The sequence below is a fragment of the Paucibacter sp. PLA-PC-4 genome (genome assembly GCF_026241155.1).
Taxonomy (GTDB): domain Bacteria; phylum Pseudomonadota; class Gammaproteobacteria; order Burkholderiales; family Burkholderiaceae_C; genus Roseateles_E.
In genome coordinates this window covers 1-52,861 of record NZ_JAPFGP010000001.1, presented here as the reverse complement: position 1 = coordinate 52,861, position 52,861 = coordinate 1, and the positions used below count along the sequence as shown (strand labels likewise).

The window sequence follows — 52,861 nt, the reverse complement described above, 5'->3', positions numbered from 1 at the left end:
TCCTTGGCTGTGGCCTCAGCCAGCTCGGCCAGTCGGGCCGCCTCGTCGGCATCGAGCGCGAACTTGTCACGCAGCGCCGCCAGCACCGCCTCGCGCTCGCCGGCATGAAAGCTCGGATCGGCGCGCATCACCTCGACCAGCATCACTGCAGTGGCCAGCTGTAGCGCATGCTCCGTGGCGGCCGGATCTGCGTTGGCTGTCGGCGGTAGCAGACTGTCGAACAGGTCTTTGAGGGTTTTCAGCATGGGCGGAATGATGACATGGGCTATGCAACCGACGCCGAGCGCGGCTTTCGTCACAGAGTGCGGGCTGCTATGGCCCGGGGCTTGTTTGATCCTGGCATGCCCCATCCACCCTCCTCCCATAGCCGCAGCAATGAGATGTCCCTGATCAACCCGGCAGCGCGCCAGCGCATGTTGTCGCAGCGCATGGTCCTGCAGACCGTGCTTGCCGCCGGCGGCAGCACACCGCAACTGAAGGCAGCGCGCGCCTCGTTGACCCTGTTCACTGAGAGCCAGCAAAAGCTGGTGCTGCAGGCACCGCAGCAGATGGCGGCGGCCGACGCCGAGCGAGTGGGTCTGACCTATCAGGGCCCGCAGGGCGTAGCCCCGGTGATCGACGTCTTCGCCCGCCAGGTCGGCACCACACTGAACCTGGCCGAGCGCGCCAGCCCGCGCGTGCAGGACGCCCTGGCGCAATTGGTGGACGGCACCGACGCCGCGCTGGAAGCGCTAAATACCGCCACCACCACTTTCGACCAGATCGGCAAGGCTAGGTCCGACGCGATGATGAAGGAGCTTTCCGGCATCGTCGCTTCGATCCAGACCGTCGCCCGCGAAGCCAAGATCGTCAGCTTCAACGCCCAGGTCATGGCCGCCCGTGCCGGCCAGCACGGCCGCGAGTTCGCGGTCGTCGCCAATGTGCTGTCGGGCATCACGCATGAGATCGACGGGCTGTCGCACAAGGCGGTGGCGCTGGCGGAGCGCGGGCCAAGCTAGCAGCGCAGATCCTTGAAGGCCTTGCGGGCGCGGAACAGGTTCACTTCGGCCAGGGCCTTGCCGGATTCGGTGGTGGCGCTCGCCTCGGCGGACTTGAGCTGCGGCAACTGCCGATCAAGCTGGCGGCAGGCGCGCTGGGCCTCGGGGCTCAGCGGCTGGCGATGGACCAGCTGATCAAAGCGCTTCTCGTCCATGCGCCCATCCAGCGGTTTGATCGCCTGTACCAGCTGACGCCGATGCTCATCGCGCCGCACCTCGGCGCCCTTGCGGCTCACGCCGCTGGACTTGTCCAGGCCCTGGGTCGGCGTGACATCGACCTCCTTGGCGCCAACGCAAGGCTCGTCGGCATACATGACCTTGCCTTGGTGCTCGCAGCGGTAGACGATGCGGGACTTATCGAGCGCTTGGGCCTGAGCGGTGCAGGCCGCGAATGCCATGGCGGGGAGACAGTACCGAAGCGTCTTGATGGGGTGCATGGGCGGTGGCCTCCTTCACTCCGCGTGGTGACGGTCGTGCTTTTAATGCATTCTGCGCGACAAGTATCGGTTGTAAGTCCATCGGCGGTGATTTGCCGCCGCTGGACTGATTCACAAGTGCCGCAATACCAGCAGCCTCAGCACCGACTCGACTGGACTGGCGGCCGACAGGAAGTGAACATCATCAAGACCAACTACATCCTCATTGACTACGAGAACGTGCAGCCGTCGATGGTGGAACTGTTGACGTCGCCCTGCTTCAAGGTCATCGTGTTCGTCGGCGACAACCAGCCCAAGGTGAATTTGATCTGGTGACGGCCGTCCAGTGCAAAGGCGATGATGTCCGCTAACTCGGGATTGGTGGCACCGGCAACAACTCGCTGGACTTTCACGTTACTCACTACATCGGCGAACTGGCAGAGGCGGAGCCGGGTGTGTTCTTTCATGTGGTTACCAGCAACCGCGGCAAGGATCCGCTGATCTCGCATCAGATGAACGACAAGGGTTTAAGAGTCCCGCGCATCCTGTCCATTCAGGACATCCCTGCGCTTGCTGGCAAGACAGGCATTGCTGAACCTGACGACGAGAAGGTGTCGGTCGCCTTGGCTTACTTGGTGCGCCAAGGCAGGCACAGACCGGCCAAGACCAAGACGTTGGTTGGCGAGGTCAGAGCGCTTCTCGACCCTCGACTCGATGAAACAAGCACAGAGCGACTGCTCGATGAGTCGGAATAAAACGGCATCTTTGTCCGCACTGATAGCAAAATGCTCTACAGCCTGCCGCACTGACGATGAGCGCCACCATGATTTCCTTCGACGCCGGCCCCTGGCGCTTTCACCTGCGCGCAGCTGCCATCATCCGTGATGGCGAGCGCGTGCTGCTTCATCGCGTCGGCGACGATCCGTTCTGGGCCTTACCTGGCGGCCGGGTCGAGATCGGCGAGACAGCGGAGGCGGCGGTGCGCCGCGAGATGCATGAAGAACTCGGCAGCGAGGTTCGGGTGGAGCGGCTGGAGTCGGTGGTCGAGAACCTGTTCAGCTATCGCGGGCGGCAACAGCATGGGCTGGAACTGCATTTCGCGGTCGCCCTGCCGGACGGGTCGGCATTGCTGGGGATGCCCTCGTTCGAGCGCTGGGAACACAGCGGCGGCCTCAACGGCGACACCGCCACGGCAGTGACCCTGAGCTTCCGCTGGTTTCACCGCAATGAACTGGCCGGCCTGGATCTGCGCCCCGCCGTCCTCGCCGGCCAGCTCAGCGAGCCCAGCGGCGACGCCGCCATTCGACACTTCGTGCACGACGATCACTCGCTCAGCGCACCGACTTCCCGCTGAGCCTCGTGCTACGGTGCCGCATGAACCTCACCATCTTCAGCACCCGCCCCTACGACCGGGAGTTCCTCGAACGTGCGCGGCTGGCCGCCGATCCGGGGGGTACGCACTACCACTTCACCTATCTCGATGCCGGCCTGGACCTGAACACCGCGGCGACCGCCGCCGGGGCGCAGGCAGTGTGCGCCTTCGTCAATGACAGGCTGGACGCGCCGGTGCTGGAGCGGCTGCATCAGCTGGGTGTGCGACTGGTCGTGCTGCGCTGCGCCGGCTTCAACCAGGTGGACCTGGCGGCGGCGGCAAGGCTCGGGCTGCAGGTGGGGCGGGTGCCGGAGTACTCACCGCATGCGGTAGCCGAGCACACGGTAGCCTTACTGCTGACGCTGAACCGAAAGATCCACCGCGCGCACGCCCGGGTGCGCGAAGGCAATTTCGCACTCGACGGGCTGCTGGGCTTCGATCTGCACGGGCGCACCGTGGGCGTGGTGGGCACCGGCAAGATCGGCGAGTGCTTTGCACGCATCCTGGGGCCGGGCTTTGGCTGCCGGCTGTTGGGCCTGGATCCGCAGCCGAATCCGGCTTGCGAGGCCATGGGCATGCGTTATGTGGCCTCGCTGGCCGAGCTGCTGGCGGCCAGCGATGTGGTGAGCCTGCACTGCCCACTGACGCCACAGACCAAGCACCTGATCGACGCGGCCGCGATGGCCGGCATGAAGCGCGGCGCTGTGCTGCTGAACACAAGCCGAGGGGCGGTGGTCGATGCTGGCGCGGCGATCGCGGCGCTGAAGACCGGGCAGCTGGGCGGGCTGGGCCTGGATGTCTACGAGGAAGAGGGTTCACTGTTCTTCCGCGACCTCTCGGCCGAGGCCTTGCAGGACGATGTGTTCGCGCGGCTGCTGACCTTCCCGAATGTGCTGATCACCGGCCACCAGGGCTTCTTCACCGCCGACGCGCTGAGCGCGATCGCCGACACCACGATGGCCAATCTGCAGAGCTTCGAGCGCACGGGGCGGCCGCTGCATCCGGTGCCCTGAGCTGTGGTGCAATCGACGCTTGTGTTTGCAAGCGCCTGCCCCGCCCCGCGATGAATCCCGAACCCGTTGATGATTTCCTGAACGAGCTGCGCCGTGTCGACCCACAGCGATACGAGCTGGTGGAGCGGGTGCGCAAGCTGATCCACACCGCCGGCCCGCGGCTGCGCGAGGAGGTGCGCTACGGCGGCTTGATGTTCTCGGCTGGCGCGCCTGTCTGCGCGCTGTTCTCCTACGAGCGCCATCTGGCGCTGGAGTTCAGCCAGGGGACCGCATTGGCCGACCGGCACCAGGTGCTGGAGGGCGAGGGCAAGCACCGGCGTCACATCAAGCTGGAGAAGATCGGCGATCTGTTCAAGAAGAATGTGCGCGAGTACCTGGAGCTGGCCTTCGAGGCAGCCGAGGCCGGCCAGGCGGCGAAGGCCGCTGCCAAATCGCGACGCTGAGCCGCAGCCCGCTCAGAACAGATCGACGCTGCCCGGACTGACCTCTTTCAGTGAGCCCTGCTGGATCAAGCTCTCGTAGTGGCATATGCGGTTGCGACCGCCCCGCTTGGCTTCGTAGAGCGCGCTGTCTGCGCGGTTAATGACTTCCTGCGGCAGCACCACCGGATCAGCGCCGCTGAAGCCGCCGCTGATCGTGACCTGGCCGACGCGGGGGAACTTGAAGCTCTCGATCTTCTTGCGAGCGCGCTCGAAAGCCAGTGTCGCCGACTCCAGATCATTAGCCGCGATGATGGCGATGAACTCCTCGCCGCCGTAGCGGTAGATCAGATCGGAGCGCCGAAAAGCCGCCTTCAGCAACCGGGCCACGACGATCAACACCTCGTCACCAATCACGTGGCCGTAGCCGTCGTTGATCTTCTTGAAGTAGTCCACATCCATTACGCCAAGCCAGTACCGCTGCGGCACCGGATCGCGCCGGGCCGGGCCGGGCTCCGCCGGCGCCGGCTCGTGCATGCGCGCATGGAGCAGGCTCCAAAGGCGGTCGAGATTGAGCTCCAGCGAGTAGCGGTTCAGCAGGCCGGTCAGGCGGTCGCGCTGGCTGGTATCGAGCAGGGCATAGAAGTTATTGAACACCTCCAGCACCCCCAGCACGATGGCGTCTTCCATCGGCGTGATCTCGCGCTCGCGCCGCAGCAGGAAATAGCCGCAGATCTCGCCGCCACCGTGGATGGGGTAGCAGACGATGAAGCCGTTCTCACTGTCAACACGGCTGCAAGACTTATCCAGCATACGGACATTCTCAAAAAGGGCCTGCACCTCCTCTGGCAGGCACTGCTCGTTGGTGAGCTCTTCGACCTGCTCGGCGACGCGCTGCACGCCGTCTTGCTGCGCCTCAATGCGGCGCGAGTGATGCAGCGTCCGCAGGATCTCGCCATGCTCGTCGACCCGGTACAGCGAGGTCTCGCTGACCCCCAACAAAGGCCCCAAGGTGCGCAGCAGGCTTTGCTCCACCAGGTAGGTGTCGCGGATCGCCGTCATCTTCCCCAATTGCTTGAGCACACTGGAAAGGCCTGTGGATGTTCGTGTATTGCTCGTCATAGACATCCCTAGGCAGTTCTCTTATTGCAAGCCCAGTATGACCCAAGGCGGTGCGTCGGCAAGCCGCACTGTTGCCTTTGCTCATGGGAGCTTGCCAAAAAAGAATGACTGAGGCATGGAGCGCCACGGCGCCCCGACAATTACGGCCGGAGGAACACCAGCAATGACAAACCCGGCAAGACGCCCGGACCCGGCCGAGATCAGTCTGCGGCCGGTGACGAAAGACAATTACGAGGCCGTCTGCGACCTGCCGCTGCCGCCCGAGCAGCAGCGCATGCTGGCCGACAACTGCTGGTCCCTGGTCGAGGCGGCCTACAACCCCGGCTACGTCGTGCGCGCCATCTACCTCGGCGAGCAGGTCGCCGGCTTCATGATGTGGGTGCCCGAGACGGCCGAGCGCATCTCGATCTGGCGCTTCATGGTTAGCGCCCCGCTGCAGGGCCAGGGGCTGGGTAGCCGGGCGCTGCAACTGGCGATCGACGAGATCCGCAAGCGGCCAGGGCTGCGCGAGATCGAGATCTGTTACCACCCGGGCAACGAAGGCTCATGCCGGCTCTATGCCCGTCACGGCTTCGTCGAGCAGGGGCTGGATGCGGAGGGTCAGGACATGCTGGCGGTGCTGACGGTCTGACGCCGTCATCGCCCGGACAGACGATGCCGCCCTGCGGCGGACCGCCATCAGCGCAGCGCCGCCGCCACGCGCTCCCAGCGCGGCTGCCAGCGGTCGGTGATGTCGGCCGACAGCAAGATGTGATGAGCCCGGCCCACCAGCAGGCGGCGCGGCACAGCGCCGATGAAGCGCGAGTCCACGCTGTTGTCGCGGTTGTCGCCCAGCATGAAGTAGTGCTCCGCCGGCACCCGCAGCGGCCCGAACTGCCCGGCAGCGTCCAGGCCCGACAGATGCTGGACGCGACGGCTGCTGCCCGCCACCGTCTCGGTGCTGCGAGTCGCCGCCATTACCCGGTAGGGCCCCAGGGTTTCGAGCGCCGCCTCCGCAGCGCTGTAATGCGCCGCCTCGCCGTTGATCAGCAGGCGGCCGTCGCGCAGCTCGACCGTGTCGCCCGGCAGCGCCACCAGGCGCTTGATCAGCAGCACGCCGGTCGTCGGCGCGGCAAAGGTGACGATGTCGCCTCGCTGCGGCTCGCCGAGCCGGGCCAGGCTGATCTCGCTGAGCGGCAGCTTGGCGTCATAGGCAAGCCGGTTCACCAGCACCACATCGCCCTCCAGGATGCTGGGCCGCATCGAGGCGCTGGGCACCGGGTTCCAGTCTGCGATGGCCGTGCGCAGCAGACCGAAGCACAGCAGGAGGACGAGGAAGCCCCGGTTGGCCTTGAGCCAGTTGGTGTCCGGCTTGACATCTGCATTCATGGACAGCGCTCGAAGAAGAACATGGCGCCCAGTGTGGCCGGCCCGGCCGACCACCGAGAACCGGCGGCGGCGAGCAGAGGGTTGGGTTGTATGAATGGTCGGCCGGCCCTTGCGCGGTGTTGCCAGCACCTGGGTCCAGGCCCAGTTCACCGTGCTGCCGGAATTGCTATGGCTCTGCTGCACACAGGCCAGCCCGAGCTCGCTGAAGGCCGGATTCATCAGATTGCGGCAGTGGCCCTCGCTCTTCATCCAACCGTCGACCATCCGGATTCCTTCAAACCCACAGTCGCCCACGGAGCCCTTGCCATTGGCTAACCATTCCCCTTGCCGGGCTGGTAGAGGACTTTCACCTCCAAGTAGGTGCGTTCATGCCGGGCACACCCAGAAAAAAGGCGTCGCCTGAGGGCGACGCCTTTTTCTCTTCGGTTGGCCGTGCAACGAGTGCTTAACGCACGCGCCCTTCCTTCCAAGCGTTCAGCAGCTTGTCATAGGCGATGGTCTCGCCCTTGGGCTTCTCGTTGGCCAGCTTGGCCCACGGGGCGCCCTTGTCGCTCAGCCACTTGGCGTTGGTTTCCTTCTTGTTGAGCTTGGGCGCGCACTTGGCCATGCCGGCGCGCTCCAGACGGGCCATCACCTGGTCCATCTCCTCAGCCAGCGTGTCCATCGCACCCTGCGGGGTCTTCTCGCCGGTGACGGCCTGGGCCACGTTCTTCCACCAGAGCTGGGCCAGCTTCGGGTAATCGGGGACGTTGGTGCCGGTGGGCGTCCAGGCCACGCGAGCGGGGCTGCGGTAGAACTCGACCAGGCCACCAAGCTTGGGCGCCATATCGGTCATCGCCTTAGAGCGGATGTCCGATTCGCGAATCGGGGTCAGGCCGACGATGGTCTTCTTCAGACTGGTGGTCTTGGCAGTAACGAACTGGGCATAGAGCCAGGCGGCAGCCGTCTTGTTGGCGTCGTGATTGGCGAAGAAGGTCCAGCTGCCCACGTCCTGGTAGCCGTTCTGCATGCCTTCCTTCCAGTACGGTCCGTTCGGGCCGGGCGCCATGCGCCACTTCGGCGTGCCGTCGGCATTGACCACCGGCAGGCCCGGCTTGGTCATGTCGGCGGTGAAAGCGGTGTACCAGAAGATCTGCTGCGCGATCTGGCCCTGGGCGGGCACCGGGCCGGCTTCGCCGAAGGTCATGCCGGTGGCTTCCTTGGGCGCGTACTTCTTCATCCAGTCCACGTACTTGGTCAGCGCGTAGACGGCGGCGGGCGAGTTGGTGGCGCCGCCGCGGCTGACCGAGGCGCCCACCGGCGTGCACTTGTCGGCCGCCACACGGATGCCCCATTCATCAACCGGCATGCCGTTCGGGATGCCCTTGTCGGCGGTGCCGGCCATCGACAGCCAGGCATCAGTGAAGCGCCAACCCAGCGAAGGGTCCTTCTTGCCGTAGTCCATATGGCCGTAGATGGGCTTGCCATCGATGTTCTTGACGTCTTCGCTGAAGAAGGCGGCGATGTCCTCGTACGCGCTCCAGTTCAGCGGCACGCCGAGGTCGTAGCCATATTTGGCCTTGAACTTGTCTTGCAGGTCCTTGCGGGCGAACAAGTCGGCACGGAACCAGTACAGGTTGGCGAACTGCTGGTCGGGCAGTTGGTAGAGCTTGCCGTCGGGCGCGGTCGTGAAGCTGGTGCCGATGAAGTCCTTCAAGTCCAGACCGGGGTTGGTGTATTCCTTGCCCGCACCGGCCATGTAGTCGGTGAGGTTCATGATCTTGCCGTAGCGATAGTGCGTACCGATCAGGTCGGAGTCGGAGATCCAGCCGTCGTAGATGCTCTTGCCGGACTGCATCGAAGTCTGCAGCTTCTCGACCACATCGCCTTCCTGGATCAGGTCATGTTTGACCGTGATGCCGGTGATCTCGCTGAAGGCCTTGGCCAGGGTCTTGGCCTCGTACTCGTGGGTCGTGATGGTCTCGGACACCACCGAGATCTCCTTGACGCCCTTGGCCTGCAGCTTCTTGGCCGCTTCGATGAACCACTTCATCTCGGCCATCTGCTGGTCCTTGCTCAGTGTGCTGGGCTGGAACTCGGCGTCGATCCACTTCTTGGCCTCGGGCTCGCCGGCCCAGGCGCCGGACGCCCCAACGGCCAGCGCGGCGGCGACGGCCAGCGCTGAAAACTTCTTGTGCTGCATCATCATTACTCTTGTCTCCTCTGATGAATCCCCCGAACAGCGTGATGCGGCCCCGGGGGAGGAGGGGGCCGAATCCATCAAACTTGTCTAGCCTTTTCGCATGATCAGGGCCAGCACCGCCATCGAGATCACGAAGCTGATCCAGATGCTGGGCTCGCTCTCCAGCGCCCACCACTCGGCCATGCGGCCGGCCAGGCCGACAAAGGCCAGGTTGATATAGGCGGCCGTTAGCAGTCCGATGAAGAGCCGGTCACCGCGTGTGGTCTTCAGCGGCAGAAAGCCCTTGCGCATCACGGTGGGTGACTTGAGCTCCCACACCGTCATGCCGGCCAGCATCAGCACGATGCAGACAAAGAACACGGCGACCGGCGTGGTCCAGTACATCCATTCAAACATCAGCGGCTCCTCAAACTCGGCCCATCGCGAAACCCTTCGCGATGTAGTGGCGGACAAACCAGATCACGATGGCGCCCGGCACGATGGTCAACACGCCGGCTGCGGCCAAGGTGGCCCAGTCCATGCCGGAGGCGCTGACGGTGCGGGTCATGGTCGCGACGATGGGCTTGGCATTAACACTGGTCAAGGTACGGGCCAGCAACAGCTCCACCCAAGAGAACATGAAGCAGAAGAAGGCGGCGACGCCGACGCCGGCCTTGATCAGCGGCAGAAAGATGGTCACGAAGAAGCGCGGGAAGCTGTAGCCGTCGATATAGGCCGTCTCGTCTATTTCTCGAGGGATACCGCTCATAAAGCCCTCCAGAATCCACACCGCCAGCGGCACATTGAACAGCAGATGCGCCAGCGCCACCGCGATGTGCGTGTCCATCATGCCCATCGTCGTGTAGAGCTGGAAGAAGGGCAATAGAAACACCGCGGGCGGCGTCATCCGGTTGGTAAGCAGCCAGAAGAACACATGCTTGTCGCCCAGAAAGCTGTAGCGGCTGAAGGCATAGGCGGCCGGCAGCGCCACTGTGATCGAGATCACCGTGTTGATGCCCACATAGATCAGGCTGTTGATATAGCCCGAGTACCAGGAGGGATCGGTGAAGATCGTGACGTAGTTGGCCCAGGTGAAGTTGTCCGGGAAGAAGCTGAAGCTCGAGAGGATTTCCTCATTCGTCTTGAAGCTCATATTGACCATCCAGTAGATGGGCAGCAGCGCGAACAGCAAGTAGGCGATCAGGAAGAGGGATCTCTTCTTAAAGCGGCGCTCATCCATGGGCGGCCTCCGTTTTTTCAGCTTGGCCGAGGGCTTGCATCCAGTTGTAGAGAATGAAGCACAGCAGCAGGATGATCAGGAAATAGATCAGCGAGAAGGCGGCGGCCGGGCCGAGGTCGAACTGGCCAACCGCCTTGGTCGTCAGGTACTGGCTCAGGAAGGTGGTCGCGTTGCCGGGCCCGCCGCCGGTCAGCACAAAGGGCTCGGTGTAGATCATGAAACTGTCCATGAAGCGCAGCAGCACCGCAATCATCAGCACGCCGCGCATCTTGGGCAGCTGGATGTAGCGAAACACCGCGAACTTGCTCGCGCCGTCGATGCGCGCGGCTTGGTAGTAGGCATCGGGGATGGAGCGAAGGCCGGCGAAGGCCAGCAGCGCCACCAGCGGCGTCCAGTGCCAGACATCCATCACCAGCACGGTCAGCCAGGCGTCGGTGGCATTGCCGGTGTAGTTGTAGTCGACGCCCAGCCATTGCAGCGCGGCGCCCATCAGGCCGATATCGGCCCGGCCATAGATCTGCCAGATCGTGCCGACAACGTTCCACGGGATCAGCAGCGACAACGCCACCATCACCAGCACGGCAGAGGACTTCCAGCCCTGGGCCGGCATCGACAAAGCCAAAGCAATGCCCAGCGGGATCTCGACCGCCAGCACCGCCAGCGAGAAGCCAAGCTGACGCCACAGCGCGGCATGCAGCTCCTCGTCACGCATCATCGCGGCGAACCATTCTGTGCCGACAAAGACACGTCGCTCGGGCGAGATGATGTCCTGTACCGAGTAGTTGACGACGGTCATCAGCGGCAGGATGGCCGAAAAGGCCACGCACAGGAACACCGGCAGGACCAGGAACCAGGCTTTTTGATTGATGGGCTTCATGCGTGAGCCTCGGTCTTGTTGTTGCTTGCGTTAATCAGCTGCTCATCGCGGCCGTAGAAGCACGTGTGCGTTCCCAGCACCTGTAGCCAGACCGCGTCACCGGCGGCGGGCGGGCGGTCCTGCGCGTTCAGGCGAAGCTTGACGTCGACCTCTCCCGCACCATTGCCAATGCGGGCGCTGATCAGCCAGTAAGTGCCGATATCCTGCACCTTGGCCACCGTCGCGCGCAACGCGCCGGCCGCGCCTTCGCCGACCAGCTCCACATACTCGGGCCGCACGCCCAGCGTGAACGCGCCGGAGCGCTCCAGCTGCTGGTAAAGCACGCCGAACTCCAGGGCCAGTTCTTGCCCGGCGATCTGCAGCACGCCGGCCTTGAAGCAGCCCGGCAGGAAGTTCATGCCCGGCGAGCCGATGAAATTGCCGACAAACATGTGCTGGGGCTTCTCGAACAGCGCATCGGCGCTGCCGACCTGGACCGCGCGGCCACGCGTCATCACGACGATCTGGTCGGCAAAGGTCAGCGCCTCCACCTGGTCGTGGGTCACATAGATCAGGGTCAATTTCAGCTCGTGGTGGATCTGCTTGAGCTTGCGACGCAGCTGCCATTTCAGATGCGGGTCGATCACGGTCAGCGGTTCGTCGAACAGCACGGCCGACACGTCCTCGCGCACCAGGCCGCGGCCCAGCGAGATCTTCTGCTTGGCGTCGGCCGTCAGGCCGGCGGCGCGCTGGTTCAGCTGGCCACTCATCTCCAGCATTTCGGCGATCTTGCCGACCCTCGCCTTGATTTTGGCGGGCGCAACACCGCGATTCTTCAAAGGGAAAGCCAGGTTCTCCGCCACCGTCATCGTGTCGTAGATCACCGGAAACTGGAACACCTGGGCGATATTGCGCGCCTGTGGTGTCAGCCGGGTGACATCACGGCCGTCGAAGGTCACGGTGCCGTGCGAGGGCTGCACCAAGCCGGAAATAATGTTGAGCATGGTCGTCTTGCCGCAACCCGAGGGCCCCAGCAAGGCATAGGCACCGCCATCATCGAAACTCATCTTCAGCGGCAGCAGCGCGTAGTCGCTATCCTGCTGAGGATTGGGTCTGTAGGCGTGGGCCAGGTCGAGGTCGATGCGTGCCATCAGTGGCCAGCCTTTCTGTCGGGTGCCAGCATCAGCGCACCATCTACACCGAAGACATAGGCCTGCGAGGCCTGCAGGTACAGCGTGATCGGCGCGCCCAGGTCGAAGTAATGCACACCGGTCAACTGGGCCACCAAGGACCCGAGCTCGCTGTGCACATGGACAAAGGTGTCGGAACCCGAGATCTCGGCCAGCTCGACGCTGCCCTTGATCGCGATATCGCCCGGCCGGGTCTGCACGCGCAATGCGCTGGCGCGCACGCCCACCGTCACTGGCCCGCTGGCCGCCAGCTCCAGTGGCAGGCCGGGCATCAAGTCAATGCGGCCGCCCTGGCCGGTGGCCGGCAGCAGATTCATCGGCGGATCGCTGAAGGCACGGGCCACGCGCAGCGAGGCCGGGCGGTGGAAGACATCGGCCGTGGGCCCGTACTGCAGCAGTTCGCCGGCATCCATCACGGCTGTGTATCCGCCCAGCAGCAAGGCCTCGGCCGGTTCGGTCGTGGCGTAGACCACGGTGGAGCCGCCGACGGCAAAGAGCTGGCTCAGCTCCTCGCGTAGTTCCTCGCGCAACTTATAGTCCAGATTGACCAAGGGTTCGTCGAGCAGCATCAGCGGTGCGTTCTTAGCCAAAGCGCGGGCCAGCGCCACGCGCTGCTGTTGGCCGCCGCTGAGCTGGGCCGGCAGCTTGTCCAGATGCATCTCGATGTGCAGGCGCTCGGCAAGTTGGTCGACTTGCTTGGCAATCGCAGCGCGGTCCATCCCACCACGCAGCTTCAGAGGCGAGGCAATGTTGTCGCGCACCGTCATCGACGGGTAGTTGATGAACTGCTGATAGACCATCGAGACATTGCGCTCGCGCACCGCCACGCCGGTCACGTCGACGCCGTCGGCCATCACCCGGCCGACGGTGGGTCGGTCCAGGCCCGCCATCAATCGCATCAAGGTGGTCTTGCCCGCCTGGGTCGCGCCCAGCAGCACGGTGACCGCGCCGGTTTGCAGCTTCAGGTCCAGCGGGTAGAGGTGCGTCGCCGCACCGACCCGGTGGCTGATGCCCTGCATATCGAGTTGCATCGTTCAGTCTTTCCCAACGGTATTGGTCTCGAACCAGGCGGCCACGGCGGCGCGCTGGGCTTCGGTGTAATGCAGGCCCAGCTTAGAACGGCGCCACAGCACGTCGTCAGCGCTGCGGGCCCACTCCTCGCGCTGCAGATAACGCAGCTCGATGTCAAACAGCCCCGGCGCCACCTCCTGCCCCAGCTCGGCCAGGCTGGCCGCGCCGCCCAGCACGCGCGAAACCCGCGCGCCGTAGGCCCGGCTCAGGCGGCGCGCCAGCGCCGGCGGCAGATAGGCATGGCGCTTTTGCACCGCCGCCACCAGGCGCTCGAAGTCGGTGTCGGGACGCTGCGCTGCGCCGATCCAGGACGACAGATCGCCGCCAGGCAGATGGGCGTGCTCGGTCCAGGGCTTGCGCTTATCACCGAGCATGCCGCCGACCATATCGGCCGCATCCTCGGCCAGCTTGCGGAAGGTGGTGATCTTGCCGCCCCAGACGCTCAGCAGCGGCGCACCCTGGGTGTTGGTCTCCAGCAGGTAGTCGCGCGTGACTGCCGAGGGATCGCCCGAGGCGTCGTCGAGCAGCGGGCGCACGCCGGCATAGCTCCAGACCACATCCTCGCGGGCGACGGGCTTGGCGAAGTAACGGCTGGCCTGTTCGCACAGATAGGCAATCTCGTTCTCGTCGATCCTCGCCTTGCTCAGACCTGCCAGCGCCTCCTGCGGCAGCTCGACATCGGTAGTGCCAATCAGCGTGTAATCGCCCTCGTAGGGAATGGCGAAGATGATGCGCTTGTCGGGGTTCTGGAAGATGTAGGCGTGGTCGTGTTCGAAGCAGCGCTTGACAATGATGTGGCTGCCCTTGACCAGGCGCAGGCTCTTGGTCGCCAGTGCCTCACCGCGCGCTGGGCGCGCAATGCCGCGTAGGAAGCTCTCGGCCCAGGGACCGGCGGCATTGACCAGGGCACGGGCGCGCACGGTGCGCTCGCCGGACGGCGCGGCAATCGTCGCGGTCCAACCTTCCGCATCGCGTTGCACGGCCGTGACCATGCTGCGCGTCAGCAGCTCGGCACCCTTTTCGCCCGCATCGAGCGCATTCAGCAGTACCAGGCGGGCGTCGTCGACCCAGCCGTCGGAGTAGATAAAGCCACGGGTGTAGCTCGGCTTCAGCGGCTTGCCGACCGGCGAGGTCCGCAGGTTCACGCCAGTGGAGCCCGGCAGCACTTCACGGCGCGCCAGATGGTCGTAGAGGAACAAGCCGATGCGTATCATCCAGGCCGGGCGCATCGCCGCGTCATGCGGCATCACAAAGCGCAGCGGCCACATGATGTGAGGCGCGCTCTTCAGCAGCACCTCGCGCTCCTGCAGCGCCTTGCGCACCAGCGAGAACTCGTAGTACTCCAGGTAGCGCAGGCCGCCGTGGATCAGCTTGGTCGACGAGGACGAGGTGTGAGCAGCGAGATCGTCGCGCTCGGCCAGCAGCACCCGCCAGCCACGTCCGGCCAGGTCGCGGGCAATGCCGGCACCATTGATGCCGCCGCCGACGACGAGCACGTCGTAGCGGTCCGGCGCGGCCTGCGGCAGTGCACTCGGGGCAGTCGATGGATTGGCGGTCAAAGCGAGTCTCCTGGCGAACAAAAGCGGGATCAATGAGTTCGCTATTTTGTTCTTCTTTTTTCTTTTTAGCTCGTTTTGGTGCGTTTCATCTGAGGGAAAACCCCTGTGACGGTTCGTTTTAGTTCGCTTTAGGCTCGCCCACACCCCAAAAAAGTGCATCAACGCGCTAGCCACCTCATGATTCCGAATCCCCGCCAGAACGATTTGCTGCAGGAGGTGCGCGCACGCGGTTCGGTCAGCGTCGAAGCCCTTGCCGAGAAGTTCGGCGTGACGCTGCAGACGGTGCGCCGCGATGTGCAACGCATGGCCGAGGCCGGCCTGGTTGCGCGCTTTCACGGCGGCGTGCGCGTGCCGGCCTCGACTACCGAGAACATCGCCTACCGCCAGCGCCAGGCCCTGCAGGCCGACGGCAAGGCACGCATCGCGCGCGCCATAGCGGCGCGCATCCCGGCCGGCTGCTCGCTGATCCTGAACCTGGGCACCACCACCGAGGCGGTGGCGCGCGAGCTGCTGCACCACAAGGGACTGCGGGTGATCACGAACAATCTGAATGTCGCCACCATCCTCAGCGACAACCCCGACTGCGAGCTGGTGATGGTGGGCGGTACGGTACGCCAGCGCGACCGCGGCGTGGTCGGCGAGGCGGCGGTGGACTTCATCCGCCAGTTCAAAGTCGACATCGGCCTGATCGGCATCTCGGGCATCGAAAGCGACGGCTCGCTGCGCGATTTCGACTACCGCGAGGTGATGGTGGCACGAACCATCATCGAGCATTCGCGTGAGGTCTGGCTGGCCGCGGATCACAGCAAGTTCAACCGCCCGGCGATGGCAGAGGTCGCACGGCTGCCGCAGATCGATTTACTCTTCACCGACGAGTCGCCGCCCGAGCCCTTCCCCACGCTGCTGGTCGATGCCGGCGTTGAACTGGTGCTGGCCGACTGAACGACGGGAAAACCAAGCCATGACCTATTTGCTCGCCCTGGACCAGGGCACCTCCAGCTCCCGCTCGATCATCTTTGACGCCGAGGGACATATCGTCGCGATGGCGCAGCGCGAGTTTCGCCAGATCTACCCGCAGCCCGGTTGGGTCGAGCACGACGCGCTGGAGATCTGGCAAAGTCAGCTGGCCACCGCCCGCGAGGTGCTGGCCAAGGCGGGTCTGAAAGCCGCCGACATCAAGGCCCTGGGCATCACCAACCAGCGCGAGACCACCGTGGTGTGGAACCGCAAGACCGGGCAGCCGGTCTATCACGCCATCGTCTGGCAGGACCGCCGTGCAGAGCCGACCTGCGCCGCACTGCGCGAGCAAGGCCTAACCCCAACGGTACAGCGCAAGACTGGCCTGGTGATTGATGCCTATTTCTCCGGCACCAAGTTGAAATGGATCCTCGACAACGTGGCCGGCGCACGTGCCCAGGCCGAGCGAGGTGAGCTGGCCTTCGGCACTATAGACAGCTGGCTGGTCTGGCAACTGACCGACGGCCGCGTCCACGCGACCGATGTCAGCAATGCGGCCCGCACCATGCTGTTCAATGTGCACAAGAACGAGTGGGACGATGAGCTCCTGGCCCTGCTCGACATCCCGCCCGCGGTACTGCCCGAGGTGCATCCCTCGGCCTTCGAGTTCGGCCGCGTCAGCGTCGCCCACCTGGGCGCCGAGATCATGATAGGCGGCATCGCTGGCGACCAGCAGAGCGCGCTGTTCGGCCAGGCCTGCTTCAAGGCAGGCATGGCCAAGAACACCTATGGCACTGGCTGCTTCATGCTGATGCACACCGGCGCGCAGTTCCAGACCTCGGGCAACGGCCTGATCACTACCAGCGCCGCACAGGCGAGCACGACCCCGGAGTTCGCGCTAGAAGGCAGCGTCTTCATCGGCGGCGCGGTCGTGCAATGGCTGCGCGATGGCCTGCAAGCAATCAAGGGCAGCGGCGAGGTGCAAGGACTGGCCGAGAGCGTGCCCGACGCCGGCGGCGTGATGTTCGTGCCGGCCTTCACCGGCCTGGGCGCACCCTACTGGAACGCCGAGGCGCGCGGCGCCATCGTCGGCCTGACACGCGGCTCCACCGTCGCACATATCGCCCGCGCGGCGCTGGAGAGCATCGCCTTCCAAAGCGCAGCCCTGCTGCTGGCGATGAGCCGCGACGCGGTGGCCGCCGGCGGCGCACCGGTCTCGGAGCTGCGCGTCGACGGCGGCGCCTGCGTCAACAATCTGCTGATGCAGTTCCAGGCCGATTTGCTAGGCATCCCAGTCGTGCGACCTAAGGTCATCGAGACCACGGCGCTTGGCGCGGCCTATCTGGCCGGCCTGTCCTCGGGCATTTACAGCAACCTCGATGCGCTGAGCGGCAACTGGCAGGCTGAGCGCCGATTCCTGCCCACGATGCCGCGTGATCGTGCGGCCGAGCTGATGGCGAACTGGGAACGGGCTGTGCGGCAGGCCTGCGCAAGCTAAGGCGCTGCCCTAGCCTCAGGTATTCCACGCTGACACGATCAGCAGCACCTTGCCCGAGATGCCGGGCTTGTTGCTGCCGGCCGGCAGCTCCACCTCGATGCGGATGCCGCCACCCTTGACCGCCTCATAGGTCAGGGCCTGGGTCGCAACACCGATGCGCTGGCTCTCCCAGCTGTGCAGGATGCGCCAGTCGCCGCCCGCGCTGATCGGTGGCTCCAGCGAGATCAGCAGGCTATCGCGGAACAGGTGGCTGCCCTCGAAATGCTGGTCGGGCCAGAAACGCTGATTGACCTGGTAATCGGGCACGCGCACGCCGACGTCCATCGCATAGGCCAGCGTGCGGTCATGGCTGCTGACCTTGGCGCGGTTGGCCAGAAAGACGCTGGACAGATAGACCATATTTCCACCGCTGGTCTGTTGCTGGCTCAGCTGCTGGTGGGTGCGGCAGGCGGGCGAGTCCTCCTCGGTGCTGCGGCGGCTCAGAAACCAGCGCTTGCCGCGTGGCCGCGCCATCAACTCGAACTGGTAGAGCGCTTGCACATCGGTTTCGGCCTCAATCTTCTGCGGCAGCCGCACCTGATCCACCTGCATCCAGATATCGACCCGCACATCGCCAAACAGAAAACGCGACAGGTTCTGGTAGGCCTCCTCGCTGTTGACGATGCCGTAGTAGCCCGAGTGGGCACGGTAGCAATAGGCGGTGGCGCAGGTCTTGGTGACGTTGAGCTGCTTGTCGACCCCCCAGACCGAGGCATTCTCGACCTTGACTAGGCCGTCGCTGCCGTTGCCGGCAAAGGCGCGCGAGATGCCCATGCCCGCCTCATAATCATTGCGATTGGTGCCCACCATGCAGAAGATTCGCTCGATCGGAAACGCCTCCTGGGGCAGAAAGTCGACGCGCTGGTGCTTCTTGTAGATCGCCTGCATATTCAGGTAGCCGGCCATGCGCTCGTGGTTGAAGTTGTTGATGTCGTTAAAGGAAAGCCAGCCGGGCACCTTCATGCCGCCCAGCTGGATACCGTTGTGCGGGGTCGCATAGGTGAAGATCTTGTCGACCGCGTGGCGCGCCTCGTCGCTGCCCAGTGCCGGGTTCTGGATGAACCCGCGCACCACCAGACCGCCCATCGAATGCGCGACCAGATAGCAGCGGAAGTCCTTGGCGGCGATGCCTTCCTGCGCCACCACCAGCTCGCGCACCCGCAGAATCAGCTCGGACAGGCCGCGCGAGTAGTCCTCGATATCGCGCGGCTTGCCGTCGCCGAACAGGCTGGAGCCGCTGTCGTAATAGCGGTAGATGATGACCGAGCGCGCCGGCAGACCGGTGTTGCCGGCGCGGGGCTGCCAGTCGGCATCGGTGATGCCCAGGCCGTTCTCGTAAACATCGCCATAGCCGAACTCAGCCGCCAACCTCAGCAGCGGCGACTCGAAGACAAACTTCTTCGGCGGGTCGCGCTTGTCGGTGCTGGCGCGGTAGACGGTGGAGCCGAGATTGAAGCCACAGAAGGGATCGGTCGCCGTCTCGTCGCGCTCGCCCTCGGTCATCGCATAGCCGCGGACATAGATGATGGGGAAGAAGGGGGCTTCATGCATGGCGCTTGTCTCCACAGGTCCTTAGGCCTGTCGCGCTTATAGCCCGCGCGCACCGCAGCGGGCAATCCTGAGAAGCAAAAACCCGCCAGGGCGAGCCATGGCGGGGTGCGTGGGAGCGTTCCTTACTTACTTGAACTGGTACGTGGCCGTTCCGTACCAGAAGCGTCCGCGCGGGTCGGCGAAGGATCCGGCAAAGCCGGCCGCATGCGAGCCATAGCTGGACGACGCGGTGAACGGCGCCGCGTCATCCAGCAGATTGCGCGCACCGACGCGCAGGGTCAGGTTCTTGAAGCCCTTGTAGGTCACTGCCAGGTTCCAGCGCGAGGTGTCCTTGACCTTGTAGGGCGCGTTGACACCCAGATTGGCATTCACCTGGGCAGCCGACTCGGTCCATCCATTGGTGAACACATGCTCTAGCGCCACATTCACATCACCACGGCTCCAGTCCAGGCCGAGCGTGTGCTGCCAGGACGGCACCGGTGCGATACCGCCGGTGGCTTGGCCGACATAGTCGATCATGGGCTCATCCTTGCCGCTCTGCGTCTTGTACTTCAGCACATAAGTGCCGCTGTAGCTGAGGCCAACCCGGGTGCCGCCGTCGTAGCTGAAGCCGCCACGCATATCGAGATCAATGCCCGAGGTCTCCAGCTTGCCCAGGTTCTCGACCGGCGTCTCGATATAGGACAGCAGGCCGTCCGGCGAGCGCTTCACGCGATTGATGTACTTGCGATACAGCGCCTCGTCGCCCATCAAGGTGTCGCCGGTGATCACACCGATGGTGTCGCGCTTCTCGATATTCCAGTAGTCCAGCGCGATGGTGAAATCGCGCGAGGGCTCGAAGACCGCGCCGAAGCTGAACTGCCGGCTCTTCTCGGGCTTGAGATTAGGGTCGCTGGACAGCTGCACATTGAACTGGGTCAGGCAGCGTGGGTTGTTCTCCTGGCCCACCGGGCAGTCCCAGTCCTGCTGCGCGTCGGCCGTGTTGGTGTTGGCCACCGGGCTGTTGACGTCCCACAGCGTCGGCGCGCGGAAGCCGGTGCCGGCACTGGCGCGCAACAGCAGTTGCTTGCTGGGCTGGTAGCGCAGGCGTGCCATCGGGTTGAAGCTGCTGCCGAAATCGCTGTAGCGGTCATAGCGAGCCGCCAGCGTCGCCTCCAACTCCTTGCTGAAGGGCAGCGCAAGCTCGCCAAAGACCGCATAGATATTGCGGCTGGCCACCGTGGTCGGCACCGAGCCCTCGCCGCCGACATGCAGACCGGCCGAGTAGCTGGCATTGGTCGGTCGGTCCTCGGCCTTCTCCTTGCGCAAGTCCACACCCAGCGCCACCGCCATGGCGCCGCCGCCCATCTGGCCGAGCTCGCGGCTAATCTTGGCGTCATAGGCGAATGTCGTGCCCTTGGAGCGGCGCACCTCACCACGCAGCGAGGCCGCGTCCAGCAGCGCCAGACCTGCTGCGTCGTTGGGGCCAAAGGGGTTGATATTGCCGCTGGCTAAGGCCGCCAGATACGGCGCCTGTAGCAAGTAGCCGTCATAAACCAGCTTGCCGCGCGCCTGCGACAGGTTCACGCCCATGTCGTAATCCCAGCTGCCGAACTGGCCGTTGGCACCGACGACAAAGCGATACTGCGAGTTGGTGTTGTCGCTGATGCGGTTACCCATGTCCAGCGAGCGGGTGACGATCTCCGCGAAGCCGTTGCCATCGGGATCCCAGTCGGCCGCGGTGTAGCCCAGGCCGGTCAGCAGCGCCGCCGGGAAATAGCGGCTGGTGACGGGCATTGCGAAGGGCGGATAGGTGCCGTCGGGATTGACCTTGGCCGCGCCGGAATCCAGCGGCGTCGGCGCGACGCGGCCAACGGTAGCGTTGCGGGAGATCGAGCCCTCGACAAACAGCTGGTGACCGCCGCCCAGCGCGAAAGTACCGCGCCCGTAGACATCGGTCTTCTCGCTATCCGGCAGGTTGTCCAGCATCGCCGCGTAGATGGCACGGCAGTAGCGGGCAGTATTGCCACTGGGCGTCGGGCCGGTGTTCGAAACCACGGTGTTGGCCGGGTCGCAGGCCGAGAACGCGGCACCGGCGCCGGTGTACTGACCCGGGGTGACCAGCTGGTCACCGTCATTGATGAAGATCGCGCCCGGGAAGCCGCGGAACGATGTGGGAGGGAAGGAGCCGGGCACCTCGGTAGCATGCCGCAGATACAGGCCCTGATCGATTGCCTTGACGCGCGCCTGGTCCTTGAAGTTGGCAGTCAGCAGAAGGTTGTAGCCGTCCTTGACTAGGTCGCCCATGCCAAAAGCCAGCGACGCGGTCTTCTCGCTACCACCGATGCTCTTTTCCGGCGCGCCGTAGCGCAAGGTCAGCTCGCCTTTGCTGTAATCCTTGCGGGTGATGAAGTTGATCACGCCGCCGACTGCGTCGGTGCCGTAGATGGCCGAGGCGCCGTCGCGCAGCACCTCAATGCGCTCGATCGCCGCAAAGGGAATGCTGTTCAGGTCCACCGCCGCCGAGCCGCCGATGGAGCCGAAAGGATGGCCTGCCAGGCGGCGACCGTTCAGCAGGATCAGCGTCGAGTTGGCACCCAGGCCGCGCATATTCGCATTGCTGGTAGCGTAGCCCACGCCCTGGGTCGCGTCCGACAGCATGGCCGAACTAGCGGCAACACGACGCAGGATGTCCTCGACATTGCTGGCCCCGCTCTTCTCGATTTGCTCGCGCGAGATCACCGTCACCGGCAGCGCGGTCTCCGACTCCAGTCGCTTGATCGACGAACCGGTGACCGTGACGCGCTCCAACGATTGCTGCTGGGCATGAGCCTGCGGCACATAGACGAGTGCAGCGCCGCCAAAGGCAAGCGCCAGGGCTTTGCAAAGCCTTGAGGGTTTCAGCATGGGGATCCTCTCTCTACGGGAATGAACAGGGGGTGCTGGTTCAGTAGGCTGCGGGCCGGACTGGTAAGCCCAACCTCAAGTCGATATGAAGTTCGCGTTGCGGATTTTTTGCTCCACAGCGCGCACCATGGCTGCGGGAAACCCTCGACGTTGCGGGCCAGCATCGCGCGTGCCAGCCGCCAAACCAATAGCACTTGCCGTCTGTCCGATGCTGCGTTAGACGTGCATCAGAGGCCGAAACTGGCACCCGCGCCAGCCAAGGTCGCCACCCCGATCACCGCAAAGATCAGCGCCGCGATGCCATGCACCAGACGCACCGGGATGCGACCCGCGATGCGGTCGCCCAGTAGCACTGCGGGCACGTTGGCGATCATCATGCCCAGCGTCGTGCCGGCAACTACGGCCACGAAAGCTTGGAACTGCGCGGCCAGCGCGACGGTGGCGATCTGGGTCTTGTCGCCCATCTCGGCGAGGAAGAAGGCCACGATCGTGGTGCCCAACACGCCCAGTTTCAGGCCCTTGCCGCCCTCCTCTTCTTCGTCGATCTTGTCGGGGATCAGGGTCCAGACGGCCATCGCCAGAAAGCCCAGTCCCAGACCCCAGCGCAGCGTCTGCGGGCTCAGCTGTGTGGTAATCCAGGCGCCCAGCGCGCCGGCACCGGCATGGTTGACGGCGGTGGCGATCAGGATGCCCAGACAGATTGGCAAAGGCTTGCGAAAGCGCGCGGCCAGCAAGAAGGCCAAGAGTTGGGTCTTGTCCCCGATTTCTGCGAGGGCCACGATGCCGGTCGAGACGAGAAAGGCTTCCATTGCGAGAACACTCCACGGCCTGCAAGTGCAGCATTGACCATGCCGCCTCCGGCCGTTACCGAGGGTGCATGGTCAAAGGTCTTGCCAGGTGTGGGCACTGCCCGCGCCATGGTTCTCACGAACCAAGTGTGTTGACGCGGGCCTGCAGCGGGATGATCGCTACAGCGGCTACTCCCCAATGACGAGGCCTATTCTAGCCGCTGTCATTAAGGGGCCTCAGCGCCCGGCCGGCCGCCGCAGTGACGGATTTCCCAGATCGAGCTGCTCGAAAGGAATCACCCAAGCGCCCGGATCGAGCTGGCGCAGGTCGGCGCCAGCCTCCTTCAGATCGCTGACGACCACGGTGCGCAGGCTGTCGGCGCGCCAGTAGCGCGCCGCGAACTCGCGCAGCGGCTCGGCACGCACCGCCGCCAGTTGCTGCGGGAGCTGGGCCAGCGTGGCCAGGTCCCGGCCCTGCTGAAGATGCTCGGAGACCAGGCCGGCCAGACCCGCGGTGGTCTCAAGCTGGCGCGCATAGGCGCCGATCAGGCTGGCGCGCCGCGCCGCCAGCTCGGTCTCGCCGACCGGCTCTCGGCCCAGCCGCACCAGCTCGGCGGCCATCAGCCGTGCCACTTCGCCGGCCCGGCCGTGCTGAGTCTGGGTATAGGCGCTCAGCGTGCCGGCGCCGGGCAGGGTCTCGACCTGGCTGACCGCGCCGTAGCTGAGGCCGCGCTTGATGCGCACCTCCTGACTCAGCCGCGCCGAGTAGCCCTGACCCAGCACCGCATTGGCCAGCATGCCGGTGCGCTGGGCGGCCGCATCCTCGCTGCCGGGATAAGGCGCCAGCAGTTGCACTGCGCTCTGGCCGGCCCCGCTCAGATCCAGTAGCACGGTCCGCACCGGCAGCGGCTGCGCGCGCAGCGGCTGCAATGCCGGGCCGGCCGGGCGCAGGCTGCGCCAATCGCCAAAGTGCGACTCGGCCAGCGCACGCGCCTGGCCCAGATCGAGGTCGCCGGCCAGTATCAGTGTTGTGGAATCCGGCCGCAGTTGCTGGCGCTGAAAGGCCAACAGATCCTCCCGGCGCAGCCGTGCCAGGCTGGCCGGCGTCGCGATCTGGCCGGCGGGGCTGTCGCCCCAGAACAGGCGCTGGCCCAGCAGTTGGGCCAGCAGGGCCGGATCGGACAGGCTGAGCCGGAAGCTGGCGATCAGCTCGGCGCGGGCGCGTTCGATCTCGGCCGGCGGCAGCGTGGCCCGCTGCAAGAGATCGGCAAGCAGAGCCAGGCCGTCGTCCAGCTGCGGCGTCGCCAGGGTCAGTCCCAGGCTCCCCGAGGTGCTGCCGTCACCGATCTCGAGGCTAGCACCCAGGCTCTCGGCGACGAAGGCAATATCGGCCGCATCGACCGCCTGGCCCTCGCGTCGCGCGCCCTTGCTGAGCATCAGCAGACCCAACTGCGACAGCCCCGCCTTACCCTGCGGGTCTAGCAGGCTGCCAGCCTGGCCCAGCAGCAGCTCGACCGTTACCAGCGGTACGCCGCGCCGCTGTGCCAGCACCATGCGCAGGCCATTGCTCAGGCGCAACTCCTGCAGCCGGGGCTGGGGCAAGGGCCGCGCCGGGCCAGGTGCGGGCATCTGGTCGAATCGCTGTGCCCACAGCAGGCCCGGCGGTAGCGGCGCCGCCAGCAGCCCGGCCAGCAGGCGGCGGCGCCTCATCGCTTGTCTCCGTACAGCACTGAGACCTTGGCAGCCTGCAAGACATGGCGGCGCAGTGCTCGCTGCACATCGGCCACGCCGACCGCCTGCAGCTGCGCCAGCTCCCGCTCGGCCAGGCTTGCGTCGCCCCGCAGCAGCAAGGCATGGCCCAGGGCCAGCGCGCGGCCCTCTGGCGTCTCGCGCTCCACCAGCAGCTTGTTGAGCAGCTGAGCCTTGGCCTTGGCCAACTCCTCGGGCAGCACCGGCTCATGGGCGAGGCGCTCGACCTCGGCCACCAGTTGTTTGAGCAGAAGTTCGCCGCTCAAGGCGCCGGTCGAGACCGCGTAGGCGGCCAGCAGACCGGCATCGGCATTCAGCAGCGCGTCGAATCCCACGCTTTGTGCGACCCGCTGCCGGTATACCAAGGCCTCGGTCAGCCGGGCCGAATCACCCTGGGCCAGCAGGGCCTGGGCCACCTGGAGCGCCGGGGCCAGCTCGCTGGCCGCCTTGGGCCCCTGCCAGATGACCAGCGCTGCCGGCAGCGGCGCTCGGGCCGGCAGATGATGAAACTCCTCGCGCGCGCGCCGCGGCTCGGCGCTGGCGATCTTGGGCACCGGGCTCGCCGGCGCGCGGATGCTGCCGAAGTAGTGGTCGACCCAGCGATCCAGCTGGCTTGCATCAAACTCGCCGGCGACGATCAGCAGCGCGTTGTCCGGCCGGTAGAAGGCGCTGTGAAACTCACGCACATCACGCAGCGTAGCGGCGTCGAGCTCGGCGATATTGCCGATCACCGGCCGCTTGTAGGGATGCTGCTGATAGCCGTAGCTCGATATCGCGTTGAACAGCAGGCCATAGGGATCGGCCAGCACGCGCTGGCGGAACTCCTCCTTGACGACCTCCCGCTCGCTGTCGAAATTGGCCTGGTCCAGGTTCAGATTGGCCATGCGCTCGGCCTCGGCCCAGAGCACCGGCTCCAGGTGGTTGGACGGCACCGTGCAGTGGTAGACCGTCATGTCCTCAGCGGTGAAGGCGTTGTTGTTGCCGCCGACATCCTCGGTCATGCGATCGAACTGCTCGTTCGCCATATGCCGCGTGCTCTTGAACATCAGGTGCTCGAACAGATGGGCTAGGCCGGAGCGCCCCGCTGGATCGTGCTTGCTGCCGACCCGGTACCAGAGCTGCACGCTGACACTGGTGCTGGCTACCGGCAGCGCCATCACGGTCAGCCCATTGACCAGCTGACGGCTCGTGAAGGCCAGCGGCGGCAGCTGCAGGCCGGCCGCCAGACTGGCAAGACCTGTCCCCGCCGCCGCGATCAGCAGGCTGCGTCGAGGGACACCATGGTGCAAAGTCATGGCGCGCAGCATAAGGGCAATGCTGACAGCGGCTGTCAGCAGAGGCCGCGCAAGATGTCACCACCCATCTATGCTTAGGAGCCAAGCCCGATGAACTTCGCCTACACCCTCGTCTACGTCGCCGACGTCGCCGCCTCGCTGGACTTCTACGAGCGCGCATTCGGCCTGCAGCGCCGCTTCCTTCACGAGTCCGGCGCCTATGGCGAACTCGAGACCGGCGCCACCGCGCTGGCGTTTGTCGACCATGCGACCGCACGGGAGAGCGTCGGCGGCGACTATGTCGCCGCCGACGCCAGCCCCCGCCCTCTAGGCATGGAGATCGGCTTCACCACAGGCGATGTGGCAGCGGCCTATGAGCGCGCTGTGGCCGCCGGCGCCACCGGCCTGGCCGCGCCGACCGTCAAGCCCTGGGGCCAGACCGTCGCTTATGTGCGCTGCCCAGACGGCTCGCTGGTGGAACTGTGCTCGCCGATGGGCTGATGACCCCTCAGGCCTTGCGGCGGCGCACCACCACACCCACCGCCACCAGTCCCAGGGCCATCAGGCCGTAGGTCGAGGGCTCGGGCACCGGCGCTGCGCTCAGCACAAAGGACAGATTGTCGGCGTAGCCGTCGTTGTCGCCGCCGCCCAGACGCTCCATCGTCAGCCAGAACTGCAGGGTGGCGGTCTGGGTCGGAAGCAGGCCGCTGGCCTCGCGATAGAACAGGCCGGTCTGGTTGCCGCGATCGGCCGGGCTCAGCGGGCCGATCTCGGTGCTGCCGAGCATCTGGCCGGACAGGTCCAGAAACGACACGAAGAGCTTGGCGTTGTCGCCCTGCTCCTGCCAGCCGCCCAGCCAGCCGCTGAGTTTGAAGCTGTCCCCGGCGCCGGAGAGCTGATCCAAGTCCAGCGACTGCCAGGCCACCGCGCGCGCGCCCAGACCGGTGAACATCTGGGCGCCACGGTCGGCCGGACCCGGCTCGCTGGGCTTGACCCAGTTATTGCCGTAGCTGACCGACTGGACGAAGTCGTACTCATCGAAGCCATTCCAGCCACTGGTGCCCTGTTCGGCACCGCCATTGACGATCAGGTTCTGGTCGTAGACGGCAGCCTGGCTGAGACCGGCGACGAGGCCCAGCAGGGTGCTCGCGATAAGGTTTTTGATTTTCATGATGGACTCGTGAAGTGTTAGGGGTTCAGGGATTCAGGGGCGGTATTGGTCAAGCACAGCCGGGCCACCCAGGGCCGGGTCGCTGATCGAGGCCTCACCGGTCTCGATATGGCCGGCGAGGCGGCGGCTGAAGCCGGCCAGTTCGCGCACCTTGACCGAGAGGTCGTACCAGTGGCGGCTCTCGGCCAGCGGCAGGCGCAGCTCCAGCGAGGCGCCAGCGGCCACCTTGTGCAGCTGCACAGGCTCGTCGCTGTACTTCAGCGCGCGCAGCTCGAAGCTGGCCGCCACCGTGCCATGGTTGTGCAGGCGCAGCAGCAACTCACCGTAGACACGGTCGCTGCGGGCCTCGATCTCGGGCCGGGGCTTGTTGGTCACCGGAGTCAGCGAGCCAGTGAAGTGGCGATGGAAGCCGTTGGGGCCTAGCACCCAGAGGTCGTAACTTCCGGTGGCCGGCGTCCAGCGCCCCTCCAACTGCTTGCCGGCCTCCACCGTGTAGCGGCGCGGCAGCGCGCCCAGCGCCAGGCGGTCGTAGACATGGAAGACCGCGCCGGCCTCACCCTCGTTCTCAAATCGGAGCAGCAGGCTGGCGCCGTCCTGGCGGGCCTGCACCTGCAGCTCGTAAGGCAGTGCGCGGGCCGGACGCACGCCCTCTTCCTGCAGTGGCGCCGTCAGGCTAGACGGGGTCGCCGGGGTTTTGGTCTTGGTTAGCGCGCGGGCGCGCTCGCGCAACGCGGCGGTCTCGGGCAGCAGGTGGATGAAGGGCTGGTCCTCCGGATTGCGGAAGTCAAAGCAGCTCTGCAGATCGCCGCTGACCGCGCGGCGCCAGGGGCTGATAAGCGGCTCTTGCACGCCGAAGCGTGCCTCGATGAAGCGGAGCACCGAGCTGTGATCAGCCACCTGAGAATTGACCCAGCCGCCCTTGCTCCAGGGCGAGATCACATACATCGGCACGCGTGGGCCCAGGCCGTAGGGACGGTGGTGATAGAGCGCGTTCGAGCCGTTCAGGTGATGGTGGTACTCGCCTACGGTATCGACCGTCGAGGCGCCGGCCAGGCGGGCGCGGCTCGGGTCGGCGTCATAGAGCTCGTAGGACGGCGCGGCCGGCGGCGGCATATGGTCAAAGAAGCCGTCGTTCTCATCGAAGTTGACCAGGAATACGGTCTTGCTCCAGACCTCCGGATTGGCCGTCAGCGCGTCCAGCACGCGGGCCGTGTAATCCGCGCCAGAGGCCGGGCTGGAGGGGCCGGGGTGCTCGGAGCCTTCGGCGGTGGCAACGATCCAGCTGACCTGGGGCAGCTTGTCGGCCAGCACGTCGGCCTTGAGCTTGTCGAGGTCGCGCGTGCTGACGCCGCGCTCGCGCAGCACCTGCGAGTAGCCGGGGCGCTGGTACCAGGCGTCGCGGAAGGGCCGGAAACCCGCCAGTGGGTTGTCGGTGAAATTGTCCGCCATGTTCTGGTAGACCTGCCAGCTGATGCCCGCGTCCTGCAGGCGCTCGACATAGGTGATCCAGGTGTAGTCGGTCGCAGGATTGGTGTTAAAGCTGTCGCGGCTGTTGTCAGTTGACGGGCCGCCGGCCACGGCCAGCGGGTCGTTATGGCCGGTCCACAGGAACAGGCGATTGGTGTTGGTGCCGGTCTGGGTGGCGCAGTGGTAGTGGTCGCACAGCGTGAAGGCCTCGGCCAGCGCGAACTGGAACGGCAGGTCCGCGCGGGCGTAGTGGCCCATCGAGTGGTTCTGCTTGGCCTTAGGCCAGTTGTTCATGCGGCCCAGGTCCCAGGCGGCCTGTGAATCAGGCCAGCTGTGCGGCGTGCCGGCCACGCGCATCACGGAGAAGTCCTGCTCGGTGTTCAGATGGAAGGGCGCGATCGCAGTGCGGCCACCGCCCCACTCCGGGCGGCCCGGCACCGGCGCACCTGTGCCGATGGGCTGAACGAACACGCTCTTGCGCGTGAAGGTGCCCGGGCGATCCAGCACCGGCACAGGGAAGGGGTCACTGAATCCTCGGACGCCGGCCAGCGTGCCGAAGTAGTGGTCGAAGCTGCGGTTCTCCTGGGTCAGGATCACGATGTGTTCAACATCGTTGAGCGTACCGCTGCGGTGGTTGGCGGGGATGGCCAGCGCACGCTGGATGGCGGGCGGGAAACTGGCCAGGGCGGCCGAAGCACCGGCGCCGGCGGCGAGGCTGCGCAGAAAACTGCGGCGATCTTGCTGGGACTTCATAGTGGGAAGGCTCCTGTGGGACGGCGGTCCCGTTCTGGTTGTCGAACGGGACGCAATCTAGGAGCTCTTTATGAAGCTCAACAAAATCTCAATAGGCCGAACGGACCCGTTCGGCCGACCAATGTGCGGCTAGTGGCCGGGGTCTGCCGTCGGTGCCGGCTCGGCCACCACGCGCGCATAGCGCTGGAAGCTCCAGTAGGCCCAGGCCCAGTCCATCAGAACGACCAGGCGGTTGCGAAAGCCGATCAGGAAGTAGATGTGGACAAACAGCCAGAACAGCCAAGCGAAGTAGCCGCTGAACTGGAAGCGCCCGACATCGGCCACCGCTGCCTTGCGGCCTATGGTGGCCAGCGCGCCGTAGTCCTGATAGCGGAAGGGGGCCAGGTCTTGTCTGCCGGCGATGGCCGCCATAATCTGGCGGGCGGCATGGCGGCCCATCTGCTTGGCGCCCGGGCTAACGCCGGGAACCGGCTTCATGCGGCCGTCCCTCTCATGGCTTTGCGCGGCGGCCAGGTCGCCGACCACGAAGATCTCGCGGTGGCCGGGAATGTTCAGCGCGCTGTCGACGATGACGCGGCCGGCGCGGTCCAGCGGCACGTCAAGGGTCTTGCCCAGCGGTGAGGCCGCCACGCCGGCGGCCCAGACCACGGTGCGCGCCGCGATGCGCCGCCGCTCGCCTCCCTGCTCGACCTCGATGCCCGCCACGTCGATGCCGACCACGCGGGCGCCAGTCTGCACCTGCACACCCAGGCCCTCCAGCTGGGCCTTGGCCTTGGCCGAGAGTTCGGGTCTGAAGGCCTGCAGCACCCGATCCGAGCCCTCGACCAGCAGCACCTGGGCGCTGGCCGGATCGATGCGACGGAACTCATTTTTTAGCGTGTGGCGGGCGATCTCGGCCAGGGTACCGGCCATTTCGACCCCGGTCGGGCCGGCGCCAATCACGACGAAGTTCAACCAGGGTCGACGCGCCGCCTCGTCCTCCAAGGTCTCGGCCTGCTCGAAGGCCAGCAGTACTTTGGCGCGCAGCTTGAAGGCATCGGCCAAGGTCTTCAGCCCTGGTGCGTATGCGGCCCACTCATCGCGGCCGAAATAGCTGTGGGTAGCGCCGCTGGCGACGATCAGATAGTCGTAGGGCAGGCGCTGGCCATCGGCCAGCGCCACCCGCTGCGCGGCCTTGTCAACACCTGACACCTCGGCCATCAGCACGGTGACATTGCGCTGGCGCCGCAGCATATGGCGGATCGGCGCAGCGATTGAGGGCGCCGACAGGCCGGCTGTGGCCACCTGATAGAGCAGCGGCTGGAACAGATGGTGGTTGCTGCGATCGATCAGCGTGATGTCGACCGGCGCATGGGCCAGCGTGCGCGCGGCCTCCAGGCCGCCAAAGCCACAGCCGATGATCAGAACCCGAGGCCTTTGCATTCATGCTCCCGCAGTATTTCGGGGCATTGTGGATCAGGCGCCGAGCAGCTTCTCCATATAGACGCTGAAGGGGTCGGCGCGGTAGCCGCCGAAAGGGCCGCAGCGCCGATAGCCCAAGCGTTCGTAAAGCCTGATGGCGGGTCGCTGGCGCACGCCGGTCTCCAGCCGCAGCAAGGGCCGGCCGGCGCACACGGCCTCCACCTCCAGCGCCGCGATCAGCGCGCCGCCCAGGCCCTGGCCGCGCGCCTCGGGGCGAACCATCATGCGCTTGAGCTCGGCACAGTCCTCGCGCAACACGATCGCCCCGCAGCCCTGCACCCGTGTCTGTGCATCGCGCACCACTAGAAAGCGCACCTCGGGCCGCAGCAAGGCCTCGACATTGAGCAGATGGTTGCTGGAAGCTGGGTACAGCGCGCTTTGGAAAGCGTCCAGCGCATGGATCAAGGCCAGCACCTCGGGCTGATCGGGGCGCTCACGCGCCAGGCTGGGTTCGAGGGCAAGGGCAGAACTGTTCACGGTGTACGGCTCGGGTGAACACGGGGAGGACAACATGGGCACGATGCCGGCGGCGGCCGGTGGTCAAAACAGGGGTTTGAATAGAGTTCCACATGCAAGCGGCGTGCCAGCGCGCCGAATTCCAGGTCCGCTTCCGGCGAGCCAGAGCGGCATGGCGAGCCTAGGCTGCAGATCTTCTCAACCCTTGGACCGCCACCCCATGACAACCCATTTCCGCATCACCGGCCTGTCGCCTGAGCCCTTCCGCCCGCTGTTCGATCTGAGCGACGCAGAGCTCGCCGAGCGCCATATCGTGCGCCGCCGCGCCCAGGCCGGCCAGACCCTGCCCGACCGCATCGAGCTGCGCCCGGCCCGGCCCGGCGAAAGCTGCCTGCTGCTGAACCACATGCACCTCGACGTCGACAGCCCCTACCGCGCCAGCCACGCGATTTTTGTGCGCGAGGGCGCGGAAGCCGCCTTCGAAGCGGTGGACAAGCTACCCGAAATGCTGCGATACAGCCTGCTGTCACTGCGCGCCTTCGACGCGCAGGGGCTGATCGTCGATGCCGGCGTCGTCGAGGGCCGCATGGCCGAGAGCCTGATCGACCACCTGCTGGGCCAGCCCAGCACGGCCTTCATCCATGCTCACTACGCCGGCCATGGCTGCTATGTGGCGCGCATCGGGCGCGCCTGATCGTCAGACGCAGTGAAAACGCTGGACGATGCCCGTCCAGCGCCCCTGCTCCAGGCGGTGTTCGCTGAAGTGGCCGTGGCTGCGGACCGTGATCACGCGCCGCCAGAAGGCCCGGGCGGGCCAATTGGCCGGCATCTGGCCGACCTCCCAGTCACCCGGCAGCGTCTGGAACACATGGGCGGCCAGCGCCGCGCCGACCCCGGCACGGCGGTACTTCTTCAGCACGAAGAACTGGTCCATCCACCAGCCCTCGGGACCGACCTTGACGCGCCTGTCCACCGTCGCGAAGCCGGCGTAGCGGCCGGACACCGTCGCGATGAAGGCATGGCAAGTGGGCGAGCGCCAAAAACTCTCCAAGTCGTAGCCGAACTCACCGTTGGCATCGAGGTCCTGGTCCCAGATATCGGACAGCTCGTACTGGTAGAGCTCCAGCATGCGGGCCAGCGGCGGGCGGTCACTGGTCTCGCAGCGGCGCAGCGCGAGCACGGCCATCACACATAGGGCCGCTCGCGCAGCCATTTGGTGGCGATGTATTTGACGCCGGCTAACACCGGCACCCCGGCGTGCAAGGTGACAGGGTCCTCGACACCGCGCGCATCGACATCGGCAAAGTACAGCGCCGCGCCGCGCGAGGGCCGCACCTCGAAGCCCAGCTGCGGAAAGCGAGTGCCGCCGCCGGCCTCGACCTCGCCCAGGTAGAGGATGCAGGTGCCGACCCGCTGGCCGCCCTGCTGCAGATGGCGCTGGCTGCCGGCATGGGCCGGGTTGAAGAAATCGTGGTGGGCGCGGTACTCGCCGCCCGGCCCGTAGCGCAGCACCTGCAGGCCCTCGCCATGGTCGACCGGCCAACGCAACAACGCGGCCAAACGCGCTTCGATAGTGGCCACCAGCGGCGTCTCGCCGCGCTGGAACCAGGCACCGGCGCTCGTGCGGTGCTCGTGCGCCCGAGCCTCGCCGAGCTGCTCGTCGACCACCGTGGAGCGTGCCAACCGGGTCTCGGCCAGGGCAATCATCGCCGCGCACTCGGCCTCGGTGAGCAGGTTCTCAAACAGCGCGATCTGCGGCGCATCCAGAACCGCCGCGACGCGCACGCGCTGGCCGGCGCAATCGATGCGGTTGGCCTGCAGCTCGGGCACGGGCCGCGCTCGCAAAGACTGGCCCAGCGCCGCAGGCAGCGCCGGGGCGCCACCGATGACCTCGTCCAGCGCCCGCTCGGCCACAGCCGGGGCAAAACCGCCCTGCACCAGCAGCGGCAGCATGGTGTGGCGGCTGCAGCCGCGCGCGACGTTCTCGCGCAGCCAGGCTTGCCAATCGGGGGTCAGCTGTTGAATCGACATGGCCTGATGTTACTGACAGCACGGCGTCAGCAGTGTGAAGCGAGCATCGGAAGCCGCCACAATGGAGGGATGCGCCGTGCCGACCGCCTGTTCCAGATCGTCCAGCTCATTCGTGGGCGCCGTCTCTCCACCGCCGAGTTCCTGGCCCAGCGCCTGGAGGTGTCGGTGCGCACCGTCTACCGCGACGTGGCCGCGCTGCAGCAGCAGGGCGTGCCGATCGAGGGCGAGGCCGGTGTCGGCTACCGGATGCGGGCCGGCTTCGACCTGCCACCGCTGATGTTCACCAAGGACGAGGCCCAGGCCCTGGTGGCCGTGGTGCGGCTGGCGCGGCCGGCGCTGGACGCCGGCCTGATCGCGCCGGCCGAGAGCGCGCTATCCAAGATACTGGCCGTGCTGTCGCCGGCCGCGCGCGCGGCGGCCGAGAGCCTGGCGGTCTACGCACCGCACAGCGGCATGGACGAAGGCCTGAGCCAGCGCCTGATGCGACTGCGCGAAGCCACCGAGAGCCGTCATAAGCTGCGCCTGCAGTATCTGGACCTTGGCGGCGCCAGTACCGAGCGGGTGGTGCGTCCGCTCGCCTGCTTTTTCTGGGGCCCGGTCTGGACCGTCGCGGCCTGGTGCGAAAAGCGCAGCGATTTCCGCAGCTTCCGGGTCGACCGGATTCAAGACCTGACCCTGTTGGACGAGCGCTTCCGCGACGAGCCCGGTAAGACCCTGGCTGACTTGGAGAGGGCGCAGGCCCTAGACTGAGCGCATGCTCAAACCCCTGCTGATCGCCGCCGCGCTGCTGACCTGTAACGCCGCCAACGCCGCCGACGCCCCGCTGCCCACAGTGGCCAGCGTCGACCTTGCGCGCTATGCCGGCGCCTGGTACGAGATCGCACTGCTGCCCAATCGCTTCCAGCGCCAATGCGTTGCGGACACCCAGGCCCGCTACCGACCCGACGGAGACCGCGTCGAGGTGATCAACCGCTGCCGCGCTGCCAGCGGCGACATCGAGGACGTCAAGGGCCATGCCAAGGTGGTGGACGGCAGCGGCAATGCAAGACTGCGCGTCACCTTCTTTTGGCCGTTTTACGGCGACTACTGGGTGCTGGATCTGGACGAGAACTATCGCCAGGTACTGGTCGGCACACCCAACCGCAAATACGCCTGGGTGCTGTCGCGAGAGCCGCAGATGGACGAGGCCCAACTGCAGCGCCTGCTCGACAAGGCGGCCTCGCTAGGCTTTGACAAGAGCGCCTTCCAGCGCACGCCGCAGACCCGCCCGCTGGAGCGCTGAGCGCAGCGTGGCTCAGGCCTGCTGGGTGCGCGCCCAGCCCAAACGAAGCCGCCCGGCTGGCACCTCGATCCAGCGATAGAACGGCAGCGCGGCCAGATTGCTCAGAGCCCAGGCGGCTGCCATCGCGGCGACGCCGGCCCAGGGGTGCTCAGGGTCTTTGTGCTCGAACAGTGCATTGACCAGCAGACAGATCGGGAAGTGCACCAGGAACAGCGCATAGGAATGCGTGCCCAGATGAGCGACCGCCGCTGCCGCGCGCCCGCGCAGCAGCCGCAGGCCGTGCTGGTGGCGCTGCTGCAGCCAGGCCAGAAGCAACGCGGTGGCCAGCGCCAGCGCCAGGCGCTCGCGGAACTCGTAGACCAGGGCCCCGCCGGCAAGCGCTGTCATCAGGACAAGGCCCAACCTGCGATAGCGGCTCAAGCCCAACCAGTGCACCAGCGCGCCCATACCGTAGGCACCAAAGAAATACGGTGCCCAGATGTCCTGGCCGGCGTCCAGATTGAAGACCCACAGCGAGGCCGCACTCAGCAGCAAGACCAGGGCCGGACCAAGCCAGCGCGCCGCCGCACTGCCGCGCGCCAGCCACAGCAGGGCCAGCAGCAGCGCGAACAGTTGCAGATCGATGGCCACATACCAGGCCCCCACCGTCAGCGCCTCGTGGCCCAGCACATCGTGCAGCAAGAGCGCATGGGCGAGCAACTGCGGCGCGCTGACCGCTGCCGGCACCAGCTCTGGCAGCAGAGGCGCGACCAGGGCCGAGCAGGCCAAAGTCAGCAGCACGGCCGCGGTGAACGGCAGCGCCAGGCGCAAATAGCGGCGCCACAGCAGGCTCAGCGGCGCACCTTCCAAGCGCCTGCCGGACGGTGCCAGGCCGCGCGCCGTAAGAAAGCCGCCAACCACCAGAAATACCTGCACCGCCATGCGACCGTATTCATACAGCCAGGCGATCAGGGCCGGCCACAATGCCTGCACGGTCTCGGCGACCGGGCCGTAGGCGGCCAGGTGATGCAGCACGATCAGTTGCGCGGCCACTGCCTTCAAGACATCGAGGTGCAGCAGACGGGAGGAAACGGCGGAAATGGGGACGCTCATGAAAAAACGCCCGCCCCGGTATCGGACAGGCGCTGCATTGATCTTGGAGGAGTCAGTCTCAGAGCGCAGCCAGGGGCGGCGCAAGAGTGCCGAATTGTAAGGTGGGGCCTAGCAACAGGCCTTCGTGGATGGCCACCCGCTCCAACGCATTCTCGAAGCTGGCGCGAGCCTGGCCAGCGACCTGCTGCAGATAGGCGTGCAGCTCCGCATCGGCAGGACTGCGCTGGCGGCAGTCAGCGCTGTAGGCCTCGAACTGCGTCAGCCGGATCAGGATCTCGGCCAGATGCTGCGGGCATTCGCATGCAATCGTCGAGGACAACCCCGCCACATCGCCGAGCACCGCATCGTCGAAGCGCCGTGGCGGCGCCGTGTCGCTCGGCAGGTCCAGCGGAAGAGCAGGCAGACGCAGCGGCTCGGCCAAGGTGCTGGCATGGGTGCGGGCCACGGCCTGCAGCCCATCCATGTCCAGTGCGGCGATCGCACCGATGGCATGGCCCAGCGTGGCCAGCTGTCTCAGAAGGGCCAGGCGCCGCACATCGGCGGCACTGTACAGCCGGTGGCCGGCCGCGCTGGTGGCCGCACCACTGACCCGGTAGCGCCGCTCCCAGATGCGCAGAGTTGCCACCGGCATTCGCAGCATGCGGGCCACGGCCGCGCTGCGGTAGTGGCGTTGCGCGGCGGCTTGTGCATTGGACTCGGACATGAGCTCCCCCGGTGACTCGGTATTGAATCGGATTATCAGATACGCGGCGGCGCCCATTGCGCACAGCACGACCCGGGGTCGGCGAACTGCCTATGCTCCTCCCATGACCACCGCCACACCCTCAACACTGACCGTCTATTTCGACGGTGCATGCCCGGTCTGCAGCCGCGAAATCGCGCTGTACCAGCGCGAGCGGGGTGCGGAGCAGCTGTGCTGGGTCGATGTCGCGCATTGCCCGCCGGCCGCGCTGGGCCTGGGGCTCAGCCGCGAGGCGGCCCTGGCCCGTCTGCATGTGCGCGATGCCCAAGGCCGCCTAGTCAGCGGGGCCCGCGGCTTTCTGACATTGTGGCGGGCACTGCCGCGCTGGGCCTGGCTGGCCCGGCTGCTGGATCGAGGCCCGCTGCCCGCGCTGCTGGAAGGCCTGTACCGCGGCTTTTTGTTCGCCCGCCGGCTGTGGAGACGTCAACCCTGAACCCCTGCCCGCGTTGAACTCACAGATGCACCGAGCCCGCCGGCCCTCGGTCCACATCTTCTACCCCCCAGGCCTGTGTCCATCGTGAACGAGGAGACAAGACCATGTCCAAAACCCAATCCGTCCCGCAGCGCCGCGTTTTCCTGATCGGCCTGACCGGTGGCGGCCTGATGTTAGGCGCCGGGGTGCATCTGCAGGCGCGCGCCCAGGCCAAGCTGGTAGACGAGAAGGACGCCCAGGCGGCCGCACTCGGCTATGTCGCAGATGCCGGCAAGACCGACACGAAGAAGTACCCGAAGTACGCCACCGGCCAAAACTGCGCCAACTGCGCGCTCTACCAGGGCAAGGCGACTGACGCTGCAGGCGGCTGCCCGCTGTTCGCCGGCAAGCAGGTGGCCGGCAAAGGCTGGTGCAGTGCCTGGGCCAAGAAGGCTTGAGCGACCGATGGACAAACCAGACGCGGCCAGCCCTGCATTCAAGGGCAACAAGCAATATCTGCCCAGCAAGCCTTGCCTGGCCTGCGGCCGGGCCATGAGCTGGCGCAAGCGCTGGGCCAGGGTCTGGAGCGAGGTGCGTTACTGTTCCGACGCTTGCCGCAGCGCAAAGACGCGCCGCCATGCATGAGGGTCTGCGCCATCTGGTGCTGGTGCTGGGAGACCAGCTCGATTTTCAGGCCGCCGCCTTCGATGACTTCGATGCGGCGCAGGACGCGGTCTGGATGGCCGAAGTGGCCGAGGAGTCCACGCATGTCTGGTCGGGCAAACCGCGCATCGCGCTGTTCCTGGCCGCGATGCGACACTTCGCTGAGGCGCTGCGAGCGGCCGGCCGCCCGCTGCACTACCGGCGGCTTGACGATGTGGGCAATCTCGGCTCGCTCGCGGATGAGCTCGGCGCTAGCATTGCCGAGTTGCGCCCTCAGCGCCTATTGCTGACCGCGCCGGGGGACTGGCGGGTTCTGCAGTCGCTGAAGGCGGTGGCCAAGCAGGCCGGGCTGCCGCTGGAGCTGCGTGAGGACCGGCACTTCTACGCGACGGTGCGCGAGTTCGCGGCCCATGCCAAGGGCCGCAAGCAGCTGCGACTGGAATACTACTACCGCGACCTGCGCAGCCGACACGGCGTCCTGATGCAGGCCGATGGCCAGCCGGTCGGCGGGCAGTGGAACTTCGATGCCGAGAACCGCGAATCCTTTGGCTCGAATGGCCCCGGCTTGCGACCGCCGCGCGCCGAGTTCGCGCCAGACGCGATCACCCACGAGGTGATCGCGCTGGTCAACACCCGCTTTGCCGATCACCCGGGGTCGCTGGCGCATTTCGCCTGGCCAGTCACGCGCGCCGACGCGCTGCAGGCGCTGCAGGACTTCATCACCGAGCGCCTGCCACTGTTCGGCCGCTACCAGGATGCCCTGTGGCCAGACGAACCCTGGCTCTACCACTCGCAGCTGGCAGCCGCGCTGAACCTGAAGCTGCTTAACCCGCGCGAGGTAGTCACTGCGGCCGAGGCCGCCTGGCAGGCCGGCCGGGCGCCGCTGGCCAGCGTCGAGGGCTTCATCCGCCAGATCCTCGGCTGGCGCGAGTATGTGCGCGGCATCTACTGGACCCAGATGCCCGGCTATCTGGAGCGCAATGCGCTGAACGCCCACCAGCCCCTGCCAGCCTGGTACTGGAGTGGAGACACCGAGATGGCCTGCCTGCGCGACGCACTGAAGCAGACCCTCGCGCACGGCTATGCCCACCACATCCAGCGCCTGATGGTGACCGGTCTGTACGCGCTGCTGCTGGGCGTGGACCCCAAGCAACTGCATGCCTGGTACCTGAGCGTTTACGTCGATGCCGTCGAGTGGGTGGAGCTGCCCAACACCCTGGGCATGAGCCAGTTCGCCGACGGCGGTCTGATGGCCAGCAAACCCTATATCGCCAGCGGAAAATACCTGCAACGCATGGGGCCCTATTGCCAAGGCTGCCGCTACGACCCGGCCGAGCGCGTGGGCGAGCGCGCCTGCCCCTACACAAGCCTGTACTGGGATTTCTTGCTGCGCCATGAGGAGGCGCTGGCGCGCCAGCCGCGCATGCAGATGCAGCTCAGAAATCTAGCAAGGCTGGACAACGCTCAGCGGCAGGCCATCCGCGTCCACGCCGAGGCTTTGCGAGCCGCTACGGCATGAACCGGGACATGGGCAAGCCCGACTTCCCGCCCACGCTGGCGGCCGCCCGGGCGCGGCTCGCCGCGATCGACCCCCATGAGTACGCACGCAGCCGCAATGCGCTGGACGGCGCGGTCACGCGGCTCTCGCCCTACCTGAGCCATGGCCTGTTGGACCTGCCTGCGGTGATGACCGCATTGTCTGAGCAGCACGGTCCGCTGCACCCGCAGCACAAGCTGGTCTACGAGTTCGGCTGGCGCGAGTATTTCCACCATGTCTGGCAACGCCGCGGCGACGCGATTTTCCGCTCCCTGCATGCCGGCCCGCTGCCCGACCGCGCCTATGCCCGCGAACTGCCGGCCGACATCCGCGAGGCGCGCACAGGCGTTCCGGTGATCGACCGGGCGGTGCGCCTGCTCTACGCCGAGGGCTACCTGCACAACCATCTGCGCCTGTGGCTGGCCAGCTATATCGTCCATCTGCGCAAAATCCACTGGCGCATCGGTGCCGATTGGATGTATGGCCATCTGCTGGACGGAGACCTGGCAAGCAACCATCTGAGCTGGCAATGGGTGGCCGGCACCGGCAGCCACAAGCCCTATCTGTTCAATGCCGGCAATGTCGCGCGCCACGCGCTGCCGGATTGGCACAGCCCAGGCACGGTGATCGACACCTCCTACGAGGCCCTCGATGCCATCGCCCGCAGCGCCGAGCCGGTTGGCGCCCAATCGCGGCAGGCCCTGGGTGTCGACGAGCCAGCCCTGCACGAACGGCCGCCTGCTGCCTGGGGCGTGCCCGATTCGACGGCGGTCGCGGGGCGCGATGTCTGGCTGGTCCACGCCTGGGCCCTGGCCGATCCGCCGCCCGACTTGCCCGCCGACAGCGTCAGCGTGGCGATCTTCGAGGCCGGCCATCTGCACGCGTGCTGGCCCTGGAGTGCGGCGCGCTGGACCTTTGTCGGCCAGCGCATGAGCGAGCTGGCCGCGTTGCGCTGGTGGGGCGATGCGGCCACGCTGGCCGGCGCGCTGGCGCAGGCGCGCTCGGTCCAGATGGTGGCCGACCCGCATCTCTCGCCGGCCCTGCACGGCGTGGCCCGCTGCCGGCCGAGGCCGCAGTTGTTCGCCCCGGTGGCCCGGCATTGCGATTCGTTTTCGCAATGGTGGAAGCGGGCCAGCGCGGCGCTGAAGCTCAGCGACCGCTGCTGAAGACCCGACCCAGCCAGCCCAGATACCAGTCAAGGAAGCGCTGGAAGACGCCCTTGGGCGGAGCCGGCGGCTCCGCCGGCGTCACGCCATAGCGCTCGGCCAGTGCTGCATTGAAAGCCGCGAAGAAGTCGCCAGCCATCTTCTGCGCGGCCATATCGACCAGGCGCGAACCGATCTGCGCGATCTTGCCGCCGACGCTGGCCAGCACCGTGTAGTGCAGCAGGGTCTGGGCCGGACCCAGCGTCTCCAGCCGCACCTGGGCCGTGCCCTTACCGTGGCCGGCAGCGCCGCCCGAGCCCTCGAAGGCGAGCTGGTAGCTGGTCGGCGGCTGCAGCTCGGAGAGCTTGAGCTTGCCTTTGAACTTCGCCTTGACTGGGCCGATTGCGACCGCAAGCAAGACCTCGTATTCGTTTTCTCCTACCGGTGTCAGCGACTCGCAGCCGGTGATGGATGTCTTCAGCATCTCGGTGTCGTTGAGCGCGGCCCAGGCCTGGGCCTGGGCGACGGGCAGAGTTTCTTGTCCGGTCAGTTGCATAAGGTGTTCACCAGGTCTTCAAGACTAGCCAGGTTGTGGGCGGGAAGATGGGCGCTCACCTCGGGAAGTAAGGCCTTGATGCCGGCCGCCCTGGGCTCAAATCCCTCAAAGCGCAGCAACGGATTCAACCAGATCAGGTGGCGGCAGGACAGGCGCAGGCGACGCGCCTCGAAGGCCAGTGCGTCGGCACTGTCGCCCTGCTCCAGCCCGTCGGTGATCAAGAGCACCGTGGTGTCGCTGCTCAGCACGCGACGCGCCCAATCATGGTTGAACTGATGCAGGCAGGCGCTAATGCGGGTGCCGCCCGACCAGTCGGCCACCGCGCGCGCGACGGCGCCCACCGCGATATCGGGGTCGCGCTGCTTCAGAAGCCGCGTAATGGCCGTCAGCCGCGTGCCGAAAACAAAGCTGGTGACCTTGGGGGCATGGCGCCGCTCGGCGGGATTGGCCAGGCCATGGGCCAGGTGCAAAAGCATGCGTGAGTAGCGGCTCATCGAGCCAGAGATGTCGGCCAGGATCACGAGCGGCGCGACCTTGACCCTGGTCCGGCGCCAGCGCGGTGGCGCCAACTCCTGGCGGGTCTGCGCGCGCAGGGTTGCTCGCCAGTCGAAGCGGCCCTGAGCGGCCGGACGAAAGCGGCGTGTTGGCCGGGTCTCGAACAAGGGGCGCAGCCGCGCCAAAAGGCGCTTGGCGGCGGCCCATTCCTCTGTCGTCATCGTCTCGAAATCGCGCTGGCGCAGCAGTTCCTGATCGCTCCAGCTGAGCCGGGCATCGATTTCGATCTGCTCCTCCGGTTCACGCGGCTTCTGACCTTGTGGCTGCCCCTGAGGGAACAGTGCATCGGCCAGGCGCCGGTTCTCCGGTGGCGGCGGGCTGCCGGGTTTTGCCTGGGCACGCGGCAGCATCATCGCCATCACCCGGCCCAGCAGATCTGGGTCTCGCCAAAACAGGTAAAAAGCCTGCTCGAACAATGGCCGGTGCGCCGCGCGGTCGATCAGGCAGGCGGCCAGCGTGGCCTTGAAATCGGCCCGCGATTCGAGTCCAGCCACCTGCAGCGCCTCCAAACACAGCTGCACCCGGTCCGTGCCCACGGCCATACCGGACTGGCGCAACACGCGGGCGAAGTGCATCACATTGGTCGCCAGATGTGCGGGCAGGTCAGCCAACTGAGCCATGCGTGGCCACCCTCACCTGCTCCAGCAGCCGCGCCGCCTCCGAGCCCTGCACTTTGGCGATGTCGTCCTGGTACTTTAGGAGCACGCCCAACGTGTTGCTGACCGTCTCAGGGTCCAGCACAAGGGCATTGAGTTCCAACAGCGCGCGCGACCACTCGATGGTCTCGGCCACGCCGGGCAACTTGTACAGGTCCAGGGTTCGCAAGCCTTGGATGAAGGCGACGATCTGGCGCGATAGCGCGTCGCCAGCACCGGGCACCTTGAGCCGCAGGATCTGTAGCTCGCGCTGCGCATCAGGGAAATCTACCCAGTGGTAGAGGCAACGCCGCTTGACCGCATCATGGATCTCGCGGGTGCGGTTACTGGTCAGCACGACGATAGGCGGCTCTGCGGCCTTGATCACACCCAGCTCGGGAATACTGAGCTGGAAATCGCTCAGCAACTCCAGCAAAAAGGCCTCGAAAGGCTCGTCGGCACGGTCCAGCTCGTCGATCAGCAGCACCCCCGGCTGTTCCAAGGCCTGCAGCAGCGGCCGCGCGATGAGGAAGCGGCGTGCGAACAGCTCGTCGCCCGCCAGACCGCCGCTCTTGATCTCAAGCATCTGCCGCGCATAGTTCCACTCATAAGCCGCGCTGGCCAGATCCAGGCCCTCATAGCACTGCAGCCGTATCAACGGTCGGCCCAGCATCGCGGCCAGAGCTTTGGCGATCTCGGTCTTGCCGGTGCCCGGCTCGCCCTCCAGGAAGAGCGGTCGCTGCAGGCGCAGGGCCAGGAAGGCGGCGGTGGCCAGTTCGCGCTGGGCGACATAGCCCTGGGCCAGCAGTTGTGCCGCCGTCTCGTCGATGCTGGCCGGCAAGGCCGCCATCAAGCCGCCGCCACCGCGCGGCCGGCCAGCACCGGGATCAGCGCGGCCCGGTAGGCCGCCGAGCCATGCAAATCGTTGTTCAGGCCCTCGTCACTGATGCCGACAGCCTGGGCCGCAGCGGCGGTCCAACTGCTGTTGAGCGCGGCCTCAATGGCCGTGGTGCGGAACACGCAAGACCCGGCACCAGTCACGGCCACCCGCGCGCCGCCGGCCGTCTTCGCGACGAACACGCCGACGATGGAGAAGCGCGAGGCCGGTTGCTTGAACTTCTGCCAGCCGGCCTTCTCCGGGATGGGGAAGCTCACCGAGCTGATGATCTCTCCCTCGGCCAAGGCGGTCTCGTACAAGCCCTTGAAGAAATCATCGGCCGCAATCGAGCGCCGGTCGGTGTGGATGGTGGCACCCAGGGCCAGCACCGCCGCCGGGTAGCAGGCGGCCGGGTCGTTATTGGCCAGGCTGCCGCCGATCGTGCCGCGGTTGCGCACCTGGCGGTCGCCGATGCGGCCGGCCAGATCGGCCAGCGCCGGTATCGCGGCGGCCAGATCCATGGACGCAGCCACCGCCGCGTGCGTGGTCATCGCGCCAATCGTGACCTTGCCTGCATCGATCTTGATGCCCTTGAGATCGGCCAGTCCGGACAGGTCGATCAAGGCCTCGGGCGCGGCCAGGCCCTGCTTGATCGCAGCGAGCAGGGACTGCCCGCCTGCCAGAATCTTGGCTTCGCTATTGCCCCGCACGGCCTGGGCCGCGTCGGCGACGCTGGTGGCTTGTTGGTAGGCGAATGTCATGCTGTGCTCTCCCGGTTCAACGGTTGGCCTGGATGGCTTGCCATACGGTATGCGGCGTCGCGGGCATCGGCAGATCCTTGACGCCGATGGCATCACAGATCGCATTGATCACTGCTGGCGGCGAGCCTATGGCCCCGGCCTCGCCGCAGCCCTTGACGCCCAACGGGTTGTGCGTGCAGGGCGTGCCCTTGGACGTGCGGATATTGAAGCTGGGCAGATCGTCGGCGCGCGGCATCGCATAGTCCATGTAGCTGCCGGTCAAGAGCTGACCACTCTCGTTGTCGTAGATGCCATGCTCCAGCAGCGCCTGGCCAATGCCTTGCGCGATGCCGCCCTGCACCTGGCCCTCGACAATCATCGGGTTGACGATATTGCCGAAGTCATCGACCGCGCTGAAGCGGTCCACCCGGACCACGCCGGTGGCCGGATCGACCTCGACCTCGCAGACATAGCTGCCGGCCGGATAGGTGAAATTGGTCGGGTCGTAGAAGGCGTTTTCGTTCAAGCCGGGCTCCAGCTTGTCCAGCGGATAGTTGTGCGGCACATAGGCGGTCAGCGAGACGGACGCAAAGGGTACGCTCTTGTCGGTGCCGGCCACCTTGAAGACACCGTTCTCGAACTCGATGTCGGTATCGGCCGCCTCCAGCAAATGGGCAGCGATCTTCTTGCCCTTGGCGATGACCTTGTCGACCGCCTTGATGATGGCCGTGCCGCCGACCGATAGCGAACGGCTGCCGTAGGTGCCCATGCCGAACAGCACCTTGGCGGTGTCGCCATGCTCGATGCTGACATCGTCAATTGGGATGCCCAGCCGGTCGGCGACGACCTGCGCGAACGTCGTCTCATGCCCCTGGCCATGCGAGTGGCTGCCGGTGAAGATCGTGACCTTGCCGGTCGGATGAACCCGCACCTCGCCGGCCTCGAACAGGCCGGCCCGTGCGCCTAAAGCGCCGGCGATGTTCGAGGGCGCCAGGCCGCAGGCCTCGATATAGGTCGAGTAGCCGATGCCGCGCTTGAGCCCCTTGGCCTCGGACACCGCCTTGCGCGCCGCGAAGCCGGCCACATCGGCCAGCTCGATGACTTCGTCGAGCGTCGTGTCGTAGTCGCCGGTGTCGTAAGTCAGGCCCACCGGCGTGGCGTAGGGGAAGCTCTGGATGAAGTTGCGGCGGCGGATCTCGGCCGGGTTCAGGCCCAGTTCCTTGGCCGCCGTCTCGACCAAACGCTCAACCACATAGGTGGCCTCGGGCCGGCCGGCGCCGCGGTAGGCATCGACCGGCGCGGTGTTGCTGAACACACCGGTGACCTCGGCATATATCTTGGGCGTGGTGTACTGGCCGGCCAGCAGCGTCGCATAGAGGATGGTCGGCACGCTGGACGCGAAGGTCGACAAATAGGCGCCCAGATTCGCGGTCGTATGAACCCGCATCGCCAGGAACTTGCCGCTGGCGTCCAGCGCCAGTTCGGCCACGGTCGCATGGTCGCGGCCGTGCGCGTCACTCAAGAATGCCTCGGAGCGGTCAGCCGTCCACTTGATCGGCCGGCCGACCTGCTTGCTGGCCCAGGTCAGCGCGGTTTCCTCGTTGTAGAGAAAGATCTTGGAGCCGAAGCCACCACCGACATCGGGCGCGACCACGCGCAGCTTGTGCTCGGGGATGCCCAGCACGAAAGCGCACATCAGCAGTCGCGCCACATGGGGGTTCTGGCTGGTCGTGTAGAGCGTGTAGCTGTCGTCGCTCGCGTTGTAGGCGGCATTGGCCGCGCGCGGCTCGATGGCATTGGGAATCAGCCGGTTGTTGCGAAACTCCAGCCGCGTCACATGGGCGGCGCCGACAAAGGCCGCATCGGTGCCGGCTTTGTCGCCGCAGCCCCAGGTGTAACAGACGTTGTCAGGCGCTTCCTCATGCACCTGGCCCGCGTGACCCTTGGCGGCAGCGGTGTCGACCGCCGGCACCAGCTCCTCGTAGTCGATCTCGATGAGCTGGGCGGCGGCCTTGGCCTCGGCATAGCTCTCGGCCACGACCAGGGCAACCGGATCGCCGACGTAGCGGACCTTGCCGTCAGCCAGGATCGGGTGCTTGGGCTCCTTCATTGGACTGCCGTCCAGGCTGTTGATCAGCCAGCCGCAGGGCAGACCGCCAATCGCGCGGAAGTGCTCACCGGTGTAGATGCCCAGCACGCCCTCGGCCGCCACCGCGCTTGCCGTGTCCACGCTCTTGATGCGCGCATGGGCATAGGGCGAGCGCAGGAAGTAGGCGTAAGTCTGGCGCGGCAGAACAATGTCATCTGTGTACTGACCCCGCCCGGTCAGGAAGCGCGCGTCCTCGCGGCGCTTGACGCTCTGGCCGATGAAACCTTCTTTGGGTGCGTTCATGATCGTGTGCTCCTTAGGCCTTCATGTTCTGAGCGCCCATCTGGACGGCCCGCACGATGTTCTGATAGCCGGTACAGCGGCAGATATTGCCCTCCAGCCCCTCTCGGATCTCGGTCTCGGAGCTGCAGCGGTGGTGCAGCACCAGATCGACCGCGCTCATGACCATGCCTGGCGTGCAGAAGCCGCATTGCAGGCCGTGGCACTCCTTGAACGCGGCCTGCATCGGGTGCATCTCGCTGCCATTGGCTGAATGGGCCGGTGTCAGGCCCTCGATGGTGGTGATCTCGGCGCCAACCGCCTGCAACGCCAGCATCGAACAACTCTTCACCGCACGCCCGTCCAGGTGCACGGTGCAGGCTCCGCACTGGCTGGTGTCGCACCCGACATGGGTGCCGGTCAGCGCGAGGTCCTCGCGCAGGAATTGCACCAGCAAACGGTCCGCCGCGACTTCGCGCGTGACCGGCTTGCCGTTGACCTTGAGCGTGATCTTGTGGCTCATTGGCTTGTCTCCTTGTTGTCGTCAGCGATCCATCAGCAGACATCCTCGCGGCAGCCCGTCCCGGGCGCTATCTACCGTTTACCCGCATGTATGCCCATACATGGGGCGCTTCACCCAGGGCTTGCTGCCCCGGCTTGGCACAGCTGTGCCAGCTTGGTGCCCAGTTGCACCAGACCCGCGGGTCAACCCGGATTCATCGCGGCTCAGGCAAGGCCAGCCGCTATCGGGTATGTTCGACGCCTGTGTACCCCGAGCACCGGGCTAGAGTCTCAAAGAACGCTTATGGACAATGTTGATCTGAATGTGCTGCGCCAGGTATCCACCTGGATGAGCGAGGGCCGGCGCGTCGTGCTGGGCACGATCACCCGCACCTGGGGCTCGGCGCCCCGGCCGGTGGGATCGGTGGTGGCGGTGCGCGACGACGGCCTGATCGCCGGCTCGGTCTCGGGCGGCTGCATCGAGGATGATCTCGTCGCCAAGGTGCGCGAAGGTGCGCTTACCCTGAGCACACCCGACCTGATCCGCTACGGCGTTGGCGCTGAAGAGGCTACCCGCTTCGGCCTGCCATGCGGCGGTACCTTGGAACTGGTGCTGGAGCCGCTGACCGCGGCCTCGCAGATCCCGGCCTTGCTGGCCAGTCTGGCGGCCGGCGAGCGGGTTCAGCGCGAGCTGGACCTGGCCAGCGGGGCGGTGCGCCTGCTGGCCCCGCTGGCCAATGCCGATGTGGTGTGCTTGAGCGAGACGATGCTAGTCACCCATCACGGGCCGCAATGGCGCTTGCTGATCATTGGCGCCGGTCAGCTGACCCAGTACCTGGCCGGCATGGCGCTGGCGCTGGACTACCAGGTGCTGGTATGCGACCCGCGCGACGAGTACCAGCCCGACATCCCCGGCGCCAACCTGACCCGGGAAATGCCCGACGACGTCGTTCAGCGCTTTGCCCCCGACGGCCACAGCGCTATTGTTGCGCTAACCCACGACCCCAAGCTCGACGACCTGGCCCTGATGGAAGCGCTTGGCAGCCCTGCCTTCTATGTCGGCGCGATCGGCTCGCGGGTCAACCAGGCCAAGCGCAAGGCCCGGCTGGCCGAACACTTCGGCATGTCCGAGACCCAGCTCGCGCGGCTGCACGGCCCGGTCGGCCTGAACATCGGCGCCCGCACCCCGCCCGAGATCGCGCTGTCTATCCTGGCCCACATGACCGCCGAGCGCTACGGCGTGAGTCTGACGAGTTCGCAGCAGGGTTCGGGCAGCGAGGCCGGCTGCGTGGTTTAGGACCCGTTGCAGCCGAGCCGGCTCATCACTCCACCGCAAAGATCAGCTCGATCGCCAAGCCGAAAACCCGGGCAATGACGAAGGCCAGCGGCAGGCTGGGGTCGTAGCGCTCGTTCTCGATTGCGTTGACCGTCTGGCGCGACACCTGCAGCCGCTCGGCCAGCTCGGCCTGCGACCATCCGCGCTCGGTGCGTAGCTCGCGGACCCGGTTTCTCATCGATAGCGCCGGGCGGCCAGCACGAGGCCGACGACCCACAGCGAGGCCATCACCGGCCAGACAACGAACGAGCTCATGCGCGGGTAGCCGACGCCTTCCAGAAAGCCATAGCCCAGGGTCAACAAGGCAGTGCCGGCGAAGGCCAGCCCCAAGGCTTCTAGCTGCACGCGGCGCTGCAACTCATCCATGCGGCGCAGCTGCCGCAGGATCACCCAGACGACCGCCAGCCCCGGCAGCATCGGGCTCAGGGCTAGCGCATCGCGCCCCAGCCCTTGCGGCGGATTGACGCCCTGCAACCAAGCGATGGAGCCCGCTAGCACCAGCGCATAAGCGCCCATTGCCGCCCCGAGCTCGAGAAGATAGCGACCTTGCTTTGCTCCGCTCATCATTACTCCATGTAAAGCTTACTTTCCATGGAGGCAATGTATTTGTGTTGTCCTACGGTGTCAAGCATGCTTTCCATTTGACCGAGGAGTGGCCAGCATCGGCCATAGCGGGGATGTCTTACGCCCCCTTCTTGCGCCCCCGATCTGCCACCGACGGCGCCAGTACGCTCGGGTCGGCGGGCTTGCTGATGGGCGGGTCCTTCTTTGGTTTCTTCGCTTCCTTGTTTCCGCGTTGGCCCTTGGACATGACTGATCTCTCTTGCAGTGACGGATTTCCGCCGGTAGGCCAGCTTGCACGAAGCCGGCCGGCGCATCTGTGCGCTGACGCACCCGCCGGCCGGCCAGCGTCACGGCCTGGCGCTACCATGCCGCTCATCGCTCACCCCGGCCCCACCCCATGATCCAGCTGCACTATCACCCGAGCAATGCCAGCTTCGCGCCCCACATCCTGCTCAACGAACTGGCTGTGCCTTTCGAGCTGAGGCTCGTCGACCGCGCTGCCGGCGCCCACAAGTCGGCCGACTATTTAAAGCTCAACCCCAACGGGCTGATCCCGGTGCTGGTTGATGGCGAGTTGGTGCTCTACGAGACGGCCGCCATCCTTTTGCACCTTGCCGACACCCACCCACAGGCCGACCTGGTGCCGCCACTGGCCTCGGCCGAGAGGGCCCAGTTCTACAAATGGCTGATCTGGTTGACCAATACCTTCCAACCCCTGCTCCTGGCCTACTACTACCCCGACCGCTGGGTGGCGGAGGACAATGCGGAGGGCGCGGCCCAGGTCAAGGCCCAGGCCGAGGCACGCATCGCGCCGCTGCTGGACCAGTTGGAGGCACAGCTGGCCAGCCATGACGGCCCCTGGCTGCTGGGCGAGCACTACAGCGCAGCAGACGCGCTGGCCTTCATGCTGTGCCGCTGGACCCGCGGGTTCGCACGGCCGGCGCGCAGCCTGCCGCTGCTGGGCGTCTATCTGCAGCGCATGCTGGAACGCCCGGCGGTGCAGCAGGCCATCGCCACCGAGCAGCTACCCCAGCCCTGGGTTTGAAGCCATGACCGAACTGATACTCATCCGCCATGGCGAAACCGACTGGAATCGCCGCCAGTGCTTCCAGGGCCATCTTGACGTGCCGCTGAACGGGCGCGGCCTGGCCCAGGCTGAACGCCTGGGCGCGCGACTGGCGGCCGAGCGCATCGACGCGCTGGTGGTCAGCGACTTGATGCGCACCCGTCAGACCGCCACGCCGCTGGCCGATCAAACCAAGCTGGTGCCCAGCTACACGCCGACCTTGCGCGAGCAGGCCTTCGGCATCCTCGAAGGCCTGACCTTCGAGGACATCCGCGTCCAGCACCCGGCCGAGTTCGCGCTCTGGGCCAAGCACGAGCCCGACTACGCGCTGCCCGGTGGCGCCGAGAGCCGCACGCTGTTCCACCGCCGCGTCATCGCCGCGCTGCAGCAGCTGGCCACCCAGCACAGCGGCCAGCGCCTAGCAGTCGTCACCCATGGCGGCGTGCTCGACATGGTCTGGCGCACCGCCAAGGGCCTGAGCCTGCACGGCGCGCGCGAATGCGCGATTCCGAACACCGGCATCAACCGCGTGCAGCTCAAGGACGGCGGCGCCTTCGAGATCCTCGGCTGGGCCGATGACGAGCATGTGCGGGATCTGACCGACTAGCTAAAGCCTCGACCTGATCTTGCGCACGCTCCAGCTGTGGCACTTCTCGTTGAGCGTTGCACAAACAACGGTCTCGCCGTCTGCGCGGACATTGACCAGTCCACAGACCGGACAGCACGCCACCAGGGTGCGGCCCAGCGTGCGCGTGGCCTCGCTGGTGTGCAGATCACCGGCTTTGGTGACGGCGTCCTCGATACGGCTGTTGGCTAGCCCAGCCTGCTCGTGCGCGTGATCAGGCGGGATCAGGCGCAGCGACTCGCCGAGCTGCACGCGCGGACGATCTTGGTCGGGTAGACCAGCGGAGTGAAGATGCGGTCCTGCTCGACCTGCAGATGGCCGGTCGTGGCGCTGGCCGCGACGATGGCCCAGCGGTGTCGCTGCCGATGTGCTTCGTGACGCCGTTGTTCATCGCGGGCTCCTGCTGCGTGCGGGCAAAGCCGCTTGTGAATGCATAGGAGTGACGATGCCTAATCGCTGACCGGCAGGGCTCGCAGATAGTCGTGAAGCTGGCGCGCCGCCGCCTCGCGCTCGGGCAAGGTGTCGGGCAGTGGCGGCATCGCGGTGCCGGGTTTGACGGCGCTGGGGTTCAACAGCCAGCGCTGCCAGGTCGGACCGTCGATCTGCTTGGCGCGTACGGCCAGATTGATCGGCATCTTGTCGCCGCCGAAGCCGTTGACCTGGTGGCAGTTCAGGCAAAACTTCTGCGCCAGCGCCGCCTGGGCCTCGAAGCCTGGCGCCAGTCGGGCCGGCAGCAAGGCCGCGCTGCTGTTGCGCAGTGCGATCTGAGCCACCTGGTAAGGCCACCCAGAACCGCCATCGGCCAGCAGCTCGGGCGCGGCGATGTTGTCCCACACCAGGTAGTAAGGCCCCAGCGGCACGCGCTTCTCATTCTGGCCCGGGTTGTCAACGACGAACTCGCTGCCGTCCTGGCGAGCCAGCACCAGATAGGCTCGATGCTTGGCGAAGCGCTCGACCGGAATGCGCGAAACATAGCCATCCAGCGCGCGGAACTCGATCTCCTTGCCGGGCTTGTTTTGCCAATCCGGCCCCAGATGAGCGTTCAGCACCTGGGCGATCGGATAGCCCAGATAGCTCAGACGCACCCGCTTGCCACCGATGCTCAGATGCGGCTCGATCACCGTGACCGGTTGTGGCGGTGCGCCCAGACTGGCCTGCAGCAAGGCCGGTGTGGGCAGCACTTGAGCCCACAACGCCGGGGCGGCGGCGAGCAGGGCGGGAACTAGCAACAAAGGGCGGCAGCGCATGGGCATGGACTCACTAAGCAAGACAATGCCCGGAGCCTAGCAAAATGACGGAGGCGGGTGGACCGGACCGGCCCAAGCGGCAGGAGTTCACAATAGCTTCGCACACAACAAGGAGCTGTATCGATGGCCATTCCCTGGCTGCTGGCATTGAAAGTGATTCCCTGGGCCGATGTGATCGAGGCCACGCCTGCCCTTGTAAAGGGCGCCCGCAAGCTGTTCAAGCGCAGCCAGGACGAGGCCGCCGAGATTGCCGAGCTGCCTAGCGCACCCCCGCAGTCGCTGCCCGAGGCCTTGCTGCGCCTGCAGAAGATGGAGATCGAGCTGGGAGGCTTGAGCCGGCAGCAAGCCGAGAGCGCGGCCCTGCTGCAGTCGCTGGCCGAGCAGAATGCGCGCCTGGTCGAGGCGGTGGAGATGCTGCGTCTGCGCAGCCGGCTGCTGCTGTATGGCTGCGCGGGACTGGCAGCACTGAACGCCGCGCTGCTGGCCTGGGCCTTATTGCGCTAGCTCACGGCCAGGGCCGGCGGCTCAGGCCTTGCGCGGCTTGCGCATCGAGACCAGGGCCTCGACCCGCTTGAGCAACTCGCGGTCGTTCCAGGGCTTCTTGAACAGACCATAAATGCCCTGCACATCGTGCACCCGGGTGTGAAGTTCGTCATGGCCGGTGATCGCGATGATGGGCAGATCCTCGGTCTCCAGACTGCCCTGCACATCGGCGATGAGCTCGAAGCCGTCCTTGTTGGGCATCTCCAGGTCGGTGACCATCACATTGAAATGCTGCTGGGCCAGTTGCTCCAGCGCGTCGACGCCGTCCTTGGCCAAGGTGACGCGGTAGCCGGCGCTCTCGAACAGTTTTCCCAGCTTGGCGCGCGCCACCGCCGAATCGTCGACCAGCAACAGCGAGGCCGGCTGGCCCTGCTCGGCCAAGCTCATCGGCTGAGTCGGCGGCAGCATCGCGCTCGGAGCCGCCCGGGTGTTGTCCAGATCGTCGCCACGGCGGCGGCTGATGACCAGCACCACAATGGCCAGCGGCACCGCGATCAGCAGCGGCAGCAGATAGGGGCCGAGCAATTCCGGGACTTCAAAAGGCATGACGGGGTTCTCCTGAGCTCGGCCAGCCCTCCACGGCCCGCTGAGGCGGCTCATTCTCCCACTGTCGGATCCGATTCAAGCAATAGAAAAGGCGACACAAGGTCGCCTTTGTCGTGATGCTGACTCAATCAGCCGGGTCTGTGACGATCCGGCCTATGCGTCCGCCTGGACTTATTGCGCGCTGCGCGGCTGGCCGGCGAGCGTCTGCGCCGCAGGACGGGCCTTCAGACCGCTGAGGTGGGCATAGTCGGCGTGGTTGCTGTTCAGCAGGGCCAGCTCACCGCTGGCACGGGCTTGCTGCAGCTCTGCCAGCACTTCGGCGCGGCTCTTCGTCGATACGGTCGAAATCTGCGGGGCATACGACTCGCTGTTGAGGCGGTCCAGCGCGCCACTACGGCGGGCTTCGTGCAGCTCGGCCAGCACAGCGGCGCGGGTCTGCGGCGCAGCGGCGCTCACACTCACATCGCTATCGCGACCCAGTTCGTTGAAGGCCCCGCCGCGGGCCATCGCGGCACCAGTTGTCGACAGAAGGGCGAGAGCGATGACAGCGGTCAGCTTGTTCATGATGGGTTCCTTTTCAGCTTGCGGATTGATTGGGTTTGAGGCTCTGGAGCCAGCGACCCTTGTTGTCGGTATCGCCGTGCCCATGACCTGAACTGTGAACCTCGGGCCGCTGAAGAAAAACCGGCTGCGTCGCAACTGAGCATTCACGATTTCACAAGAATGCCAGTGCGACGCCCGTGAAAAAGCCGGCCCGCACAGTCCGTGTCAAAACGGCTGCGAAGGGCGCCAAGAGCAAAGCGCTCCGAGTTTCTCGGAGCGCTTTTGTTTGGGCGCGCACGAGGTGTCCATTGGAGCGTATTGCGTGATGGTGGGCTGAACAGCCGAAGCTTTGTGTCGGACCGCAACAAACACTGGCACCGG

The 52,861-nt window shown here is 66.1% G+C and carries 59 protein-coding genes and 1 riboswitch (1 of these 60 cut by a window edge); of the genes, 21 read left to right on the top strand and 38 right to left on the bottom strand.

Annotated features, from left to right (window positions below; translation table 11 throughout):
• Positions 1-245 carry the 5' portion of a TerB family tellurite resistance protein gene (locus OOZ63_RS00300; protein WP_266003301.1) on the bottom strand. 223 nt of this gene lie to the left of the window's left edge, so the window shows 245 of its 468 coding nt (coding positions 1-245); its start codon is at positions 243-245; its stop codon lies off the left edge, out of view.
• A gap of 135 nt (positions 246-380) precedes the next feature.
• Between OOZ63_RS00300 and OOZ63_RS00295 the strand changes: the two genes are divergently transcribed.
• Positions 381-998 (top strand): methyl-accepting chemotaxis protein, encoded by a 618-nt coding sequence (locus OOZ63_RS00295; RefSeq protein ID WP_323055711.1) that lies wholly within the window; start codon positions 381-383, stop codon positions 996-998.
• Here the strand turns inward: OOZ63_RS00295 and OOZ63_RS00290 are convergent.
• Together OOZ63_RS00290 and OOZ63_RS00285 are read right to left on the bottom strand one after the other, a co-directional pair.
• Positions 995-1,474, bottom strand: a complete 480-nt coding sequence (locus tag OOZ63_RS00290) for a DUF4124 domain-containing protein (protein ID WP_266003299.1) — start codon at positions 1,472-1,474, stop codon at positions 995-997. The genes OOZ63_RS00295 and OOZ63_RS00290 overlap by 4 nt on opposite strands.
• A gap of 209 nt (positions 1,475-1,683) precedes the next feature.
• On the bottom strand, positions 1,684-1,920 hold the full coding sequence (locus OOZ63_RS00285; protein ID WP_266003298.1) for a hypothetical protein: 237 nt from the start codon (positions 1,918-1,920) through the stop codon (positions 1,684-1,686).
• Here OOZ63_RS00285 and OOZ63_RS00280 point away from each other — a divergent pair.
• From OOZ63_RS00280 to OOZ63_RS00265, 4 genes are read left to right on the top strand one after another with little or no spacing between them, the layout of a single operon-like run.
• Positions 1,831-2,208: a PIN domain-containing protein gene (locus OOZ63_RS00280; protein WP_416234679.1), complete on the top strand. Its 378-nt coding sequence runs from the start codon at positions 1,831-1,833 to the stop codon at positions 2,206-2,208. The genes OOZ63_RS00285 and OOZ63_RS00280 overlap by 90 nt on opposite strands.
• Before the next feature lie 56 nt (positions 2,209-2,264).
• Positions 2,265-2,807, top strand: coding sequence for an NUDIX hydrolase (locus OOZ63_RS00275; protein ID WP_266003296.1), 543 nt, complete (start codon positions 2,265-2,267; stop codon positions 2,805-2,807).
• 20 nt (positions 2,808-2,827) lie between these two features.
• Positions 2,828-3,838: a 2-hydroxyacid dehydrogenase gene (locus OOZ63_RS00270; protein ID WP_266003295.1), complete on the top strand. Its 1,011-nt coding sequence runs from the start codon at positions 2,828-2,830 to the stop codon at positions 3,836-3,838.
• Between the two features lie 50 nt (positions 3,839-3,888).
• Entirely contained in the window at positions 3,889-4,281 is a 393-nt protein-coding gene (locus OOZ63_RS00265) for a DUF1801 domain-containing protein (RefSeq protein ID WP_266003294.1), read from the top strand.
• A 12-nt stretch (positions 4,282-4,293) separates the two neighbouring features.
• On the opposite strand, the gene OOZ63_RS00260 is transcribed toward OOZ63_RS00265, so the two are convergent.
• Positions 4,294-5,319 carry a GGDEF domain-containing protein gene (locus OOZ63_RS00260; RefSeq protein WP_266003293.1) on the bottom strand — a complete coding sequence of 342 codons (1,026 nt, stop codon included), beginning with the start codon at positions 5,317-5,319 and terminating at the stop codon, positions 4,294-4,296.
• 223 nt (positions 5,320-5,542) lie between these two features.
• On the opposite strand from OOZ63_RS00260, the gene OOZ63_RS00255 reads away from it, so the two are divergent.
• Complete coding sequence (locus tag OOZ63_RS00255) at positions 5,543-6,010, top strand: GNAT family N-acetyltransferase (RefSeq protein ID WP_266003292.1); 468 nt, start codon at positions 5,543-5,545, stop codon at positions 6,008-6,010.
• Between the two features lie 47 nt (positions 6,011-6,057).
• Here OOZ63_RS00255 and lepB read toward each other — a convergent pair whose 3' ends face one another.
• The 8 genes from lepB to glpD all read right to left on the bottom strand — a co-directional run bounded on the left by lepB (position 6,058) and on the right by glpD (position 14,824).
• The gene (gene lepB / locus OOZ63_RS00250) at positions 6,058-7,041 is read right to left on the bottom strand and encodes a signal peptidase I (protein WP_323055710.1); all 984 of its coding nucleotides are present in this window, start codon (positions 7,039-7,041) and stop codon (positions 6,058-6,060) included.
• Between the two features lie 151 nt (positions 7,042-7,192).
• Positions 7,193-8,929, bottom strand: coding sequence for an ABC transporter substrate-binding protein (locus tag OOZ63_RS00240; RefSeq protein ID WP_416234678.1), 1,737 nt, complete (start codon positions 8,927-8,929; stop codon positions 7,193-7,195).
• Between the two features lie 87 nt (positions 8,930-9,016).
• Positions 9,017-9,325, bottom strand: coding sequence for a DUF2160 domain-containing protein (locus tag OOZ63_RS00235; RefSeq protein ID WP_266003290.1), 309 nt, complete (start codon positions 9,323-9,325; stop codon positions 9,017-9,019).
• A gap of 10 nt (positions 9,326-9,335) precedes the next feature.
• Entirely contained in the window at positions 9,336-10,148 is an 813-nt protein-coding gene (locus tag OOZ63_RS00230) for a carbohydrate ABC transporter permease (RefSeq protein WP_266003289.1), read from the bottom strand.
• Entirely contained in the window at positions 10,141-11,025 is an 885-nt protein-coding gene (locus OOZ63_RS00225) for a carbohydrate ABC transporter permease (protein WP_266003288.1), read from the bottom strand. Before OOZ63_RS00225 ends, OOZ63_RS00230 begins: the two co-directional genes overlap by 8 nt.
• A complete protein-coding gene (locus OOZ63_RS00220) occupies positions 11,022-12,155 on the bottom strand; it encodes an ABC transporter ATP-binding protein (protein ID WP_266003287.1) in 1,134 nt (377 codons plus the stop codon). Before OOZ63_RS00220 ends, OOZ63_RS00225 begins: the two co-directional genes overlap by 4 nt.
• Positions 12,155-13,225 carry an ABC transporter ATP-binding protein gene (locus OOZ63_RS00215; protein WP_266003286.1) on the bottom strand — a complete coding sequence of 357 codons (1,071 nt, stop codon included), beginning with the start codon at positions 13,223-13,225 and terminating at the stop codon, positions 12,155-12,157. Before OOZ63_RS00215 ends, OOZ63_RS00220 begins: the two co-directional genes overlap by 1 nt.
• A gap of 3 nt (positions 13,226-13,228) precedes the next feature.
• Positions 13,229-14,824: a glycerol-3-phosphate dehydrogenase gene (glpD, locus tag OOZ63_RS00210; RefSeq protein ID WP_266003285.1), complete on the bottom strand. Its 1,596-nt coding sequence runs from the start codon at positions 14,822-14,824 to the stop codon at positions 13,229-13,231.
• Between the two features lie 177 nt (positions 14,825-15,001).
• On the opposite strand from glpD, the gene OOZ63_RS00205 reads away from it, so the two are divergent.
• Both OOZ63_RS00205 and glpK read left to right on the top strand, forming a co-directional pair.
• A complete protein-coding gene (locus OOZ63_RS00205; protein WP_266003284.1) occupies positions 15,002-15,766 on the top strand; it encodes a DeoR/GlpR family DNA-binding transcription regulator in 765 nt (254 codons plus the stop codon).
• A 19-nt stretch (positions 15,767-15,785) separates the two neighbouring features.
• Positions 15,786-17,279 (top strand): glycerol kinase GlpK, encoded by a 1,494-nt coding sequence (gene glpK / locus OOZ63_RS00200; protein ID WP_266003283.1) that lies wholly within the window; start codon positions 15,786-15,788, stop codon positions 17,277-17,279.
• Between the two features lie 15 nt (positions 17,280-17,294).
• On the opposite strand, the gene OOZ63_RS00195 is transcribed toward glpK, so the two are convergent.
• The 5 genes from OOZ63_RS00195 to OOZ63_RS00175 all read right to left on the bottom strand — a co-directional run bounded on the left by OOZ63_RS00195 (position 17,295) and on the right by OOZ63_RS00175 (position 25,587).
• Positions 17,295-18,869: an esterase/lipase family protein gene (locus tag OOZ63_RS00195; protein ID WP_266003282.1), complete on the bottom strand. Its 1,575-nt coding sequence runs from the start codon at positions 18,867-18,869 to the stop codon at positions 17,295-17,297.
• A 126-nt stretch (positions 18,870-18,995) separates the two neighbouring features.
• Complete coding sequence (locus OOZ63_RS00190; protein ID WP_266003281.1) at positions 18,996-21,755, bottom strand: TonB-dependent receptor plug domain-containing protein; 2,760 nt, start codon at positions 21,753-21,755, stop codon at positions 18,996-18,998.
• Between the two features lie 227 nt (positions 21,756-21,982).
• Positions 21,983-22,564 (bottom strand): TMEM165/GDT1 family protein, encoded by a 582-nt coding sequence (locus OOZ63_RS00185; RefSeq protein WP_266003280.1) that lies wholly within the window; start codon positions 22,562-22,564, stop codon positions 21,983-21,985.
• Between the two features lie 12 nt (positions 22,565-22,576).
• A riboswitch (yybP-ykoY riboswitch) is annotated at positions 22,577-22,757 on the bottom strand.
• A 23-nt stretch (positions 22,758-22,780) separates the two neighbouring features.
• Positions 22,781-24,253 carry a M16 family metallopeptidase gene (locus OOZ63_RS00180; RefSeq protein WP_266003279.1) on the bottom strand — a complete coding sequence of 491 codons (1,473 nt, stop codon included), beginning with the start codon at positions 24,251-24,253 and terminating at the stop codon, positions 22,781-22,783.
• Positions 24,250-25,587 carry a M16 family metallopeptidase gene (locus OOZ63_RS00175; protein WP_266003277.1) on the bottom strand — a complete coding sequence of 446 codons (1,338 nt, stop codon included), beginning with the start codon at positions 25,585-25,587 and terminating at the stop codon, positions 24,250-24,252. Before OOZ63_RS00175 ends, OOZ63_RS00180 begins: the two co-directional genes overlap by 4 nt.
• Before the next feature lie 90 nt (positions 25,588-25,677).
• Between OOZ63_RS00175 and OOZ63_RS00170 the strand changes: the two genes are divergently transcribed.
• On the top strand, positions 25,678-26,067 hold the full coding sequence (locus tag OOZ63_RS00170) for a VOC family protein (RefSeq protein WP_266003276.1): 390 nt from the start codon (positions 25,678-25,680) through the stop codon (positions 26,065-26,067).
• Between the two features lie 7 nt (positions 26,068-26,074).
• Here the strand turns inward: OOZ63_RS00170 and OOZ63_RS00165 are convergent, their stop codons facing one another.
• From OOZ63_RS00165 to OOZ63_RS00150, 4 genes are all read right to left on the bottom strand, one after another.
• Complete coding sequence (locus OOZ63_RS00165; RefSeq protein ID WP_266003275.1) at positions 26,075-26,737, bottom strand: PEP-CTERM sorting domain-containing protein; 663 nt, start codon at positions 26,735-26,737, stop codon at positions 26,075-26,077.
• Between the two features lie 33 nt (positions 26,738-26,770).
• Positions 26,771-28,957 (bottom strand): phosphocholine-specific phospholipase C, encoded by a 2,187-nt coding sequence (locus OOZ63_RS00160; protein WP_266003274.1) that lies wholly within the window; start codon positions 28,955-28,957, stop codon positions 26,771-26,773.
• Between the two features lie 129 nt (positions 28,958-29,086).
• Positions 29,087-30,379 carry an NAD(P)/FAD-dependent oxidoreductase gene (locus OOZ63_RS00155; RefSeq protein WP_266003273.1) on the bottom strand — a complete coding sequence of 431 codons (1,293 nt, stop codon included), beginning with the start codon at positions 30,377-30,379 and terminating at the stop codon, positions 29,087-29,089.
• A gap of 33 nt (positions 30,380-30,412) precedes the next feature.
• The gene (locus tag OOZ63_RS00150) at positions 30,413-30,895 is read right to left on the bottom strand and encodes a GNAT family N-acetyltransferase (protein WP_266003272.1); all 483 of its coding nucleotides are present in this window, start codon (positions 30,893-30,895) and stop codon (positions 30,413-30,415) included.
• A 199-nt stretch (positions 30,896-31,094) separates the two neighbouring features.
• Here OOZ63_RS00150 and OOZ63_RS00145 point away from each other — a divergent pair, with 199 nt between their 5' ends.
• Positions 31,095-31,568 (top strand): DUF1203 domain-containing protein, encoded by a 474-nt coding sequence (locus OOZ63_RS00145; RefSeq protein WP_266003271.1) that lies wholly within the window; start codon positions 31,095-31,097, stop codon positions 31,566-31,568.
• A gap of 3 nt (positions 31,569-31,571) precedes the next feature.
• Here OOZ63_RS00145 and OOZ63_RS00140 read toward each other — a convergent pair whose 3' ends face one another.
• Positions 31,572-32,087, bottom strand: a complete 516-nt coding sequence (locus tag OOZ63_RS00140) for a GNAT family N-acetyltransferase (RefSeq protein ID WP_266003270.1) — start codon at positions 32,085-32,087, stop codon at positions 31,572-31,574.
• Entirely contained in the window at positions 32,060-32,905 is an 846-nt protein-coding gene (locus OOZ63_RS00135; RefSeq protein WP_266003269.1) for a 2OG-Fe(II) oxygenase, read from the bottom strand. The genes OOZ63_RS00140 and OOZ63_RS00135 overlap by 28 nt, the downstream gene beginning before the upstream one ends.
• A 69-nt stretch (positions 32,906-32,974) precedes the next feature.
• On the opposite strand from OOZ63_RS00135, the gene OOZ63_RS00130 reads away from it, so the two are divergent.
• Complete coding sequence (locus tag OOZ63_RS00130; protein ID WP_266003268.1) at positions 32,975-33,655, top strand: helix-turn-helix transcriptional regulator; 681 nt, start codon at positions 32,975-32,977, stop codon at positions 33,653-33,655.
• 4 nt (positions 33,656-33,659) lie between these two features.
• Entirely contained in the window at positions 33,660-34,187 is a 528-nt protein-coding gene (locus OOZ63_RS00125; protein ID WP_266003267.1) for a lipocalin family protein, read from the top strand.
• A 12-nt stretch (positions 34,188-34,199) separates the two neighbouring features.
• Here the strand turns inward: OOZ63_RS00125 and OOZ63_RS00120 are convergent, their stop codons facing one another.
• On the bottom strand, positions 34,200-35,279 hold the full coding sequence (locus tag OOZ63_RS00120) for an acyltransferase family protein (RefSeq protein WP_266003266.1): 1,080 nt from the start codon (positions 35,277-35,279) through the stop codon (positions 34,200-34,202).
• Between the two features lie 58 nt (positions 35,280-35,337).
• Positions 35,338-35,982 carry a MerR family transcriptional regulator gene (locus tag OOZ63_RS00115; protein ID WP_266003265.1) on the bottom strand — a complete coding sequence of 215 codons (645 nt, stop codon included), beginning with the start codon at positions 35,980-35,982 and terminating at the stop codon, positions 35,338-35,340.
• Positions 35,983-36,085: 103 nt separating this feature from the next.
• On the opposite strand from OOZ63_RS00115, the gene OOZ63_RS00110 reads away from it, so the two are divergent.
• From OOZ63_RS00110 to OOZ63_RS00090, 5 genes are all read left to right on the top strand, one after another.
• Complete coding sequence (locus OOZ63_RS00110; protein ID WP_266003263.1) at positions 36,086-36,454, top strand: thiol-disulfide oxidoreductase DCC family protein; 369 nt, start codon at positions 36,086-36,088, stop codon at positions 36,452-36,454.
• A 104-nt stretch (positions 36,455-36,558) separates the two neighbouring features.
• Complete coding sequence (locus OOZ63_RS00105; RefSeq protein WP_416234668.1) at positions 36,559-36,891, top strand: high-potential iron-sulfur protein; 333 nt, start codon at positions 36,559-36,561, stop codon at positions 36,889-36,891.
• Between the two features lie 7 nt (positions 36,892-36,898).
• Positions 36,899-37,078, top strand: a complete 180-nt coding sequence (locus tag OOZ63_RS00100) for a DUF2256 domain-containing protein (RefSeq protein WP_266003262.1) — start codon at positions 36,899-36,901, stop codon at positions 37,076-37,078.
• Positions 37,071-38,615, top strand: a complete 1,545-nt coding sequence (locus tag OOZ63_RS00095; protein WP_266003261.1) for a cryptochrome/photolyase family protein — start codon at positions 37,071-37,073, stop codon at positions 38,613-38,615. Before OOZ63_RS00100 ends, OOZ63_RS00095 begins: the two co-directional genes overlap by 8 nt.
• On the top strand, positions 38,612-39,799 hold the full coding sequence (locus tag OOZ63_RS00090; protein WP_266003260.1) for an FAD-binding domain-containing protein: 1,188 nt from the start codon (positions 38,612-38,614) through the stop codon (positions 39,797-39,799). The genes OOZ63_RS00095 and OOZ63_RS00090 overlap by 4 nt, the downstream gene beginning before the upstream one ends.
• Here the strand turns inward: OOZ63_RS00090 and OOZ63_RS00085 are convergent.
• Genes OOZ63_RS00085 through OOZ63_RS00060 form a run of 6 tightly spaced genes read right to left on the bottom strand, consistent with a single transcriptional unit; the run spans position 39,783 to position 46,032 of the window.
• On the bottom strand, positions 39,783-40,334 hold the full coding sequence (locus OOZ63_RS00085; RefSeq protein WP_266003259.1) for a CoxG family protein: 552 nt from the start codon (positions 40,332-40,334) through the stop codon (positions 39,783-39,785). The two genes, OOZ63_RS00090 and OOZ63_RS00085, sit on opposite strands and share 17 nt — an antisense overlap.
• Positions 40,325-41,509 (bottom strand): vWA domain-containing protein, encoded by a 1,185-nt coding sequence (locus tag OOZ63_RS00080; protein WP_266003258.1) that lies wholly within the window; start codon positions 41,507-41,509, stop codon positions 40,325-40,327. The genes OOZ63_RS00085 and OOZ63_RS00080 overlap by 10 nt, the downstream gene beginning before the upstream one ends.
• Entirely contained in the window at positions 41,493-42,374 is an 882-nt protein-coding gene (locus tag OOZ63_RS00075) for an AAA family ATPase (RefSeq protein ID WP_266003257.1), read from the bottom strand. The genes OOZ63_RS00080 and OOZ63_RS00075 overlap by 17 nt, the downstream gene beginning before the upstream one ends.
• Entirely contained in the window at positions 42,374-43,162 is a 789-nt protein-coding gene (locus OOZ63_RS00070; protein WP_266003256.1) for an FAD binding domain-containing protein, read from the bottom strand. The genes OOZ63_RS00075 and OOZ63_RS00070 overlap by 1 nt, the downstream gene beginning before the upstream one ends.
• 16 nt (positions 43,163-43,178) lie before the next feature.
• Positions 43,179-45,533 (bottom strand): xanthine dehydrogenase family protein molybdopterin-binding subunit, encoded by a 2,355-nt coding sequence (locus tag OOZ63_RS00065; RefSeq protein ID WP_266003255.1) that lies wholly within the window; start codon positions 45,531-45,533, stop codon positions 43,179-43,181.
• Positions 45,534-45,546: 13 nt separating this feature from the next.
• On the bottom strand, positions 45,547-46,032 hold the full coding sequence (locus tag OOZ63_RS00060) for a (2Fe-2S)-binding protein (protein ID WP_266003254.1): 486 nt from the start codon (positions 46,030-46,032) through the stop codon (positions 45,547-45,549).
• Between the two features lie 282 nt (positions 46,033-46,314).
• On the opposite strand from OOZ63_RS00060, the gene OOZ63_RS00055 reads away from it, so the two are divergent.
• Entirely contained in the window at positions 46,315-47,307 is a 993-nt protein-coding gene (locus OOZ63_RS00055; protein ID WP_266003253.1) for an XdhC family protein, read from the top strand.
• A gap of 25 nt (positions 47,308-47,332) precedes the next feature.
• Here the strand turns inward: OOZ63_RS00055 and OOZ63_RS00050 are convergent, their stop codons facing one another.
• The 3 genes from OOZ63_RS00050 to OOZ63_RS00040 form a co-directional block, all read right to left on the bottom strand.
• Positions 47,333-47,524 carry a helix-turn-helix transcriptional regulator gene (locus OOZ63_RS00050; protein ID WP_266003252.1) on the bottom strand — a complete coding sequence of 64 codons (192 nt, stop codon included), beginning with the start codon at positions 47,522-47,524 and terminating at the stop codon, positions 47,333-47,335.
• Positions 47,521-47,910 (bottom strand): hypothetical protein, encoded by a 390-nt coding sequence (locus tag OOZ63_RS00045; protein WP_266003251.1) that lies wholly within the window; start codon positions 47,908-47,910, stop codon positions 47,521-47,523. The genes OOZ63_RS00050 and OOZ63_RS00045 overlap by 4 nt, the downstream gene beginning before the upstream one ends.
• A gap of 118 nt (positions 47,911-48,028) precedes the next feature.
• Positions 48,029-48,157: a hypothetical protein gene (locus OOZ63_RS00040; protein WP_266003250.1), complete on the bottom strand. Its 129-nt coding sequence runs from the start codon at positions 48,155-48,157 to the stop codon at positions 48,029-48,031.
• Between the two features lie 150 nt (positions 48,158-48,307).
• Here OOZ63_RS00040 and OOZ63_RS00035 point away from each other — a divergent pair, with 150 nt between their 5' ends.
• Positions 48,308-48,955, top strand: a complete 648-nt coding sequence (locus OOZ63_RS00035; protein WP_266003249.1) for a glutathione S-transferase family protein — start codon at positions 48,308-48,310, stop codon at positions 48,953-48,955.
• Positions 48,956-48,959: 4 nt separating this feature from the next.
• Positions 48,960-49,583, top strand: a complete 624-nt coding sequence (locus tag OOZ63_RS00030) for a histidine phosphatase family protein (RefSeq protein ID WP_266003248.1) — start codon at positions 48,960-48,962, stop codon at positions 49,581-49,583.
• Here the strand turns inward: OOZ63_RS00030 and OOZ63_RS00025 are convergent, their stop codons facing one another.
• Positions 49,584-49,853: a hypothetical protein gene (locus OOZ63_RS00025; RefSeq protein WP_266003247.1), complete on the bottom strand. Its 270-nt coding sequence runs from the start codon at positions 49,851-49,853 to the stop codon at positions 49,584-49,586.
• A gap of 197 nt (positions 49,854-50,050) precedes the next feature.
• Positions 50,051-50,830 carry a hypothetical protein gene (locus OOZ63_RS00020; protein ID WP_266003246.1) on the bottom strand — a complete coding sequence of 260 codons (780 nt, stop codon included), beginning with the start codon at positions 50,828-50,830 and terminating at the stop codon, positions 50,051-50,053.
• Between the two features lie 141 nt (positions 50,831-50,971).
• On the opposite strand from OOZ63_RS00020, the gene OOZ63_RS00015 reads away from it, so the two are divergent.
• Positions 50,972-51,352: a hypothetical protein gene (locus tag OOZ63_RS00015; RefSeq protein WP_266003245.1), complete on the top strand. Its 381-nt coding sequence runs from the start codon at positions 50,972-50,974 to the stop codon at positions 51,350-51,352.
• A gap of 21 nt (positions 51,353-51,373) precedes the next feature.
• On the opposite strand, the gene OOZ63_RS00010 is transcribed toward OOZ63_RS00015, so the two are convergent.
• Both OOZ63_RS00010 and OOZ63_RS00005 read right to left on the bottom strand, forming a co-directional pair.
• The gene (locus tag OOZ63_RS00010) at positions 51,374-51,937 is read right to left on the bottom strand and encodes a response regulator (RefSeq protein WP_266003244.1); all 564 of its coding nucleotides are present in this window, start codon (positions 51,935-51,937) and stop codon (positions 51,374-51,376) included.
• Between the two features lie 171 nt (positions 51,938-52,108).
• Entirely contained in the window at positions 52,109-52,501 is a 393-nt protein-coding gene (locus OOZ63_RS00005; RefSeq protein ID WP_266003243.1) for a DUF4148 domain-containing protein, read from the bottom strand.
• Positions 52,502-52,861 lie beyond the last annotated feature (360 nt).

What these genes read in the sequence shown, in the direction of transcription:
- OOZ63_RS00295 (WP_323055711.1), top strand. Translation starts at nt 381, where the DNA reads ATGTCCCTGATCAACCCGGCAGCGCGCCAGCGCATGTTGTCGCAGCGC.
- OOZ63_RS00290 (WP_266003299.1), bottom strand. Translation starts at nt 1,474, where the DNA reads ATGCACCCCATCAAGACGCTTCGGTACTGTCTCCCCGCCATGGCATTC.
- OOZ63_RS00285 (WP_266003298.1), bottom strand. Translation starts at nt 1,920, where the DNA reads ATGAAAGAACACACCCGGCTCCGCCTCTGCCAGTTCGCCGATGTAGTG.
- OOZ63_RS00275 (WP_266003296.1), top strand. Translation starts at nt 2,265, where the DNA reads ATGAGCGCCACCATGATTTCCTTCGACGCCGGCCCCTGGCGCTTTCAC.
- OOZ63_RS00270 (WP_266003295.1), top strand. Translation starts at nt 2,828, where the DNA reads ATGAACCTCACCATCTTCAGCACCCGCCCCTACGACCGGGAGTTCCTC.
- OOZ63_RS00265 (WP_266003294.1), top strand. Translation starts at nt 3,889, where the DNA reads ATGAATCCCGAACCCGTTGATGATTTCCTGAACGAGCTGCGCCGTGTC.
- OOZ63_RS00260 (WP_266003293.1), bottom strand. Translation starts at nt 5,319, where the DNA reads ATGACGGCGATCCGCGACACCTACCTGGTGGAGCAAAGCCTGCTGCGC.
- OOZ63_RS00255 (WP_266003292.1), top strand. Translation starts at nt 5,543, where the DNA reads ATGACAAACCCGGCAAGACGCCCGGACCCGGCCGAGATCAGTCTGCGG.
- OOZ63_RS00240 (WP_416234678.1), bottom strand. Translation starts at nt 8,929, where the DNA reads ATGCAGCACAAGAAGTTTTCAGCGCTGGCCGTCGCCGCCGCGCTGGCC.
- OOZ63_RS00235 (WP_266003290.1), bottom strand. Translation starts at nt 9,325, where the DNA reads ATGTTTGAATGGATGTACTGGACCACGCCGGTCGCCGTGTTCTTTGTC.
- OOZ63_RS00230 (WP_266003289.1), bottom strand. Translation starts at nt 10,148, where the DNA reads ATGGATGAGCGCCGCTTTAAGAAGAGATCCCTCTTCCTGATCGCCTAC.
- OOZ63_RS00225 (WP_266003288.1), bottom strand. Translation starts at nt 11,025, where the DNA reads ATGAAGCCCATCAATCAAAAAGCCTGGTTCCTGGTCCTGCCGGTGTTC.
- OOZ63_RS00220 (WP_266003287.1), bottom strand. Translation starts at nt 12,155, where the DNA reads ATGGCACGCATCGACCTCGACCTGGCCCACGCCTACAGACCCAATCCT.
- OOZ63_RS00215 (WP_266003286.1), bottom strand. Translation starts at nt 13,225, where the DNA reads ATGCAACTCGATATGCAGGGCATCAGCCACCGGGTCGGTGCGGCGACG.
- OOZ63_RS00205 (WP_266003284.1), top strand. Translation starts at nt 15,002, where the DNA reads ATGATTCCGAATCCCCGCCAGAACGATTTGCTGCAGGAGGTGCGCGCA.
- glpK (WP_266003283.1), top strand. Translation starts at nt 15,786, where the DNA reads ATGACCTATTTGCTCGCCCTGGACCAGGGCACCTCCAGCTCCCGCTCG.
- OOZ63_RS00195 (WP_266003282.1), bottom strand. Translation starts at nt 18,869, where the DNA reads ATGCATGAAGCCCCCTTCTTCCCCATCATCTATGTCCGCGGCTATGCG.
- OOZ63_RS00190 (WP_266003281.1), bottom strand. Translation starts at nt 21,755, where the DNA reads ATGCTGAAACCCTCAAGGCTTTGCAAAGCCCTGGCGCTTGCCTTTGGC.
- OOZ63_RS00185 (WP_266003280.1), bottom strand. Translation starts at nt 22,564, where the DNA reads ATGGAAGCCTTTCTCGTCTCGACCGGCATCGTGGCCCTCGCAGAAATC.
- OOZ63_RS00180 (WP_266003279.1), bottom strand. Translation starts at nt 24,253, where the DNA reads ATGAGGCGCCGCCGCCTGCTGGCCGGGCTGCTGGCGGCGCCGCTACCG.
- OOZ63_RS00175 (WP_266003277.1), bottom strand. Translation starts at nt 25,587, where the DNA reads ATGACTTTGCACCATGGTGTCCCTCGACGCAGCCTGCTGATCGCGGCG.
- OOZ63_RS00170 (WP_266003276.1), top strand. Translation starts at nt 25,678, where the DNA reads ATGAACTTCGCCTACACCCTCGTCTACGTCGCCGACGTCGCCGCCTCG.
- OOZ63_RS00165 (WP_266003275.1), bottom strand. Translation starts at nt 26,737, where the DNA reads ATGAAAATCAAAAACCTTATCGCGAGCACCCTGCTGGGCCTCGTCGCC.
- OOZ63_RS00160 (WP_266003274.1), bottom strand. Translation starts at nt 28,957, where the DNA reads ATGAAGTCCCAGCAAGATCGCCGCAGTTTTCTGCGCAGCCTCGCCGCC.
- OOZ63_RS00155 (WP_266003273.1), bottom strand. Translation starts at nt 30,379, where the DNA reads ATGCAAAGGCCTCGGGTTCTGATCATCGGCTGTGGCTTTGGCGGCCTG.
- OOZ63_RS00145 (WP_266003271.1), top strand. Translation starts at nt 31,095, where the DNA reads ATGACAACCCATTTCCGCATCACCGGCCTGTCGCCTGAGCCCTTCCGC.
- OOZ63_RS00140 (WP_266003270.1), bottom strand. Translation starts at nt 32,087, where the DNA reads ATGGCTGCGCGAGCGGCCCTATGTGTGATGGCCGTGCTCGCGCTGCGC.
- OOZ63_RS00135 (WP_266003269.1), bottom strand. Translation starts at nt 32,905, where the DNA reads ATGTCGATTCAACAGCTGACCCCCGATTGGCAAGCCTGGCTGCGCGAG.
- OOZ63_RS00130 (WP_266003268.1), top strand. Translation starts at nt 32,975, where the DNA reads ATGCGCCGTGCCGACCGCCTGTTCCAGATCGTCCAGCTCATTCGTGGG.
- OOZ63_RS00125 (WP_266003267.1), top strand. Translation starts at nt 33,660, where the DNA reads ATGCTCAAACCCCTGCTGATCGCCGCCGCGCTGCTGACCTGTAACGCC.
- OOZ63_RS00120 (WP_266003266.1), bottom strand. Translation starts at nt 35,279, where the DNA reads ATGAGCGTCCCCATTTCCGCCGTTTCCTCCCGTCTGCTGCACCTCGAT.
- OOZ63_RS00115 (WP_266003265.1), bottom strand. Translation starts at nt 35,982, where the DNA reads ATGTCCGAGTCCAATGCACAAGCCGCCGCGCAACGCCACTACCGCAGC.
- OOZ63_RS00110 (WP_266003263.1), top strand. Translation starts at nt 36,086, where the DNA reads ATGACCACCGCCACACCCTCAACACTGACCGTCTATTTCGACGGTGCA.
- OOZ63_RS00105 (WP_416234668.1), top strand. Translation starts at nt 36,559, where the DNA reads ATGTCCAAAACCCAATCCGTCCCGCAGCGCCGCGTTTTCCTGATCGGC.
- OOZ63_RS00100 (WP_266003262.1), top strand. Translation starts at nt 36,899, where the DNA reads ATGGACAAACCAGACGCGGCCAGCCCTGCATTCAAGGGCAACAAGCAA.
- OOZ63_RS00095 (WP_266003261.1), top strand. Translation starts at nt 37,071, where the DNA reads ATGCATGAGGGTCTGCGCCATCTGGTGCTGGTGCTGGGAGACCAGCTC.
- OOZ63_RS00090 (WP_266003260.1), top strand. Translation starts at nt 38,612, where the DNA reads ATGAACCGGGACATGGGCAAGCCCGACTTCCCGCCCACGCTGGCGGCC.
- OOZ63_RS00085 (WP_266003259.1), bottom strand. Translation starts at nt 40,334, where the DNA reads ATGCAACTGACCGGACAAGAAACTCTGCCCGTCGCCCAGGCCCAGGCC.
- OOZ63_RS00080 (WP_266003258.1), bottom strand. Translation starts at nt 41,509, where the DNA reads ATGGCTCAGTTGGCTGACCTGCCCGCACATCTGGCGACCAATGTGATG.
- OOZ63_RS00075 (WP_266003257.1), bottom strand. Translation starts at nt 42,374, where the DNA reads ATGGCGGCCTTGCCGGCCAGCATCGACGAGACGGCGGCACAACTGCTG.
- OOZ63_RS00070 (WP_266003256.1), bottom strand. Translation starts at nt 43,162, where the DNA reads ATGACATTCGCCTACCAACAAGCCACCAGCGTCGCCGACGCGGCCCAG.
- OOZ63_RS00065 (WP_266003255.1), bottom strand. Translation starts at nt 45,533, where the DNA reads ATGAACGCACCCAAAGAAGGTTTCATCGGCCAGAGCGTCAAGCGCCGC.
- OOZ63_RS00060 (WP_266003254.1), bottom strand. Translation starts at nt 46,032, where the DNA reads ATGAGCCACAAGATCACGCTCAAGGTCAACGGCAAGCCGGTCACGCGC.
- OOZ63_RS00055 (WP_266003253.1), top strand. Translation starts at nt 46,315, where the DNA reads ATGGACAATGTTGATCTGAATGTGCTGCGCCAGGTATCCACCTGGATG.
- OOZ63_RS00050 (WP_266003252.1), bottom strand. Translation starts at nt 47,524, where the DNA reads ATGAGAAACCGGGTCCGCGAGCTACGCACCGAGCGCGGATGGTCGCAG.
- OOZ63_RS00045 (WP_266003251.1), bottom strand. Translation starts at nt 47,910, where the DNA reads ATGAGCGGAGCAAAGCAAGGTCGCTATCTTCTCGAGCTCGGGGCGGCA.
- OOZ63_RS00040 (WP_266003250.1), bottom strand. Translation starts at nt 48,157, where the DNA reads ATGTCCAAGGGCCAACGCGGAAACAAGGAAGCGAAGAAACCAAAGAAG.
- OOZ63_RS00035 (WP_266003249.1), top strand. Translation starts at nt 48,308, where the DNA reads ATGATCCAGCTGCACTATCACCCGAGCAATGCCAGCTTCGCGCCCCAC.
- OOZ63_RS00030 (WP_266003248.1), top strand. Translation starts at nt 48,960, where the DNA reads ATGACCGAACTGATACTCATCCGCCATGGCGAAACCGACTGGAATCGC.
- OOZ63_RS00015 (WP_266003245.1), top strand. Translation starts at nt 50,972, where the DNA reads ATGGCCATTCCCTGGCTGCTGGCATTGAAAGTGATTCCCTGGGCCGAT.
- OOZ63_RS00010 (WP_266003244.1), bottom strand. Translation starts at nt 51,937, where the DNA reads ATGCCTTTTGAAGTCCCGGAATTGCTCGGCCCCTATCTGCTGCCGCTG.
- OOZ63_RS00005 (WP_266003243.1), bottom strand. Translation starts at nt 52,501, where the DNA reads ATGAACAAGCTGACCGCTGTCATCGCTCTCGCCCTTCTGTCGACAACT.